Source organism: Streptomyces sp. SYSU D01066-1 (genome assembly GCF_054956795.1).
Genome location: NZ_JBUDHV010000007.1, coordinates 55,320 through 112,811 on the forward strand (window position 1 = coordinate 55,320; position 57,492 = coordinate 112,811).

At 72.3% G+C, this 57,492-nt stretch carries 49 protein-coding genes, 1 tRNA gene and 1 pseudogene (1 of these 51 cut by a window edge); 33 read left to right on the forward strand and 18 right to left on the reverse strand.

Annotated elements, in window-relative coordinates; all coding sequences use genetic code 11:
- Nucleotides 1–360: 360 nt before the first annotated feature.
- Nucleotides 361–1,323 carry a DUF5926 family protein gene (locus ACY1JF_RS09360; protein WP_462704537.1) on the forward strand — a complete coding sequence of 321 codons (963 nt, stop codon included), beginning with the start codon at nt 361–363 and terminating at the stop codon, nt 1,321–1,323.
- A 323-nt stretch (nt 1,324–1,646) separates the two neighbouring features.
- Here ACY1JF_RS09360 and ACY1JF_RS09365 read toward each other — a convergent pair whose 3' ends face one another.
- Nucleotides 1,647–2,312: a bifunctional DNA primase/polymerase gene (locus ACY1JF_RS09365; RefSeq protein ID WP_462704538.1), complete on the reverse strand. Its 666-nt coding sequence runs from the start codon at nt 2,310–2,312 to the stop codon at nt 1,647–1,649.
- A gap of 629 nt (nt 2,313–2,941) precedes the next feature.
- Between ACY1JF_RS09365 and ACY1JF_RS09370 the strand changes: the two genes are divergently transcribed.
- Nucleotides 2,942–4,345: a PP2C family protein-serine/threonine phosphatase gene (locus tag ACY1JF_RS09370; RefSeq protein ID WP_462704539.1), complete on the forward strand. Its 1,404-nt coding sequence runs from the start codon at nt 2,942–2,944 to the stop codon at nt 4,343–4,345.
- A gap of 124 nt (nt 4,346–4,469) precedes the next feature.
- Nucleotides 4,470–5,927: an aminopeptidase P family protein gene (locus ACY1JF_RS09375; protein ID WP_462704540.1), complete on the forward strand. Its 1,458-nt coding sequence runs from the start codon at nt 4,470–4,472 to the stop codon at nt 5,925–5,927.
- Nucleotides 5,928–6,237: 310 nt separating this feature from the next.
- On the opposite strand, the gene ACY1JF_RS09380 is transcribed toward ACY1JF_RS09375, so the two are convergent.
- The gene (locus ACY1JF_RS09380) at nt 6,238–6,690 is read right to left on the reverse strand and encodes an ATP-binding protein (protein WP_462704541.1); all 453 of its coding nucleotides are present in this window, start codon (nt 6,688–6,690) and stop codon (nt 6,238–6,240) included.
- A 282-nt stretch (nt 6,691–6,972) separates the two neighbouring features.
- Here ACY1JF_RS09380 and ACY1JF_RS09385 point away from each other — a divergent pair, with 282 nt between their 5' ends.
- The 9 genes from ACY1JF_RS09385 (at nt 6,973) to ACY1JF_RS09425 (ending at nt 17,205) form a co-directional block, all read left to right on the forward strand.
- Nucleotides 6,973–7,809, forward strand: a complete 837-nt coding sequence (locus ACY1JF_RS09385) for a hypothetical protein (protein ID WP_462704542.1) — start codon at nt 6,973–6,975, stop codon at nt 7,807–7,809.
- Nucleotides 7,810–7,921: 112 nt separating this feature from the next.
- Nucleotides 7,922–8,665 carry a YcnI family copper-binding membrane protein gene (locus ACY1JF_RS09390; RefSeq protein ID WP_462704543.1) on the forward strand — a complete coding sequence of 248 codons (744 nt, stop codon included), beginning with the start codon at nt 7,922–7,924 and terminating at the stop codon, nt 8,663–8,665.
- A gap of 87 nt (nt 8,666–8,752) precedes the next feature.
- Complete coding sequence (locus ACY1JF_RS09395; protein WP_462704544.1) at nt 8,753–9,409, forward strand: SCO family protein; 657 nt, start codon at nt 8,753–8,755, stop codon at nt 9,407–9,409.
- A complete protein-coding gene (locus ACY1JF_RS09400; protein WP_462704545.1) occupies nt 9,406–9,924 on the forward strand; it encodes a copper chaperone PCu(A)C in 519 nt (172 codons plus the stop codon). Before ACY1JF_RS09395 ends, ACY1JF_RS09400 begins: the two co-directional genes overlap by 4 nt.
- A gap of 13 nt (nt 9,925–9,937) precedes the next feature.
- A complete protein-coding gene (locus ACY1JF_RS09405; RefSeq protein WP_462704546.1) occupies nt 9,938–12,031 on the forward strand; it encodes a copper resistance protein CopC in 2,094 nt (697 codons plus the stop codon).
- An 8-nt stretch (nt 12,032–12,039) separates the two neighbouring features.
- Nucleotides 12,040–13,329, forward strand: a complete 1,290-nt coding sequence (gene efeB, locus ACY1JF_RS09410; RefSeq protein ID WP_462704547.1) for an iron uptake transporter deferrochelatase/peroxidase subunit — start codon at nt 12,040–12,042, stop codon at nt 13,327–13,329.
- Nucleotides 13,330–13,525: 196 nt separating this feature from the next.
- Nucleotides 13,526–14,461, forward strand: coding sequence for a prephenate dehydratase (gene pheA, locus ACY1JF_RS09415; RefSeq protein WP_462704548.1), 936 nt, complete (start codon nt 13,526–13,528; stop codon nt 14,459–14,461).
- 636 nt (nt 14,462–15,097) lie between these two features.
- The gene (gene serS / locus ACY1JF_RS09420; protein ID WP_462704549.1) at nt 15,098–16,375 is read left to right on the forward strand and encodes a serine--tRNA ligase; all 1,278 of its coding nucleotides are present in this window, start codon (nt 15,098–15,100) and stop codon (nt 16,373–16,375) included.
- On the forward strand, nt 16,372–17,205 hold the full coding sequence (locus ACY1JF_RS09425; protein ID WP_462704550.1) for an HAD family hydrolase: 834 nt from the start codon (nt 16,372–16,374) through the stop codon (nt 17,203–17,205). Before serS ends, ACY1JF_RS09425 begins: the two co-directional genes overlap by 4 nt.
- A 150-nt stretch (nt 17,206–17,355) precedes the next feature.
- Here the strand turns inward: ACY1JF_RS09425 and ACY1JF_RS09430 are convergent.
- A tRNA-OTHER gene (locus ACY1JF_RS09430) sits at nt 17,356–17,463 on the reverse strand.
- A gap of 1,015 nt (nt 17,464–18,478) precedes the next feature.
- Here ACY1JF_RS09430 and ACY1JF_RS09435 point away from each other — a divergent pair.
- The 7 genes from ACY1JF_RS09435 to ACY1JF_RS09465 all read left to right on the forward strand — a co-directional run bounded on the left by ACY1JF_RS09435 (nt 18,479) and on the right by ACY1JF_RS09465 (nt 25,528).
- Complete coding sequence (locus ACY1JF_RS09435) at nt 18,479–18,880, forward strand: hypothetical protein (RefSeq protein WP_462704551.1); 402 nt, start codon at nt 18,479–18,481, stop codon at nt 18,878–18,880.
- A gap of 151 nt (nt 18,881–19,031) precedes the next feature.
- On the forward strand, nt 19,032–19,979 hold the full coding sequence (locus tag ACY1JF_RS09440) for a hypothetical protein (protein ID WP_462704552.1): 948 nt from the start codon (nt 19,032–19,034) through the stop codon (nt 19,977–19,979).
- A 173-nt stretch (nt 19,980–20,152) separates the two neighbouring features.
- A complete protein-coding gene (locus ACY1JF_RS09445; RefSeq protein ID WP_462704553.1) occupies nt 20,153–21,517 on the forward strand; it encodes a peptidoglycan-binding protein in 1,365 nt (454 codons plus the stop codon).
- Nucleotides 21,514–22,401: an ABC transporter ATP-binding protein gene (locus ACY1JF_RS09450; RefSeq protein WP_462704554.1), complete on the forward strand. Its 888-nt coding sequence runs from the start codon at nt 21,514–21,516 to the stop codon at nt 22,399–22,401. Before ACY1JF_RS09445 ends, ACY1JF_RS09450 begins: the two co-directional genes overlap by 4 nt.
- Nucleotides 22,402–22,577: 176 nt before the next feature.
- Entirely contained in the window at nt 22,578–23,747 is a 1,170-nt protein-coding gene (locus tag ACY1JF_RS09455) for an ABC transporter permease (protein ID WP_462704690.1), read from the forward strand.
- Nucleotides 23,748–23,921: 174 nt separating this feature from the next.
- Nucleotides 23,922–24,431 (forward strand): SigE family RNA polymerase sigma factor, encoded by a 510-nt coding sequence (locus ACY1JF_RS09460; protein WP_462704555.1) that lies wholly within the window; start codon nt 23,922–23,924, stop codon nt 24,429–24,431.
- Between the two features lie 59 nt (nt 24,432–24,490).
- On the forward strand, nt 24,491–25,528 hold the full coding sequence (locus ACY1JF_RS09465) for a hypothetical protein (RefSeq protein WP_462704556.1): 1,038 nt from the start codon (nt 24,491–24,493) through the stop codon (nt 25,526–25,528).
- A 4-nt stretch (nt 25,529–25,532) separates the two neighbouring features.
- On the opposite strand, the gene ACY1JF_RS09470 is transcribed toward ACY1JF_RS09465, so the two are convergent.
- Genes ACY1JF_RS09470 through ACY1JF_RS09485 form a run of 4 tightly spaced genes read right to left on the reverse strand, consistent with a single transcriptional unit; the run spans nt 25,533 to nt 29,104 of the window.
- Nucleotides 25,533–26,252 carry an ABC transporter permease subunit gene (locus ACY1JF_RS09470; protein ID WP_462704557.1) on the reverse strand — a complete coding sequence of 240 codons (720 nt, stop codon included), beginning with the start codon at nt 26,250–26,252 and terminating at the stop codon, nt 25,533–25,535.
- Between the two features lie 11 nt (nt 26,253–26,263).
- Nucleotides 26,264–27,175, reverse strand: a complete 912-nt coding sequence (locus ACY1JF_RS09475; protein WP_462704558.1) for an ABC transporter ATP-binding protein — start codon at nt 27,173–27,175, stop codon at nt 26,264–26,266.
- Nucleotides 27,172–28,077: an ABC transporter permease gene (locus ACY1JF_RS09480; RefSeq protein ID WP_462704559.1), complete on the reverse strand. Its 906-nt coding sequence runs from the start codon at nt 28,075–28,077 to the stop codon at nt 27,172–27,174. Before ACY1JF_RS09480 ends, ACY1JF_RS09475 begins: the two co-directional genes overlap by 4 nt.
- Entirely contained in the window at nt 28,070–29,104 is a 1,035-nt protein-coding gene (locus ACY1JF_RS09485; RefSeq protein WP_462704560.1) for an ABC transporter ATP-binding protein, read from the reverse strand. Before ACY1JF_RS09485 ends, ACY1JF_RS09480 begins: the two co-directional genes overlap by 8 nt.
- 387 nt (nt 29,105–29,491) lie before the next feature.
- On the opposite strand from ACY1JF_RS09485, the gene ACY1JF_RS09490 reads away from it, so the two are divergent.
- Entirely contained in the window at nt 29,492–30,385 is an 894-nt protein-coding gene (locus ACY1JF_RS09490) for an LLM class flavin-dependent oxidoreductase (protein WP_462704561.1), read from the forward strand.
- 101 nt (nt 30,386–30,486) lie between these two features.
- Nucleotides 30,487–31,356, forward strand: coding sequence for a Cof-type HAD-IIB family hydrolase (locus tag ACY1JF_RS09495; protein ID WP_462704562.1), 870 nt, complete (start codon nt 30,487–30,489; stop codon nt 31,354–31,356).
- Between the two features lie 55 nt (nt 31,357–31,411).
- Here ACY1JF_RS09495 and ACY1JF_RS09500 read toward each other — a convergent pair whose 3' ends face one another.
- The 5 genes from ACY1JF_RS09500 to hisC form a co-directional block, all read right to left on the reverse strand.
- Nucleotides 31,412–32,455 (reverse strand): M23 family metallopeptidase, encoded by a 1,044-nt coding sequence (locus ACY1JF_RS09500; protein WP_462704563.1) that lies wholly within the window; start codon nt 32,453–32,455, stop codon nt 31,412–31,414.
- A 424-nt stretch (nt 32,456–32,879) separates the two neighbouring features.
- The gene (cydD, locus tag ACY1JF_RS09505) at nt 32,880–36,482 is read right to left on the reverse strand and encodes a thiol reductant ABC exporter subunit CydD (protein WP_462704564.1); all 3,603 of its coding nucleotides are present in this window, start codon (nt 36,480–36,482) and stop codon (nt 32,880–32,882) included.
- A 35-nt stretch (nt 36,483–36,517) separates the two neighbouring features.
- Nucleotides 36,518–37,522 (reverse strand): cytochrome d ubiquinol oxidase subunit II, encoded by a 1,005-nt coding sequence (gene cydB, locus ACY1JF_RS09510; RefSeq protein ID WP_462704565.1) that lies wholly within the window; start codon nt 37,520–37,522, stop codon nt 36,518–36,520.
- A 21-nt stretch (nt 37,523–37,543) separates the two neighbouring features.
- Nucleotides 37,544–39,049 (reverse strand): cytochrome ubiquinol oxidase subunit I, encoded by a 1,506-nt coding sequence (locus ACY1JF_RS09515; protein ID WP_462704566.1) that lies wholly within the window; start codon nt 39,047–39,049, stop codon nt 37,544–37,546.
- A gap of 530 nt (nt 39,050–39,579) precedes the next feature.
- Complete coding sequence (hisC, locus tag ACY1JF_RS09520) at nt 39,580–40,659, reverse strand: histidinol-phosphate transaminase (protein WP_462704567.1); 1,080 nt, start codon at nt 40,657–40,659, stop codon at nt 39,580–39,582.
- 401 nt (nt 40,660–41,060) lie between these two features.
- Here hisC and ACY1JF_RS09525 point away from each other — a divergent pair, with 401 nt between their 5' ends.
- The 3 genes from ACY1JF_RS09525 (at nt 41,061) to ACY1JF_RS09535 (ending at nt 44,623) form a co-directional block, all read left to right on the forward strand.
- Nucleotides 41,061–42,173 carry a LacI family DNA-binding transcriptional regulator gene (locus tag ACY1JF_RS09525; RefSeq protein WP_462704568.1) on the forward strand — a complete coding sequence of 371 codons (1,113 nt, stop codon included), beginning with the start codon at nt 41,061–41,063 and terminating at the stop codon, nt 42,171–42,173.
- 279 nt (nt 42,174–42,452) lie between these two features.
- Nucleotides 42,453–43,544, forward strand: a complete 1,092-nt coding sequence (locus ACY1JF_RS09530; protein WP_462704569.1) for a metallophosphoesterase — start codon at nt 42,453–42,455, stop codon at nt 43,542–43,544.
- 182 nt (nt 43,545–43,726) lie between these two features.
- The gene (locus ACY1JF_RS09535; protein ID WP_462704570.1) at nt 43,727–44,623 is read left to right on the forward strand and encodes a hypothetical protein; all 897 of its coding nucleotides are present in this window, start codon (nt 43,727–43,729) and stop codon (nt 44,621–44,623) included.
- Nucleotides 44,624–44,711: 88 nt separating this feature from the next.
- On the opposite strand, the gene thiC is transcribed toward ACY1JF_RS09535, so the two are convergent.
- Complete coding sequence (gene thiC / locus ACY1JF_RS09540) at nt 44,712–46,484, reverse strand: phosphomethylpyrimidine synthase ThiC (RefSeq protein ID WP_462704571.1); 1,773 nt, start codon at nt 46,482–46,484, stop codon at nt 44,712–44,714.
- Nucleotides 46,485–46,738: 254 nt separating this feature from the next.
- Here thiC and ACY1JF_RS09545 point away from each other — a divergent pair, with 254 nt between their 5' ends.
- Entirely contained in the window at nt 46,739–48,418 is a 1,680-nt protein-coding gene (locus ACY1JF_RS09545; RefSeq protein ID WP_462704572.1) for a YibE/F family protein, read from the forward strand.
- A gap of 213 nt (nt 48,419–48,631) precedes the next feature.
- On the opposite strand, the gene ACY1JF_RS09550 is transcribed toward ACY1JF_RS09545, so the two are convergent.
- The 4 genes from ACY1JF_RS09550 to ACY1JF_RS09565 all read right to left on the reverse strand — a co-directional run bounded on the left by ACY1JF_RS09550 (nt 48,632) and on the right by ACY1JF_RS09565 (nt 50,908).
- Complete coding sequence (locus ACY1JF_RS09550) at nt 48,632–49,069, reverse strand: SsgA family sporulation/cell division regulator (protein ID WP_462704573.1); 438 nt, start codon at nt 49,067–49,069, stop codon at nt 48,632–48,634.
- A 98-nt stretch (nt 49,070–49,167) separates the two neighbouring features.
- Nucleotides 49,168–50,007 carry an IclR family transcriptional regulator gene (locus ACY1JF_RS09555; protein WP_462704574.1) on the reverse strand — a complete coding sequence of 280 codons (840 nt, stop codon included), beginning with the start codon at nt 50,005–50,007 and terminating at the stop codon, nt 49,168–49,170.
- 192 nt (nt 50,008–50,199) lie between these two features.
- The gene (locus tag ACY1JF_RS09560; RefSeq protein ID WP_462704575.1) at nt 50,200–50,412 is read right to left on the reverse strand and encodes a DUF5326 family protein; all 213 of its coding nucleotides are present in this window, start codon (nt 50,410–50,412) and stop codon (nt 50,200–50,202) included.
- A gap of 178 nt (nt 50,413–50,590) precedes the next feature.
- The gene (locus tag ACY1JF_RS09565) at nt 50,591–50,908 is read right to left on the reverse strand and encodes a cupin domain-containing protein (RefSeq protein WP_215169647.1); all 318 of its coding nucleotides are present in this window, start codon (nt 50,906–50,908) and stop codon (nt 50,591–50,593) included.
- Nucleotides 50,909–50,967: 59 nt separating this feature from the next.
- On the opposite strand from ACY1JF_RS09565, the gene ACY1JF_RS09570 reads away from it, so the two are divergent.
- The 6 genes from ACY1JF_RS09570 to ACY1JF_RS09595 all read left to right on the forward strand — a co-directional run bounded on the left by ACY1JF_RS09570 (nt 50,968) and on the right by ACY1JF_RS09595 (nt 55,691).
- Entirely contained in the window at nt 50,968–51,345 is a 378-nt protein-coding gene (locus ACY1JF_RS09570; protein ID WP_462704576.1) for a phage holin family protein, read from the forward strand.
- A 4-nt stretch (nt 51,346–51,349) separates the two neighbouring features.
- Nucleotides 51,350–51,844, forward strand: coding sequence for a low molecular weight protein-tyrosine-phosphatase (locus tag ACY1JF_RS09575; RefSeq protein WP_462704577.1), 495 nt, complete (start codon nt 51,350–51,352; stop codon nt 51,842–51,844).
- The gene (locus ACY1JF_RS09580) at nt 51,841–53,016 is read left to right on the forward strand and encodes a cystathionine gamma-lyase (RefSeq protein WP_462704578.1); all 1,176 of its coding nucleotides are present in this window, start codon (nt 51,841–51,843) and stop codon (nt 53,014–53,016) included. Before ACY1JF_RS09575 ends, ACY1JF_RS09580 begins: the two co-directional genes overlap by 4 nt.
- A 209-nt stretch (nt 53,017–53,225) precedes the next feature.
- Nucleotides 53,226–54,131 carry a LysR family transcriptional regulator gene (locus ACY1JF_RS09585; protein ID WP_462704579.1) on the forward strand — a complete coding sequence of 302 codons (906 nt, stop codon included), beginning with the start codon at nt 53,226–53,228 and terminating at the stop codon, nt 54,129–54,131.
- Between the two features lie 62 nt (nt 54,132–54,193).
- On the forward strand, nt 54,194–54,676 hold the full coding sequence (locus ACY1JF_RS09590; protein WP_462704580.1) for an NUDIX domain-containing protein: 483 nt from the start codon (nt 54,194–54,196) through the stop codon (nt 54,674–54,676).
- A 148-nt stretch (nt 54,677–54,824) separates the two neighbouring features.
- Nucleotides 54,825–55,691 (forward strand): GNAT family N-acetyltransferase, encoded by an 867-nt coding sequence (locus tag ACY1JF_RS09595; protein ID WP_462704581.1) that lies wholly within the window; start codon nt 54,825–54,827, stop codon nt 55,689–55,691.
- A 469-nt stretch (nt 55,692–56,160) separates the two neighbouring features.
- Here ACY1JF_RS09595 and ACY1JF_RS09600 read toward each other — a convergent pair.
- Nucleotides 56,161–56,418 (reverse strand): annotated as a pseudogene (locus ACY1JF_RS09600) (MFS transporter); the annotation flags it as partial.
- Between the two features lie 230 nt (nt 56,419–56,648).
- Here ACY1JF_RS09600 and ACY1JF_RS09605 point away from each other — a divergent pair.
- Both ACY1JF_RS09605 and ACY1JF_RS09610 read left to right on the forward strand, forming a co-directional pair.
- Complete coding sequence (locus ACY1JF_RS09605) at nt 56,649–57,113, forward strand: MarR family winged helix-turn-helix transcriptional regulator (RefSeq protein WP_462704582.1); 465 nt, start codon at nt 56,649–56,651, stop codon at nt 57,111–57,113.
- Between the two features lie 51 nt (nt 57,114–57,164).
- On the forward strand, nt 57,165–57,492 hold the 5' portion of the coding sequence (locus ACY1JF_RS09610) for an N-acetyltransferase family protein (RefSeq protein ID WP_462704583.1). The gene runs 125 nt beyond the window's last position; the window shows 328 of its 453 coding nt (coding positions 1–328); its start codon is at nt 57,165–57,167; the stop codon falls past the right edge of the window.

The window sequence follows — 57,492 nt, forward strand, 5'->3', positions numbered from 1 at the left end:
CCGGCCCGCCCAGCGAACGGACCGGCGGACAGACCGACTCGACCGGCCCGCCCAGCGAACGGACCGGCGGACAGACCGACTCGACCGGCCCGCCCAGCGAACGGACCGGCGGACAGACCGACTCGACCGGCCCGCCCAGCGGACGGACCGGCGGACAGGCGGACGGGGCGGCGGACGGGTCCGGCTGGTTCTCCGGCAGTCAGGTCCGGCCGGCGCCTCGGTGGACGGCCTCGCGGGCGTCCCGCGAAACCCGTGCCGTCGCGCACGGTCCCGGAGTTGTCCACAGGTCCCCGTCGGCCCCGACGTGAACGGCTAGGCTCGCGCCCGTACGAGTAGAGCCGTAACCGGGAGACACCCACGATGGCCAAGAAGCGCCCCCAGACGAAGGCCAAGCGCCCTCAGCTCGATGCGGAGGTCCCGGTCGTCGGCGCCCGCGAACCCTGCCCCTGCGGCAGCGGTCGCCGTTACAAGGCGTGTCACGGACGGGCCGCCGCCCAGGCCGTGACCGAGCTGGTGCAGCGCCCCTTCGAGGGACTGCCCGGCGAGTGCGACTGGGTGGCGCTGCGCGAGCTGGTGCCGGCGGCCACGGTGGAGTTGCCGCTGAAGGGCGGCCTGCCCGAGGGCGTCCCGTCCGTCACCCTGGCGACGGTCCTGCCGATGGCCTGGCCGGCGCTGCGCCGCGACGACGGCTCGGTCCTGCTCGGCCTGCAGAACGACACGCCCTCCGGTGACATCAGCCGCGACCTGGCCGACACCCTCCAGCGGGCCCTGGACGCCGCACCGGGTACGCCGGTCCAGGCCCGTCGGGCACCGGCGGACGGCCCCCGGCTCCAGGACCTGCTCGACGCAGACGGCGTTTTCGAGCCAGTGGTGCACGAGGGCTTCGAGTTCTGGGTCCCGGACGCGGAGAACGCCACGCCCGAGGTGACCGCCTCCCTGGAGCGGGCCAACGCCGCGGCCATCCCGACCGTCCGGCTCCAGGGCGTGGACGCCGCCTACTGGTGCGAGACGCCGGAGAAGAACCACCTGCGCTGGGTCATGCCGCACGAGGAGGAGCGGCTGCTGGACGCTCTCGCGCGGCTGCACGCGGCGGGCCGGTCGTCCCTCGGGGAGGGCACCCGGCTCGTCGGTTCCTTCCGCGCCCACGGGCTGATCGTGCCGGTCTGGGACCTGCCGGGGGCCGTCTCCGCACAGGACGTCGAGAAGCCGGCGGCCGAGTTCGCCGAACGCCTCGCCGAGGCCCTGGGCACGGACGCGCCGCTCAGCGCCGAGGAGCGCCGGGCCCGTGGCGGTCTGACCAACCGGCAGGTCACGCTCAGTTGACGTCCGGCCGCCGGGTGGGTGACCCCGTTCACCCCCTCCGGTCGGCGCGGATCAGTCGATGACCGGAAACACAGAGACGGAATTTGCTAACCGCCGATCTCTTGTTACCGTTCCAGTAGCCCGGTTGCTGGTGCATCCCCCGTCGCCAGCAACCGGGCCTTTGTGCGTCCAGCGCCGTGCATCGCCGTCCAGCGCCCCTCCCAGTGCCGCACAGCGCCGTCCAACGCCGTGCGGCACCCTGCCTCGCCGTCCAGTACAGCGCAGCCCGTCCAGTACCGCGCGGCGCCGTACGGCTTCGCCAAGCGTCGTGAGCCCACCGCGCCCTACAGCTCGGGCGCGCTCACTCCTGTACGGGTGAGGGCCTCGACCACCGCGTCCACCACGGCCTCCACATCGGGCACCCAGGGCGAGGACGAGCCGGGCAGCGGGGCCCGCTCCCAGCGGACGGGGCCCGCGCCGCACTCGGACGGGGGCAGGGCGAGGTAGCCGCCCTCGCCGTGGAAGCGCAGGGAGCCGGGGACGAAGTCCTTGGCATAGAGCAGTTCGCCCAGTTGCTCCAAGGAGTACGGCTTGACGAGGATCGACCAGCGGGTCGGCGAGGCGACGACCGGGCCGAGCCGCATGCCCGTCCGGTCGAGCGCGACCAGGGCGCGGGCGGCCGGCAGCGCGGGCAGGGACACGGCGCACGGGGCGTTGCCCCCGGTGGCCAGGACGATCGGGGCGGCCGGCCGGTTGGCCCACCACCAGCGCACCATGCGTCCGTCGGTGGTGGCCGCGAGGAGCCCTGGGTCGAAGGGGTGCGCGCCGGGCACCGGGCACTCCGGATCGGGACAGGAGCAGCCGGACCGCCCCTGCGGATCCGCCGCCACGCCAGGGAGAACGGGCCACTGCCATTCCGTGGCGTAGGTCAGGGCCGCGCCGGTCAGGTCAGGCCTCCCGGCACCGCGCCGGGACAGGAGCCTGCGTCGCCTTCCGAGGATCTCGCGCATGAGCGCTCGTTCCTTTCCGTTGCACGCCTGGCAACACCGAGGTCCACATCACACCATGGGTCGATCTCTTCACTGCGCGTATCTGTCGGCGCATCACACCTTGCCGGAGGCAAGGGGAACCCCTATGGGTCGAGCATCGGCTGCGTCCGCGGCCGGTCCGTCCATACTGCGTCTGGCAAAAGCATGGGCGTGGCGCGGGGTGGCGGAGCATGGCGTTTTGCCGTCCCGCGTATTTCTCTCCGCCTCCGCCACGGGAGGATGGGGCACGGTCGTCGGTGGATAGGACGCCCGGGTCCATCGCCAGGTTCCGGATGGCGCCGAATACCCGCCGACCACACCTGGCTTTCACCGAGTACGTACCCATCACGACCGCTGTGACGCTCCGTGAAGCACCACCAGTCGACCGCAACAAGACGTACTGCGGGGTGTTTTCCGGCCAACTTCGTTCCTTCACACAACACAGACCAGGACGTCACCCACACCTCATGGACACCAGTAATCCCAGCAGGACAATGCTGGACATCTCCTCACCAGTGCGTGTACATGTGGAGACACTGCCGGCGACGCAGAACGACATGGGGGTTTGCGATGCTTTTGAGCAGTAAGGGCCGGTCGGGAAGCCGACTGCCATGAACGCACCCCACCCTCCGAAAGTGGCCGGAATCGATTCATCGGTTCCCTCACCCGCACACACTGCCGCGCCCGCCACGCCGGGCGCCCCGCCGGTCCGTCCGGGCTCCCCCGGGAGCCACGGAGCCCCCGGCGCCCTCCTCCAGGACCGCCTGGCCGGCTGGGTGTCCGACCTCACCACGCTGCACGAACTGACCGAACGCCTGGTCCGCACCGGCACCCTCGCCGACGCCTTCGACGAAGTGCTGCGGGCCGGAGCCGCCCTGGTGGGCGCGCGCCGCGGCCTGGTCGTGCTGGAACCCGCCGACGGACTGGGCCCGGACACCTCGGCCGGTCTCGGCCTGACCCGCGCCGACCTGGGGCACATCGAGACCGTTCCGCGCGCCTCACTGGCGCACGGACGGATCCTGGAGGGGCTGCCGGTCGGCGAGAGCGGGATCGCCGAGCCCGATCTGCTCGCCGAGGAGGGACTCGACCCCCGGCACCGCGACGTCGCCGTCCGCCTCGGCTACGCCGCCAGCTACGCGCTCCCCCTGCGGACCGAGTCCGCCGGGCGCCTCGGCGTGGCCGTATGGCTGTACGACGCGCCCGCCGAGCCGCGCGAGCGGCAGCGGCACCTGGCCGGGCTGTACGTCCGCTACGCGGCCGAACACCTGGGCCGGCTCCGCGAACTGGAGCGCACGCGCGCGTGCATGGCCACGATCGCCGAAGAGCTGCTCCCCGCGCGGCTGCCGCGCGCCCCCGGCGTCCGGCTCGCCGCCCGGCACCGCACCGGCCCGCGCGGCGGCGGCGACTGGTACGACGCGCTGCCGCTGCCGGACTCCGCGCTCGGCCTGTGCGTCGGCTCCGTCACCGGTTCCGGGCCCGGCGCGCTGGCCGCGATGGGCCGGATGCGGGCCTCCTTGCGGGCGTACGCCGTGATGGAGGGCGAGGACCCGGTCGCCGTCCTGTCCGACCTGGAGCTGCTGCTGCGGCTCACCGAACCCGCCCGCTCGGCCACCGCCCTGTTCGGCTACTGCGAGCCCACGCTGCGCCGGATCACGCTGGCCGGTGCCGGGCACAGTCCGCCGCTGCTGACCGGGGAGCGGCGCACGGAGTTCGTGGAGACCTCGGTCTCCGCGCCGCTGGGCATGCTGGCGTGCTGGGAGGCGCCGAGCGTGGAGGTGCGCGCCGACCCCGGGGAGACGGTCCTGCTCTACACCGACGGGCTGCTGCGCCGTACCGGCGACCCGGTCGACCGCGCCTTCGCCCGCCTCCACGCGGCCGCCGCCTGCGTCCCCCGGGCCAAACGGCACGATCCGGACGCGGTCGCCGAGCACGTCCTGCGCACCGTGCTGCCGGACGGACTGGACGAGGCGGACCCCGAGGAGGACGTGGTGCTGCTCGCCGTCCGCTTCGAGTAGCGGCCGGGGCAGCCGCCGGCGCGGCCGGAACAGCCGCCGCGGTAACAGGTCCTCGGGCCCTGGGCCCCCTTCCGTACGACCGTACGATGGGAGGTGGTCCAGTGCCGTTACAAGGAGGATGACCGTGTCGGAGGAGCTGCCGGAGACCCCGGAGACCGCTGAGGAAGAGCCGATCAAGCAGCGCAAGAACGGCCTGTACCCGGGCGTGTCCGACGAGCTCGCCGAGAACATGAAGTCCGGCTGGGCCGACACCGAGCTGCACGGCCTGGAGCCGATCGCCCAGGCCGCCGAGACCGCCGCCCGCCGCGCCGCGCTGTCCGCCCGCTTCCCCGGCGAGCGCCTGGTGATCCCCGCGGGCAACCTGAAGACCCGCTCCAACGACACCGAGTACGCCTTCCGCGCCTCCGTCGAGTACGCGTACCTCACCGGCAACCAGACCGAGGACGGCGTCCTGGTGCTGGAGCCGGCGGGCGAGGGCCACGAGGCCACGCTCTACCTGCTGCCGCGCTCCGACCGGGAGAACGGCGAGTTCTGGCTGGACGGCCAGGGCGAGCTGTGGGTCGGCCGCCGCCACTCCCTCACCGAGGCCGCGAAGCTGTACGGCATCCCCGCCTCCGACGTGCGCGAGCTGGCCGGCAAGCTGCGCGAGGCCACCGGCCCGGTCCGCGTCGTGCGCGGTCACGACGCCGGCATCGAGGCCGCGCTGACCGACAAGGTCACCGCCGAGCGCGACGAGGAACTGCGCGTCTTCCTCTCCGAGGCCCGCCTGGTCAAGGACGACTTCGAGATCGGCGAGCTGCAGAAGGCCGTCGACTCCACCGTGCGCGGTTTCGAGGACGTCGTGAAGGTGCTCGACAAGGCCGAGGCGACCAGCGAGCGCTACGTCGAGGGCACGTTCTTCCTGCGCGCGCGCGTGGAGGGCAACGACGTCGGCTACGGCACCATCGCCGCCGCCGGCCCGCACGCCTGCACCCTGCACTGGGTCCGCAACGACGGCCCGGTCCGCTCCGGCGACCTGCTGCTGCTCGACGCGGGCGTGGAGACGCACACGTACTACACCGCGGACGTCACGCGCACGCTGCCGGTCAACGGCCGCTACAGCGAGGTCCAGCGGAAGATCTACGACGCCGTCTACGAGGCCCAGGAGGCCGGCATCGCGGCGGTGCGGCCGGGCGCCAAGTACCGCGACTTCCACGACGCGGCGCAGCGGGTGCTGGCCGGGAAGCTGGTCGAGTGGGGGCTCGTCGAGGGCCCGGTCGAGCGGGTGCTGGAGCTGGGGCTGCAACGCCGCTGGACGCTGCACGGCACCGGCCACATGCTCGGCATGGACGTCCACGACTGCGCCGCCGCGCGGGTGGAGTCCTACGTCGACGGCACCCTGGAGCCCGGCATGGTGCTCACCGTGGAGCCGGGCCTGTACTTCCAGGCCGACGACCTGACCGTGCCCGAGGAGTACCGGGGCATCGGCGTCCGGATCGAGGACGACATCCTGGTCACCGCCGACGGCAACCGGAACCTCTCGGACGGGCTGCCGCGCCGCTCCGACGAGGTCGAGGCGTGGATGGCCGCGCTCAAGGGCTGACACGGGCCACGGCTGGGGCGGGCCGACGGCTCGTACGGACCACGACCGGCACCGCTCACGGCTGGGGCCGGCCACGGCTCGTACGGGCCACGGCTGGGGCTGGCCACGGCTCGCGACTGGCATGGGTCACGGCTCGCGACTGGCACGGGTCACGGCTCGCGACTGGCACGGGTCACGGCTCGCGACTGGCACGGGTCACGGCTGGTGTGAGCCACGGTCGGCACCGCTCACGGCTCGTGCGGCACCGCTCACGCCTGCCCCGTCTCCGCCGTGGCCGTTCACCGATCCGGGGCGTGGCCGTGCCCGGGGTTCACACCGCCACGAGCGGGGCGTCGTTCCGCCACTTGATGATCTTGTCGAAGCTCACCACCGCGCCGCCCCGCGCCGTCGCGCGGCCGATGTGGACGTGGTCGGCGAGTTCCCTGATGAGACACAGCCCCCGGCCGTGCTCGGCGTCGGCGGGCACCGGCGCCGGGCGGGCCGGGCGGCCGGCGGTGAAGCCGGGCCCCGCGTCGGTGACCTCGATGCGGCACCGCTCACCGTCCAGATAGGCCGTGACGCGGTAGGCGGCGGAAGGGTCGCCGTGCCCGCCGTCCCCGCCGTGCTCGACGGCGTTGGCGCACGCCTCGGTGAGGGCGACGGAGAGGTCGTAGGAGACGTCGGGGTCGACGCCCGCCGTCTCCATGGTGCCGAGCAGCAGGCGGCGGGCCAGCGGCACGCTCGCAGCCTCGCGCCGCAGATGGAGTGACCACCAGATGCTCATGCTCCACCAGCCTCCTGGGCGCGGCTCGACATACCGTTACGTATTGCCCGGCGTGCCCGGCCGTAAGCGCGGGGTTGACGTGAGACCGCCCATACGGCGGATGCGCCCTGACGGCCACCGGTGTATGCGGGGCTCCAGCGCCGGGGCGCAAGGGACACTCGGGGCTCCCGGAGCGGTTCCCGCACGCGGGCGCACTCCACCAGACGGTGACCTTCCGGTCGTACGGCATCTTGTGGACCTGCCGCACGGTGCGGGCGGGTCCAGTGCGATGATGAGCCCGCCATGACTGCCCCCCACCCGCCTACGGCGCGTTCCGGGAACGACCTCCGGATCCTGCGGGCCGCGGTGTTCGCCGCGGTCTGCGTCGTGCTGGCCGGGGCGGGGCACGCCGTCGCCTCCCGCGCCGGGCTCCCGTTGTGGTCGCTGGGCGTCGGCTTCCTCGGGGCGGTCCTGGTCGCGGCGCCGCTCGCCGGGCGGGAGCGGTCGCTGCCCGGTATCGCGGCGCTGCTCGCGGTCGGGCAGACGGCGCTGCACTCGCTGTTCGGGCTCGGCCAGCACGGTATGACGGCCACCGGCACGACGGCCACCGCCGTGACGACCGACGCCACGCTGGTGCGGCAGGCGGCGCGGCTGGTGTGCGGGACCACCGCGGCGGCGCTCAGCCCGGCGCAGGCGCAGCGCATCCTCAGCGACGCGCGGGTCCGGCCGGACGCCGCCGACGCCACCGTCCACACGGCCCACCACCCGGCGGACGCCCTGTCGGCCGCCGCCGGCTCCCCCGCCGCCCTGCTGCCGTCCCTGCCGATGCTGCTGGGCCACGTCCTGGCGGCGGTAGCCGCCGGCTGGCTGCTGCGCCGCGGGGACCTGGCCCTGGCCCGGCTCGTGGAACTGTCGGCGCACTCCGCGCACCTCGTCACCGAGGGCGCGCTCGTACGTTCCCTGCGCGCCGCGCTCGCTCTGGTACGCGCCTTGCGCGTCGGACTGCCGGGCGAGCCGGACGAGGCCGCGCGCCTGCCGCGTACGGCCCTGCTCGCCGTACCCCGGCCCCGTACCACCGCGCTCCAGCACACGGTGATCCGGCGCGGGCCGCCGAGCGCCGCGCTCGTCCTCGCCGCCTGACACGACGCGACCGCCGCTCCGCCCGCCGGTGGAGGGGGACGCCGTCGTGCGGCACGCGCGCGCGTGCGCGCTCCCCCACCACTCGCACACCAAGAGAAGCGGAGTGCTCCTCATGAAGACTTCCCGTATCGCCGCCGCCGGCGCCGTCGCCGGCGCCACCGTGCTCGTCCTGTCCTCGCCCGCCTTCGCGCACGTCACCGTGGAGCCGGAGGGCGAGGCCGCCAAGGGCGGTTACGCGGTCGTCGACTTCAAGGTCCCCAACGAGCGGGACAACGCCTCCACCACCAAGCTGGAGGTCACCATGGACACCGACCACCCGCTGGCCTCGGTGATGCCGCAGCCGGTCGAGGGCTGGACCGCCGAGATCACCAAGAGCAAGCTGGACGAGCCGCTCGAGTCGCACGGCGAGAAGCTCACCGAGGCCGTCACCAAGGTGACCTGGACGGCGACGGGCGACGGCATCGAACCCGGTTACTTCCAGAAGTTCCCGCTCTCCATCGGCGCGCTGCCCGAGGACTCCGACCAGCTGGTCTTCAAGGCGATCCAGACGTACTCCAACAAGGAGGTCGTGCGCTGGATCGAGGTACAGCAGGAGGGCCAGGAGGAGCCCGACACCCCGGCTCCCGTACTGGAGCTGACGGCCGCCGAGGACGACTCCGACGACGCCCACGGTTCCTCCGGCGCGGCGGCCGACGACACCGGGGCGGCGGCCGGGACCACCGAGGCCGCCTCCGACGACTCCTCCGGTTCCACCGACACCACCGCCCGCGTGCTGGGCGTCGTCGGCATCGTCGTCGGCGCGGCGGGCGTGGCCTACGGCGTGCTCGCCGGACGCCGGCGCCCCACCAACGCCTGAGGCGACCCGTACGTCCGGCGCGCGCCGGGGACCCGGAGGTCCGGGCCCCGGTGCGCGCCGGAGCACTCACGACTGGGACATTTCTCCATGCGCACCAAGACGTTCGCCGCGGCGGCCCTGCTCGCCGCCGCCTCCCTGACCCTCACCGCGTGCGGCGGCGGTGACGACTCCTCCGGCTCGCCCGTCACCGTGGTCTCCGAGGACGCCTCCTCACAGCGGGCCGCCACCGTTCTCGACAAGCCCTTCGACAAGCCGGACCTGGTCCTCACCGACACCGAGGGCGAGGAGTACGACCTCCGCGAGGAGACGGCCGGCAAGCCGACCCTGATCTACTTCGGCTACACCAACTGCCCCGACGTCTGCCCCCTGACGATGAACAACATCGCCGTGGCCAAGAAGCAGCTGTCCAAGGCGGAGCAGGACGAGCTGCGCGTCGTGTTCGTCACCTCCGACCCCGAACGGGACACCCCGGCCGCGCTCGGCGAGTGGCTCAAGGGCATCGACTCCCAGGTCGTCGGACTGACCGGCGACTTCGACACCATCCAGGCCGGCGCCCGCACCCTCGGCATCTCCATCGAACCGGCCACCAAGGACAAGAACGGCAAGGTCGTCTCCACCCACGGCACCCAGGTCGTCGCCTTCTCCCCGAAGACCGACAAGGGGTACGTGCTGTACGGCGAGGACGCCACGGTGGACGACTACGCCGAGGACCTCCCCAAGCTGATCAAGGGGGAGACGCCGTGAGCCGCCGCCCCGCCCTGGGCGCGGCGGTGCTGGCCGGCGCCCTCGCCCTCACGGGGTGCGGCACCGGCGGCGGCTCGGGCGAGGCCGACCTCTCGGTCAGCGCCGCCTACATGCCGCGGCCCGTCTCCGACACCATGGCGGCCGGCTTCCTGACCATCACCAACGACGGTGACGCCGAGGACCGGCTGACCTCGGTCACCAGCGACACCGGCCAGGTCACCGTGCACGAGACCGTCGACGGCGCCATGCGGCAGGTCGACAGCCTCCCGATCCCGGCCCACGGCCGGCTCGCCCTGCAGAGCGGCGGCGACCACCTGATGTTCGAGAAGCTGGAACAGCGGCCCGAGGAGGGCCAGACGGTCTCCGTGGAGCTGCGCTTCGCCGACTCCGACCCGGTCACGGTCGAGATGCCGGTGAAGTCCGCCACGTACCGGCCCGGCACCACCGACGCCGAGGGCTCCGGGCACGCCTCACCATCCGGGCACGCCTCACCGTCCGAGCACTCCAGTCACTGAGGGAGGGACCACCTTGACGCGGACCACCGCCCCACGCGTGCGGACACTGGTGCTGCTGTTCGTGGCCGTGGCCGGCGCGCTGCTCGCCGGTGCCGCCCCGGCCTCCGCGCACGCCGCGCTGACCGGCAGCGATCCCCGGCAGGGGGCGGTGGTCGACCGGGCCCCGGCCCGGGTGTCGCTGACGTTCTCCGAGAGCGTCTCCATGGGCGACGACTCACTGCGCGTGCTCGATCCCAAGGGCGAGCGCGTCGAGGACGGCGCGCCTGCCAACGTCGGCGGCACCACGTACGGCGTCGCCCTGCACTCCGGGCTGCCGGACGGCACCTACACGGTGACCTACCAGGTCGTCTCCGCCGACAGCCACCCCGTCTCCGGCGCCTTCACCTTCTCCATCGGAGCCCCCTCCGAGACCTCGGTCCAGGCCACCGCCCAGGGGGCCGGCGGCGGCATCGTCGGCCGGCTGTACGGCCTCGGCCGCTACATGGCCTACGCCGGCTTCGCCGTGCTGGTGGGCGGCGGCGCCTTCGTCCTCGTGTGCTGGCCGCGCGGCTCGGGCGTGCGGACCGTACAGCGCCTGGTCGTCTCCGGATGGCTCGCGCTCACCGCCGCCACCCTCGCCATGCTCCTGCTGCGCGGTTCCTACACCGGCTCCGGGAGGGCCGCCGACATCTTCGACCTGGAGCTGCTCAGCCAGGTGCTCCAGACCAAGACCGGCGCCGCCCTGGTCTCCCGGCTGCTGCTGCTCGCGGCGGCGGCCCTGTTCGTCGCCGTGCTGTTCGGCACCCACGACAGGCGCGAGGGCCAGGAGAAGCGGGACCTGACCTTCGGGCTCGCCGTCGGCGGGAGCGTCGTCGCGGCCGGTCTCGCCGCCACCTGGGCCATGGCCGAACACGCCTCGGTCGGCCTCCAGCCCGGCATCGCCATGCCGGCCGACGTCGTCCACCTGCTGGCCGTCGCCGCGTGGTTCGGCGGGCTCACCACCCTGCTGACCGCCCTCTACAAGGCGCCCGCCGACCACCCCGTCGACACCACCGCCGTGACCCGTTTCTCCCGGGTCGCCTTCGGCAGTGTGGTCGCCCTGGTGATCACCGGGACCTACCAGTCCTGGCGCCAGCTGGGATCGTGGTCGGCGTTGACCGGCACCCGGTACGGACAACTGCTGCTCGCCAAGATCGCACTGGTGGCGGTACTCGTCGGCATCGCGTACCTGTCCCGACGCTGGACGGCGCGGCTGGCCGCGACGGCGGGCGAGGTACCCCGGCCCCGGGAGGAGGAACAGGCCGGCGCCGCGGGCACCACGCCAGGGACCAGGACCAAGGCAGCGACCACGCCAGAGGCCAAGACCAAGGCAGCGACCACGCCGGGGGCCAAGACCAAGGCGGAGAACGAGGCAGCGACCACGCCGGGGGCCAAGACCAAGGCGGAGAACGAGGCAGCGACCGCGTCGGCCGCCTCGGCACCCTCCACGGCGGCCACCCCGGTCTCCGCGGCGAAGCGCACGGGCGGGGTCAAGCCCGTGGGCAACGCCAAGCGCGCCGCCCAGCTCGCCCGGCAGCGGGCCGCCGTGGACGCCGCGCGGCAGAAACGGCTGCGCGACGGTGACCCCCACCGCTTCGGACTGCGCCGCTCCGTCCTCGCCGAGGCCGGCGTCGCCGTCGTCCTGCTCGCCGTCACCACCGTCCTGACCCAGACCGAGCCGGGCCGTACGGAGCAGGAGGCGGCGGCGGCCACCTCGTCCGCCGCCTCCACCGACGCCTCGGCGACCGGAGCCCTGACCCTGGACATGCCCTTCGACACCGGCGGCGAGGACGGCGAGGGCGTGGTCCGGGTCGAGGTGGATCCCGCCCGGGTGGGCGCCAACGACGTGCACGTCTACGTCGAGGACCCGGACGGCCGTGCCGTCGACGTCCCCGAGGTGAAGCTGGCCTTCACCCTGGAGGCGAAGGACATCGGGCCGTTGCCCGTCGCCCCCGACCACATCACCACCGGACACTGGTCGGCGAGTGAGGTGCAGCTCCCCATGGCCGGCGACTGGAAGATCGCCGCGACCGTGCGTACCTCCGACATCGACCAGGTGACCGTCTCCAAGAACGCGCAGATCGGCTGAACCGCACCATGGCTGACCAGTCCATCCCGGAGGCCCGCACCCCCGACGCCCCGACCGCCGAAGAGACCCCGGCCCCCACGGAGGGCGTCTCCCGGCGCCGGCTGCTCACCACCGCCGGCGCCACCGGGCTCGTGCTCGGTGCCGCGGGCGGCGCCGTCGGGTACGCCGCCGCGCCCTCCGAGGCCACGCCGCTGACCTCGCTGGGCGAGGAGCAGGTGCCGTTTCACGTGAAACACCAGCCCGGCATCACCACCCCGGCCCAGGCCCGCGGCCATCTCGTCGCCTTCGACCTGGCGGCGGGCGCCGGACGCAAGGAGGCGACCGCGCTGCTGCGCCGCTGGTCCGACACCGCCCGGCGGCTGATGGCGGGTGAACCGGCCGGTTCCGGCGACACGGACGTGGCCCGTGACGCCGGACCGTCCTCCCTCACCGTCACCTTCGGGTTCGGCCACAGTTTCTTCGGCCGGACCGGCCTGGAGAAACAGCGCCCGGTCTCCCTCGACCCGCTCCCCGACTTCTCCTCCGACCACCTCGACAAGAAGCGCAGCAACGGCGACCTGTGGGTACAGATCGGCGCGAACGACGCCCTGGTCGCCTTCCACGCCCTGCGCGCCCTCCAGAAGGACGCCGGATCGGCCGCCCGCGTCCGCTGGCAGATGAACGGCTTCAACCGGTCGCCGGGCGCCACCGCCCACCCCATGACCGTGCGCAACCTCATGGGCCAGGTCGACGGCACCCGCAACCCCAAGCCGTCCGAGGCGGACTTCGACCAGCGGATCTGGGTACCGGAGTCCGGCTCGGACGACCCGGCCTGGATGGCGAACGGCTCCTATGTCGTCGTACGCCGCATCCGCATGCTCCTCGACGACTGGGAGGAACTGTCGGTCAAGGAGCAGGAGGGCGTCATAGGGCGCCGCAAGTCCGACGGGGCGCCGTTGTCCGGGGGCGGTGAGACGACCGAGATGGACCTGGAGAAGACGGACGGGGCCGGGAACCTGGTGGTCCCGATCAACGCCCACGCACGCATCACCCGCCCCGACCAGAACGGTGGCGCGGCCATGCTCCGCCGGCCCTTCTCCTACCACGACGGCTTCGACTCGGACGGCGTCCCGGACGCCGGCCTGCTGTTCATCTGCTGGCAGGCCGACCCGCTGCGCGGCTTCGTGCCCGTGCAGCGGAAGCTGGACCGGGGGGACGCCCTGTCGGCGTTCATCCGGCACGAGGCGAGCGGCCTGTTCGCGGTGCCGGGCGGCGCGGCGGAAGGGGAGTACGTGGGACAGCGGCTGCTGGAAGGGTGAGCAGGGGTGCGTCCGGAAGAGTGAGAAGAGTGAGCAGGGGTGGGCCTGGGAGGGGGAGCAGAGGTGTGTCCGGGAAGGTGAGCAGGGGGATGGGCCTGGGAGGGCGATCAGAGGTGCGTCCCGGGTGCCGGTGGGCCTGATCGCGCCCCGTCCGGTCGGCACACGGGGCGGTCGCAGGGCGCATTAGGGTGAGGACATGCCCGCCAGCTACGCGTATCTCGGCCCTGAAGGCACCTTCACCGAAGTCGCCCTGCGCACGCTCCCGGAGGCCGCGACCCGCGAGCTGGTGCCGTACGTCTCCGTCCAGTCCGCGCTCGACGCGGTGCGCGGCGGCCAGGCCGAGGCCGCGTTCGTACCGATCGAGAACTCCGTCGAGGGCGGCATCACCACCACCCTCGACGCGCTGGTCGCCGGCCAGCCGCTGATGATCTACCGAGAGGTGCTGCTGTCGATCACCTTCGCGCTGCTGGTGCGCCCGGGCACCAGGCTGTCGGACATCAAGACGGTCACCGCCCACCCGGCCGCCCAGCCCCAGGTACGCAACTGGCTGAAGGCCCACCTCCCGGAGGCCGTCTGGGAGTCGGCCGCCTCCAACGCGGACGGCGCCCGCCTGGTCCAGGAGGGCCGCTACGACGCCGCCTTCGCCGGCGAGTTCGCCGCGCCCCGCTACGGCCTGGAGCCGCTGGAGACCGGCATCCACGACTCGCCGCACAACGCCCAGACGAGGTTCGTGCTGGTGGGCCGTCCCGCCCGGCCGGCCGCGCCGACCGGCGCCGACAAGACGTCCGTCGTGCTGTGGCAGCGCGACGACCACCCCGGCACCCTGCGCGATCTGCTGGGCGAGTTCGCCACCCGTGGCATCAACCTCATGCTGCTCCAGTCCCGGCCCACCGGCGCCGGCATCGGCAACTACTGCTTCTGCGTCGACGCCGAGGGGCACATCTCCGACCGGCGGATGTCCGAGGCGCTCATGGGGCTGAAGCGGATCTGCCTCCAGGTGCGGTACCTCGGCTCGTACCCCCGCGCGGGCGTCGGTCCGGGTGAGGCGGGCGACCGGTTGCCGTGGACGTCGGACGAGGAGTTCGTGGCGGCGGCGGAGTGGGTCGCACGGTGCCAGGACGGCCGGTTCTGACGGCCTGTGACGCCCGGTGCGGACGGTCCGTGACGCCCGGTGCGGGCGGTCGATGCCGCCGATGCGGACGGTCTGCGGCGCCCGGTACCGGGGTCGGGGCCGCCGGTGCCGGGGGCCGGTGCCGCCGCCCTGACGGTCGTATCTGCCGATCCCGGTTATCCACAGGAGTTATCCACAGGTCCTCATCTCGACCTGCGGACAAGTCGACAACAGTGTCCCATTTAGTCGACAAATCCCTCCATGGGGCACATCTCCGCCCGCAGGGTCACAGGCCTCTCTTCGTCCACCCGTTTCTCACCTCTCATCCCCCAGAGTGACGCGCTTCCACTCATAAGTGGCTGTCCGGAGGGTTTGAGAAAGGAATTATCCGTCCCGGATGTCCGTTTGGGAATGATCACTTCCACGGTCCACAGAACTTCCGCACAGCCTGTGGATAACTCTCCGGGGATGTGGATTCCTGTGGACAGCGGGACCCCAAGTCCCGTCCCGCACAAGGTGATCCGGTCAACCCGCCATTCATTCCCTGCCTCGTTCCAGGGAATGGGACACTTTTCGTTGACCGGCACGGACCGTCGCGAAGCGCCTCGGTCAATAGTGAGTCGATCGCCGTCACCGGGCACCGGTAGCCTTGACCGTGTGATTGACCTTCGCCTGCTCCGTGAGGACCCCGACCGTGTGCGCGCTTCCCAGCGCGCCCGTGGAGAGGACGTCGCGCTCGTCGACTCCCTCCTTTCCGCCGACGAGCGGCGCAGGTCGTCCGGCGTCCGCTTCGACGAGCTGCGCAACGAGCAGAAGGGGCTCGGCAAGCTCATCGGCAAGGCCACCGGTGACGAGAAGGCCGAGCTGCTGAAGCGCGCGAGCCAGCTCGCCGCCGACGTCAAGGCCGCCGACGCCGAGCGCGACGCCGCCGACGCCCAGACCCAGGAACTGCTCCAGAAGCTCGGCAACCTGGTCCACCCCGAGGTCCCCGTGGGCGGCGAGGAGGACTTCGTCACGCTGGAGACGCACGGCACGCACCGCGACTTCGCCGCCGAGGGCTTCGAGCCCAGGGACCACCTGGAGCTGGGCCAGCTGCTCGGCGCCATCGACGTCGAGCGCGGCGCCAAGGTCTCCGGCTCCCGCTTCTACTTCCTCACCGGCGTCGGCGCCCTGCTGGAGCTGGCGCTGGTCAACGCGGCGATCGCGCAGGCCACCGCGGCCGGCTTCACGCCGATGCTCACCCCGGCGCTGGTCCGCCCGCAGTCGATGGCCGGCACCGGCTTCCTCGGCCAGGCCGCGCAGGACGTCTACCACCTCGACAAGGACGACCTGTACCTGGTCGGCACCTCCGAGGTGCCGCTCGCCGCGTACCACATGGACGAGATCATCGACGCCGAGCGGCTGCCGCTGCGCTACGCCGGCTTCTCGCCCTGCTTCCGCCGCGAGGCCGGCTCGCACGGCAAGGACACCCGGGGCATCTTCCGCGTCCACCAGTTCGACAAGGTCGAGATGTTCTCCTACGTCCTCCCCGAGGACGCGCAGGCCGAGCACCGGCGCCTGCTGGAGTGGGAGAAGCAGTGGCTGACCTCGCTCGAGCTGCCGTTCCGCGTCATCGACGTGGCCTCGGCCGACCTCGGCGCCTCGGCCGCCCGCAAGTTCGACTGCGAGGCGTGGATCCCGACCCAGGGCAAGTACCGCGAGCTGACCTCGACCTCGGACTGCACCGAGTTCCAGTCGCGGCGCCTGTCGATCCGGGTCCGCGAGGACAAGAAGGTGCGCCCGCTGGCGACGCTCAACGGCACGCTGTGCGCCGTACCGCGCACCATCGTGGCGATCCTGGAGAACCACCAGCAGGCCGACGGCTCGGTCCGGGTGCCCGAGGTGCTGCGCCCGTACCTGGGCGGCCGGGAGGTCCTGGAGCCGGTGGCCACGTGAGCGGCGCCGCCCCCGACACGGGTTCCACCGGCTTCCCGTACCGCCTGGTCGCGACCGACCTCGACGGCACGCTGCTGCGCTCCGACGACTCGGTCTCGCAGCGCACCCGGGACGCGCTCGCCGCCGCCACCGCGGCGGGCGCCGCCCACATCGTCGTCACCGGCCGCGCGGTCCCCTGGACCCGGCACGTCCTGGACGACCTCGGGTACGACGGGCTGGCCGTCTGCGGACAGGGCGCGCAGGTGTACCACGCCGGGGAGCACCGGCTGCTCACCTCGGTCACGCTCGACCGGCAGCTGGCCGGGGTGGCGCTGGCGAAGATCGAGGCGGAGACGGGACCGCTGTACCTGGCGGCCGGCCGGGACGGCCTGGACGGGGAGGTCCTGGTCGGGCCCGGGTACGAGGTCGGGGGCGGTCTGCCGGCGGTCCCGTTCACGGACGCCTCCGACCTGTGGTCGGCACCGCTGAACAAGATCTACATCCAGCATCCGACGCTGTCGGACGACGAGCTGGTGGAGGTGGCCCGGCGGACGGCGGGCGGTTTCGTCACGGTCGTCATGGCGGGTGCCGGGATCGTCGAGCTGCTCCCGCTGGGCCTGTCCAAGGCCACGGGTCTCTCGCTGGCGGCCCGTCGCCTGAAGCTGAAGGCCGCGGACACGATCGCCTTCGGCGACATGCCCAACGACATACCGATGTTCGCCTGGGCGGCGCGCGGCGTGGCGATGGCCAACGCCCACACCGGGCTGAAGGCGGTGGCGGACGAGGTGACGTCCTCGAACGACGAGGACGGTATCGCGGTGGTGCTGGAGCGGTTGCTCGGCCAGCGCTGAACTGCCGGGGCCTGGACTCCCGGGGGCCTGCCTGCCGGGGCCTGGACTCCCGGGACCGGGCTGTCGGAGACGGACTGTCGGAGACGGAACTTTCCCGGACCGTCGGGGCCGGGCTGTCGGGGCCGGAGCCCTCGGGGGCAGAACTGTCGGCGGAGGATGCACGGATCGAACGTGCGCGGGCTTGACGGGCCCGACCGCGGCTCGCCCTGAAGGACACGCACAGGGCGATCCGGTGCCTTACCACTCGGCCAATCCTCCGGGTGGGCGGCCCACGCGGATGCTGCGCACCGCGTGCTCGAAGCGGCCGCCCCGGGCGGTTCCTTCTGTGCGGAGCGGACTCCACGGAGCGTGGTGGTGACTACTCCGGAGCCCGCCGCGGGCCGCCCTGTCGGGAGCTGGACGTACTGCCGTGCATGGGCACCGCCCCGCTCCTCTCCCGGTCTGCGACGCCCCCGCGGCGCGGCGGCTCGGACATGACACAAGTGTGCGGGCGCGGGTACGCGGGGCGCCACCGAATTACCACGGGGCGCCACCCGGCCGTACGGGCGCCACCCGGCCGTACGGGCGCCGCCCGGTCCGCACGGACGCCACCCGGCCGCACAGAAGCCACCCAGTCCCACAGAAGCCACCCGGCCCCACGGACGCCACGTCGATCCACGCAGGCATCACCCGATCCACCCGGGGCGCCACCCGGCCACCGCAAAGCGCCGCCAGTCCATCTGGAACGCCAAGCACCGACGCGAAACACCGATCACCCGCACGGAACACCGCCGACCCACGCGCGAGGGACGGACGCCGGCCGGTGCGGGTGCCTCGGGCCCCTGGCATGCGCACGGCTCGTAATCAGCCAACGTGACGACATCGGGCCGCCCGTTCCGTCCCGTTGATCCCGGTGGAACCGTGCCGTCCAACTGAAGGTGACGTATTCCGCTTGCTGTGCCATTTCAGTTGATCAGCGCATATGTAGGGCGCTTCGGCGACCGGTCCCAGGCGGGTGCCGCGTCGGGCGGACCGGGCGGAGCGCCGCCGTCCAGATGCGTTCCACCAGCGCGGTCATGGGGCCCGGCCGGCGCGGGCCGCTCGGCACAGCGGCTTCACGGCCATGGCACGGCTGTCGAATCCGGTCCATGCGATCGCAACCTCGTTGCCTCTCGCATAGCGACCACTTACGTTTTCAACTCGCCGTTCGATCAAGGCCATTGGGCCGCTCGACCGGTCAACTTCCTGCAATTGCAAGGAAGTGAGCCACTCCGCACCTCTGGAAGGAAACCGCATGCGCATCAGAAACCTGGCCGTCGCCGGGACCGTGGCCCTCGCGGGCCTCGGCACCGGCCTGGCCACGGCCGGCCCGGCCAGCGCCGCCGGCGAGTACTGCACCTCCGGGTACGCGTGCCTGTACTACAACAGCGACTACTCGGGCGCGTTCTACCGCCAGTACTTCGACATCCCCAACTACGCCGGCTACTACTTCAGCGTCAGCGCGGCCGGCAGCGCGGGCGCGGGCACGGCGGTCAAGAACAACACCGCCTCCGTCGACAACTGGGACTTCTACAACGGCATCCGCATGTACTACAACAGCAACTACGCGGGCGCCTCCCAGTCCATCGGCGCGGGCGGCCAGGCCAATCTGAACTCGACGCTCAAGAACGAGAACGCGTCCGGCAAGTTCTACTAGGCCGCCCCGAGTCACCGCAGTGAACCGTCGCCCGGCCACCGGCCGACGGACGTGAGAAGAAGGGGTGCGCTGCCCAATGCAGCTGGGCAGCGCACCCCGTTCGCAGTGTAGCGACGACCACCTCCACGTGACCCAAGGGATGAGCATCAGCATGCGCAGGCGTCTTCCTCCTTCCTCCTTCGCCGTACTCGGCGCTGCCGTCGCGCTCACCGCGATGACCGGCTGCGGCTCCTCCTCCGACTCCGGCACGGGCGGCGGCGGGGGCTCGGCCCCGGACGTCGGCGCCACGCCGACGCTCAGCTCGGTCACGGACCAGTCGCTCCCGGTCGAGGCCTACCTGTTCAGCAAGGACCAGACCGACCAGCTGAACCAGGCGGTCGTGGTCCTGCGCCAGCAGTGCATGGGACGTTTTGGACTCACGTACCAGGACCAGACCGCGCAGGGCGCCTTCCAGCCCAAGAGCCGCACCCAGTTCCGCTACGGCGTCACCGACGCCGACGACGCGGCCGCGCACGGCTACAAGCCCGCGGGTTCCGAGACCCCGGTGGTCAAGCCCAGTCCGCAGCAGGAGGATCCGGCGACCACCATGGTGCTCACCGGGACCAGCGACCCCCATGTGAAGCCGGGATCGGCGGCGGCCAAGGGCGGCCAGGACTACAACGGGCGGAAGGTCCCGGCCGGCGGCTGCGTCGGCGAGGCCAACCGCAAGCTGGGCGTCACCGGTTCCCAGGGCTTCAGCGACGCCGAGATCGCCGTCAAGGTCAACACCGACAGCTGGGACAAGTCGTACACCGACTCCCGGGTCCGCGCGGTGTTCCAGGAGTGGTCGCGGTGCATGGAGCAGAAGGGTTACGCGTACGCCGACCCGATGAAGGCCAACGACGACCCCGAGTGGCAGCGGACCACCACGGCCACCGCGCGTGAGAAGCAGGTCGCCCAGGCCGACGTGGCCTGCAAGGAGCGGCACAACGTGCTGGGCGTCTGGTACTCCGTCGACGTCGCCTACCAGAAGCAGATGATCGAGCAGAACGCCGAGGCGCTCGCCGAGGTGAAGAAGGCCATCGACAAGCAGCTGAAACTCGCCGCCCGGGTGGCGTAACGCGTCGGGGCCCGCGGCGCGTCCAAGGAACAACAGAGCCGGCCTGGAGAGGCACAGTGTTGGAACCCGATGCTCCTGACACACCCAGCTCGCACGAGACGGGGACATCCGCCCGCGGCCCCCGCGGGTCCGCCCGCGCGGCCGGCTCCGGGCTCGCCCGGCGCCGCCGGTGGGTGGCGCTCGTCGCGGGCGGCGCCCTGCTCCTGACCGGGGCCGGGATCGCCGCGTCCTTCGTGGTGAAGTCACCCGCGCAGGCCGCCGCCGAGGCCGAGCCGCCCGCCGAGGACGTACTGACCGCGCCGGTGGACAAGCGCGTCCTGAAGGACTCCGTCATCCTGCGCGGCACGGTGGTCGCCGGGCAGTCCGTCGACGTGACGGTCTCCGGATCGGGCGCCGTCACCGGCACCACCGGGGCCGTCGTCACCAAGGCCCCCGCGCGGGCGGGCACCGCGGTCGAGGCCGGTCAGGTCCTGGTCGAGATCTCCGGCCGCCCGGTCTTCGCGCTCAAGGGCAAGGTGCCAGCTTACCGCGACCTCAAGTCCGGCGCCACCGGCGACGACGTCACCCAGCTCCAGGACGCGCTGGCCGATCTGGGGCACGGCTCGGGCCCCGATCCCCGGGGGACGTTCGGGGCCGGGACCCGGCGGGCGCTGGCCGCGTTCTACACGTCGATCGGGTACGGCACGGTGTCCGCGGAGACGGACGGCGCCGCCGCCGTCCAGGACGCGCAGGACGCCGTGACGGCGGCCGAGCGGGCGTGGCAGGACGCCCGGGACGCCGACGGCGCCGGGCCGACCGAGGAGACCGGGACCGCGGTGCGGCGGGCCGCGCAGGACCTGGAGCGCGCGCGGGACCGGCTCTCCCAGGCCCAGGAGGCCGCGGGTCCGATGCTGCCCGCCGCCGAGGTGGTCTACCTCTCCGGGTTCCCCGCCCGGGTGGACGGGGTCTTCGCGGTCCTCGGGTCCACGGTCACCGGCGAGGTCATGACGGTCTCGGCCGGTTCGCTCGTCGTCCAGGGCTACCTCCAGGAGGCCCAGAAGGGCCTCGTCCGGACGGGGCAGAACGCCGAGATCCTCCAGGAGCGGACCGGGGTGAGGACCGCCGCGCGGGTGCGGTCGGTGGCGGACACCCCGGCCGAGGCGCGGCAGACGTCGTCGTCCGGTGGCACCGGTCAGGGCGCCGGGGACGCCGGGAGCGCGGACGGCCAGGCCGCCGCCGCCCAGGGCTACCTCATGGTCGTGAAACCGGACGAGGCGCTGCCGGTGGCCTCGGTCGGCCAGGACGTGCGGCTGACCGTCGAGGCGGGTTCGACCGAGGGGGAGGCACTGGTGGTACCGGTCACCGCGATCTCCGCGGCCTCCGACGGCGGCACCGTCGTGACCGTCGTCGGGGCCGGGGGCGAGCAGCGCCGGGTCGAGGTGACGACGGGGACGACGGGCGACGGGTACGTCGAGGTCAAGCCGGTCGGCGGGGCCGCCCTGGCCGAGGGCGACAAGGTCGTCACCGGGGTCAGGGCCGGCGCGGGGAGCGGCGGATGAGGAGCTGGGGACGGAGCCGGGGCGACTCGGCCGGCGGGGTCGCCGGGGCACGGCGGGGCCGGCCGGCGTCCGGCGCCGGGCGGGCCGGGGACGGGCGGGCCGGGGACGGGCGGGCCGGGGACGGGACGCGCGCCGGCGAGGAGACGCTCACCCTCGCGGTGCCCCGGCCGGGCACGGTCCCCCCGGCCGGCCCGGGTGCGCCGCCTCTGCCGGTCATCGAGTTCCGGCAGGTCGCCCTCACCTATCCCGGGCCGCCGCCGGTACCGGCGCTCAAGAGCTGCGACCTGCGGATCGAGCGGGGCGAGTTCGTCACGGTGGTCGGCCCGTCCGGCTCCGGCAAGTCGACGTTCCTCAACATCGCGGGCCTGCTCGACGCCCCCACCGCGGGCACGTACCGGCTCGACGGCATCGACACCGGGGCGCTGAAGGACGGTCACCGCACGGCGCTGCGGGGCCGCCGGATCGGCTTCGTGTTCCAGTCCTTCCACCTGCTGCCGCACCGCAGCGCCCGCGAGAACGTCCTGCTCGCCATGGTCTACAACGGCGTCCCGCGCGCCCAGCGGGCCGAGCGGGCGCGCGAGGCGTTGGAACAGGTCGGCCTCGGCCACCGTATCGACGCCCTGCCCACCCGGCTGTCCGGCGGTGAGCGCCAGCGCGTCGCGATCGCGCGGGCGCTGGTGTCACGGCCGTCGCTGCTCCTGTGCGACGAGCCCACCGGCAACCTCGACAGCAGGAACGCCGAGTCGGTCCTCGCCCTGCTCGAACAGCTCCACCGCGGCGGCATGACGGTGCTCGTCATCACCCACGACCAGGCCGTGGCCGCGCGCGGCGCCCGTACCGTCGCCATCCGGGACGGCGTACTGCACGAGCAGGTGACCGTATGAACCACCGTCGGCCGCGCGGGCGGCTGTGGCCCTGGCCGCTGTCGCGCGCCAAAGACGCGGAACGTCCGGGCGCGGACCGTCCGGACGCGGACCGTCCGGGCGCGGACCCGGACGCCGCCACCGCGTCCCGTGTCGAACCCTCCGTGTTCACCCCCAAGGACCTGCTGGGCGAGTCCATGGCCGGCGTCCTGCAGCGCCCGGCCCGCTCCGCGCTCACCGCGCTCGGCACCGTCCTGGGCGTCGGCACCTTCGTGGCGATCCTCGGGCTCACCGCCACCACCTCCTCGCAGGTCGACTCCCGCTTCAACTCGCTGACCGCCACCGAGGTGGACGTCGAGGACATCGGCGTCGAGCAGAACGAGTTCGTCCACCTCGCCTTCCCCAAGGACGCCGACGCCCGTGTCGAGCGGCTCGGCGGTGTCGAACACGCCGGGGTGTACTGGACGGTGGACACCCGCGGTTTCGACGCCCGGGTGCGCTCCTCGCCGGTCGGTGACGCGGCCGGCGGCGAGCGGGCCGGCATCGTCGCCGCGTCCCCCGGCGTCCTCGAGGCGGCCGTGCCGCACGTGGTGCAGGGACGGGTCTACGACGCGTACGCGGAGAGGACCGCCCAGCCCGTCGTGGTGATCGGTTCCTCGATGGCCGAACGGCTCGGCATCACCACCCTGGAGACCCGGCCCGCGCTGTTCATCGGCGATCAGCCGTTCACCGTCGTCGGGATCATCGACGACGTGCGGCGCAAGGCCGACCTGCTGCTCTCCGTCGTCGTACCGCGCTCCACCGCGCTGAAGCTGTGGGGCGAGCCGACGACGGGCGGCGCGAAGATGCTGGTCGCCACGGAGCTGGGGGCCGCCCGCCAGGTCGCTGAGCTGGCCCCGACCGCGCTGCGTCCCGATCATCCCGAGTACTTCAAGGCGATCCCGCCGCCCGACCCCAGGACCCTGCGCGGCGACGTGACCGGTGACCTCCAGCAGCTCTTCCTGCTGCTCGCCGCGATCTGCCTGGTCATCGGCGCGGTGGGCATCGCCAACACCACTTTGGTGGCGGTCCTGGAACGCACCGGGGAGATCGGCCTGCGTCGCGCCCTCGGTGCCCGGGGCGGGCACATCACCGTCCAGTTCCTCTCCGAGTCGGGGGCGACCGGCGCCCTCGGCGGGCTGGTCGGGACGAGCCTGGGCACCCTGACCGTGGTCGGTGTCGCCATCGCACGGGACTGGACCCCCGTGGTGCACCCGGGGACGGTCGCGGCGGCGCCGGCCCTGGGGCTGGTGACCGGCCTGGTGGCCGGGCTCTACCCGGCGTGGCGGGCGTCCCGGATCCAGCCGGCGGAGGCGCTGCGGCGGTGACCCGGCCGATGCGCCGGAGCCCCGGACCGGCCCGCCGGTCCGGGGCTCCGGCGTTCTCGTGCGCCGCGGGCACCGGCCCCGACGGCGCGGGAAGTCCCCGGTCTTCTGTAACGCGCGGCCCGCGCCGAGGCGTCAACCAAGCAGAACGGACGCGTAGTTCGGGAGGGGACACACATGCGCAGGTCGTCTCGGCGGGACGAGGAGATCGAGGGGTTCATGCGGACCGTCAGCCCGCGCCTGTTCCGGGCGGCGCTGTTGCTCTGCGGTGACCACCACCTCGCCGAGGACCTGGTGCAGACGACGCTGGGCAAGGTGTTCGTGTCCTGGAGGCGCGTCCGCGGGGCCGACAGCCCGCAGGCGTACGTGCGCTCGATGCTGATGCGCACCTACCTCTCGTATGTCCGGCTGCATCGGACGTACGAGAAGCCCGTGGGCGAGCTGCCGGAGCAGCAGGCCGCGACCCGCGACCCGGCCCTGCGGCTGGTGCTGGCGAACGCGCTGGCACAGCTCTCGCCGCAGGACCGGGCCGTGGTCGTCCTGCGGTACTGGGAGGACCGCAGCGTCGCCCAGGCCGCCGCCGAACTGGGGATGAGCGAGGGCAACGTACGCGTCCGCAGCATGCGCGCCCTCAAGACGCTCCGGGGGTCGCTCGCCGGTGAGCACGACGCTCTCGCCGGGCACTGACAGACCCTGCCGGGCACCGAGGCGCCCCCGCCGGGCACGAGAGGAGAAGAGGGACTTTCATGGAGCGAGGACAGCGGGACGAGGGCGTGGAGTTCGACGTGCGGCTGGGGCGGCTGCTCGACGAACACGTCAGGGAGGCGCCCGCCCCGACCGACGCGTTGGTCACCGGGGGTCTGGTCCGGGGCCGCCGGATGCGGCACCGCCGTCGGGCGTTGTGGGGAGCGGCCGCGTTCGTGGGCGTGAGCGCGATCACCGGGACCGTGGTGCTGAACGCCGGTGCGTCCGGGGGCCCGGCGCCCCAGGCCGGCGGCGTGGTCATCCCGTCGGTCGAGACGGTCGCCGCGCGGTCCGGGGCACCGGCCGGCAAGACCGCGCTGACCGGTGAGCGGGCCGTGGCGATCCTGCGGGGGCTGTTGCCGGGCAAGCCCGACACCGGCGGGGCCGCCTGGTGGGACGGGGAGGAGGGCGGGGAGCGGGTGAGCGCCGGGGGGCGGCTGCTGCTGAACGGCGCCGAGGTCACCGTCAGTGTGCAGGGCGACTTCCAGCTGACCAGCGCCGACGCGCTCGCCAAGGACGCGGCGAAGGCCGCCGCGCGGGCGTCGGACGGACCGGACAAGAGCGGCACCGCGGCCCCGGACAAGTCCGCCGCCGCGAGCACCGCGGCGAGCGGCGACGACGGAAAGAGCGGGGAGAACGGGGAGAACGGGGAGAACGGAAAGAGCGAGGGGAACGGGAGCAACGGGACAAGCGGCAAGAACGGCAAGGCGCAGCGTCCGGCGACCCGTGACGAGCTCGAGGAGTTCTACTCCTGTGCCGCGCGGAAGGCCGCCGACGCCACCCTGGGCGACTGCGACGCGCGCAACGTGGGCGACGGCTCGGTCCTCATCACCTACGAGGAGCACCGGGGCGAGCTGGTGCGCCGCACCGCCGACCTGCTGCGCGCGGACGGCACCCGGGTCGTGCTCGTCACGGCGAACGCCGCCGACGCCAAGGAGGGACCGGCCCGCGCCGCGGCACCGCCGCTGACCTCCGCCCAGCTCGCGCGGGTGGCGCAGAGCAGCGACTGGCAGCCGTGGGTGGAGCCGGACGGTCGCTGACCGCTCACTCCTCCCCGGCGAGGGTCAGCGCCCGCAGTTTCCGCCCGGCGTACCAGGTGGCGGCCGCGGTCACCAGGACCAGCAAGGCCGTCGCGGTGGTCAGGCCGACGTCGGAGGTGACCAGGTCGCCGCCGGCGATGTCCTGGGAGACGGCGAGCGACCACTGCTGGACGCTGAGGGTGCGGGCGCCGGGCACCAGGGTGCCGATGAGGGCCTCCCAGACCAGCGCGTAGACCAGGCCGAACACCACCGCGTGCCGGGAGACCGTGCCGAGCAGCAGGAAGAGCGCGGCGTAGGCGATGGAGGCGACCAGCGCGGCGACCGTGTAGGCGACGGCGACCTGCTGGCCGTTGCCGTTGAGGATCAGGCCGGCGAGCAGGGTGGGCAGCGCCGAGAAGACCATCGTGACGGCGATGGCGACGATCAGCTTGGTGGAGATGATCGTCGGCCGTTTGACCGGCTTGGACAGCAGGTACACCACCGAACCGTCGTCGATCTCCGGGCCGATGGCGCCGGTGCCGGCGATGACGCCGATGATCGGCACCATGGTGGCGAGCGCGAAGCCGCCCAGGACGTCCGCGGCGGTCTGGTCGTCGGCGCCGGTCAGGGCGCGTACCGCGACGGCGATGACGAGCAGCAGCAGGGGCAGGGCGCCCAGGACGAGGGCCCGGCGGCGGCCGAGCAGGGCCCGGTAGGTGAGCCGGGCGACTGTGGGGTCGTACATTCTTCGGCCTCCTACGCCGCGACGAGATACGAGAAGACGGACTCCAGCGACTCGTCGGAGGGCGAGACCGTGAGCAGCCGGATGCCGTGGTCCCGGGCGACCCTGGGCAGCAGGGTGGTGAACCGGGTGAAGTCGACGGCCTGGACGCGCAGCGCGCCCTCGGCGTGGTCGACCTCGATGCCGGAGGTGGACGGGTCGGCGATCAGCGCGGCGGCCAGCGCCCGGTCGTCGCTGGAGCGCACCAGGTAGCGGTGCGGGCGGTCGGTCATCAGGCGGCGGATGCGGCGGAAGTCGCCGCTGGCCGCGTGCCGTCCGGCGACGATGACCTCGATGTGCCGGGCGAGCTGTTCGACCTCTTCGAGGATGTGCGAGGAGAACAGCACCGTGCGGCCCTCGTCGCCCATGCGGCGCAGCAGGTCCATCAGCTGCATGCGCTGGCGCGGGTCCATGCCGTTGAACGGCTCGTCGAGCAGGAGCAGCGAGGGGTCGTGCACGAGGGCGCTCGCCATTTTCACGCGCTGCCGCATGCCCTTGGAGTAGGTGGCGATCTTGCGGTCCTGCGCGTACTCCATCTGTACGGTGGCCAGGGCGCGCTGGGCGGCCTTGGCGCCGAGGCCGTGGAGTTCGGCGTTGGCGAGGACGAACTCCTCGCCGGTGAGGAAGTCGTACATCGCCTCGCGTTCGGGGACGATGCCGATGTGCCGGTAGATGGCCTCGTTGCGCCAGACCGGCTGTCCGTCGAGGGTGACGGTGCCGGTGGAGGGGGCGAGGAAGCCGCCCATCATGTTGATGAGGGTGGACTTGCCGGCGCCGTTGGGGCCGAGGAGGCCGGTGACGCCGGGGCCGATCGTCATGGTGATGTCGTTGACCGCGACGACGTTGCCGAACCAGCGGGAGACGTGGTCGATGTTCAGGGTGGTCACAGGCCCACCTTCCGGTAGCGGCGGATCAGCAGGCCGTAGGCGCCGGTGATCAGGCCGAGGGCGACGAGGACGTAGACCAGGCCCTCGGCGGTGCCGGGCCCGTTGCCGCCGGGGAAGGCGGAGGCGGCGCCGAGGAAGGCCGACTGCACGCCGTCGATGAGGGTGATCGGCGAGAACAGGCCGATCCAGGCGATGGCGCCGGCGCTGTCCTGGACCTCCGCGATGGCCTGGAGGGTGGAGACCGCGCCGTAGGTGATGGTCAGGACGGCGATGACGGCCGCGATGCCGAAGCCGCGCCGCGGGGTGACCGAGGCGATGACCAGGCCGATGCCGGAGAAGAGCAGTGAGAGCAGTGCCACGGAGACCAGTCCCTGCGCGAATCCCTTCGTCTGGTCGGCGAAATCCAGTTCGGCGAGCAGAGCGCCGACGTAGAGGACGACCAGCGGGGCGGCCGTCAGGATGAACAGGGCCGAGGCCAGGGCCGCGTACTTGGCGCGGACGTAGTCGGAGGTTTCGATCGGCCGTGAGAAGTAGAGCGGCACGGTCTTGAAGCGCAGGTCGCGGGAGACCGCCTGGGGGGCCTGGGAGGCGATGTAGAGGCTGATGACGGCCTGGAGGACGATCGCGTAGCGCGTGTAGTCCAGCGGCAGGTCCTTGGCCTTGGTGAAGACGGCGACGGCGACCATGATGCCGGCGGGCAGGCACATCACCACGAACAGCAGCATCGGCAGCACCTTGGACTTGACCGAGCGGCCGAGGCCGTAGGCGCCGCGCAGGGACTGCGAGTAGAGCGAGCGGCGGGCGTAGGCACGGCCGAGGCGGGGGCCGTCGTAGCCGCGGTAGCCGATGTCGTGGATGCGGGTCTGGTCGCCCGGTGACGGGACCACGGACCGGTCAGCCATGGTGGACCGCCTCCTTCCGCTGCGCGACGGCGTCGTCGCCGTCCTTGAAGACCTCCGAGATGTGGTGCCGGCGCTGCTCCATGCGGACCAGGCCGAGGCCGAGGCCGGCGATCACGTCGCGGACCACGTCGTACGTCTCGTCGCCGGTGGCGGTCAGCAGCAGCACGTGGCCCGCGCCGGGCAGGCCGCTGCCGTCCTCGACGGTGATCCCGCGCGCGTGCAGCGCGTCCCGCACCGCGCGGGTGCCGTCCGGGTGCTCGTCGGTGTCGGTTACCTCGACGGCGAGGGTGGTGGTGGACTGGGTGAAGTCGGTGGTGGAGCTGGCGCGCAGCAGCTTGCCGCCGTCCACGACGACGACGTGGTCGCAGGTGCGTTCCAGTTCGCCCAGCAGGTGGGAGGTGACCAGGACCGAGATGCCGAAGTCGGTGTGGATGCGGCGGATGAGGCCGAGCATCTCGTCGCGGCCGACCGGGTCGAGACCGTTGGTCGGCTCGTCGAGGAAGACCAGCCGGGGGTCGTGGACGAGGGCCTGGGCGAGCTTCACGCGCTGCTTCATGCCGGTGGAGTAGCCGCCGATGGGACGGTAGCGCTCCTCGTAGAGGCCGACGTGGCGCAGGGTGTCGGCGGTGCGTTCGCGCGCGGCGGTGGGCGGCAGGCCGGACATGCGGGCCATGTGCACGACGAACTCGGTGGCCGAGACGTCGGGGGGCAGGCAGTCGTGCTCCGGCATGTAGCCGACCTGTTCGCGGATGGCGGCTCCCTTGGTGGCCACGTCGAGTCCGAGCACTTCGGCGCGGCCCTCGGTGGCGGGGGACAGACCCAGCAGGATCTTGATCAGGGTGGACTTGCCGGCGCCGTTGGCCCCGACGAGTCCGGTCACACCGGCTCCGATGTCCACGGAGAGCCGGTCGAGTGCGGTCACCCGGGGGAACCGCTTGCTCAGGCTTTCGGTCACGATCACAGTCACGTCCATGACGGTAGTGACGCGCGCCTCACCGGTCGTCAGACCGAGGGGTCGTCTTGGCATCCGACTCCAGGCGTACGGGGCCCTGGGGGGAGCCCTGCCTGAGGGCTAGGCGTATCGCCTCGTGAGGCCGGGGACGCGGCACCGGACTCGGCGCCTGCCCGGGGGTCCTGGAGGCGACGTGGCCGGTGTTCGCCCTCGAGGGGCACCGGTTCTCCACAGGCGGGCCCAATTCCCCTGTGGATAACACCACTTCGCTGTGGACCAAACCTGTGCGGGGACATCATTCGCGTGATACGCGTCTCTCTCGGCACCCTGGACACGCGAACGAAGGCGACAGGAGGAGCACGGCCGGCAGACGCGTCCCGAAGGTGTCGAAGCACCCGTCCGCCTGTCCCGCGTCACCGCATCGACCGAGCCCCTGCCGACCGTCTCGCTTATCGTCTGGGTATGCGTCTGAGCACGGTGATCCTCCCCGTCCACCGGTGGAACGACGGACGGAGGCTGTGGCAGCGCGCCGAACAGCTCGGTCTCCACGCCGCCTACACCTACGACCACCTGTCCTGGCGCGGCTTCCGGGACGGTCCCTGGTTCGGCGCGCTGCCGACGCTGACGGCGGCCGCGGGGGTCACCGAGCGGCTCCGCCTGGGCACCCTCGTCACCTCGCCCAACTTCCGGCACCCGGTGACGCTCGCCAAGGAGCTGATCTCCCTCGACGACATCTCCGGCGGACGGATCACCCTGGGCATAGGAGCGGGCGGCACGGGCTTCGACGCCACCGCGCTCGGCCAGGAGCCGTGGACACCGCGTGAGCGGGCCGACCGGTTCGCCGAGTTCCTCCAGTTCCTCGACCGGCTGCTGACCGAGGACGCGGTCTCCCACGAGGGCGACTTCTACGCGGCGCACGAGGCGCGCAACATCCCGGGCTGTGTGCAGCGGCCCCGGCTGCCGTTCGCGGTGGCCGCGACCGGTCCGCGCGGACTGCGGCTCGCCGCCCGGTACGGACAGGCGTGGGTGACCACCGGCGACCCGAGGCTGTTCAAGGACGGCACGCCCGAGGAGTCGGTACGGGCGCTGCGGGCGCAGGCGGAGCGGCTGGCAGAGGCCTGTGCCGAGATCGGCCGCGACGTCGGCGCACTCGACAAGGTGCTGCTCACCGGTTTCACCCCGGACCGTGGCGAGCCGCTCCGGTCCCTGGACGCCTTCGTGGACTTTGCCGGGCGCCACCGGGAGCTGGGCTTCACCGAGATCGTCGTCCACTGGCCGATCCCGGACTCCGACTTCGCCACCGACGAGAAGGTCTTCGAGCGGATCGCCATGGAGGCGCCGGCCCAGCTGGCCTGAGACTCCGCCGGGCGCGCGGGCGGCCGGCACCCAGGGGAGCGGTACCTCACAGACGGGCGGCTCCCGCACGCCCGTGTGGACCCGTACGTGACAATGGCCCCGTGACCTCAGCGACTCGACCGCCCCAGCCCCCGGCCGCCGCCGCTCGCCCCCGGCTCATCGCCACCGACCTCGACGGAACCCTGCTGCGCGACGACAAGTCGGTCTCGCCCCGTACGGTCGCCGCGCTGGCCGCCGCCGAGGAGGCCGGCGTCGAGGTCTTCTTCGTCACCGGCCGCCCCGCGCGCTGGATGGACGTCGTCAGCGATCATGTGCACGGCCACGGCCTCGCCATCTGCGGCAACGGCGCCGCCGTGGTCGATCTGCACGGCGGCCCCGGCGGCCACCGGTTCGTGAAGGTGCGGGCGCTGGCCCGGGAGAACGCCCTGGACACCGTACGGCTGTTGCGTGAGGCGGCTCCCGGCACGGTGTACGCGGTCGAGCAGACGTACGGCTTCAACCAGGAGCCGGAGTACCCGAAGATGCACCTGGAGGTACCCGACGTCCTCCGGCCGGCCGAGGAACTGCTGGGTCCGGACGGCCCGGCGCCGGACGAGCCGGTGCTCAAGATCCTCGCCTTCCACCCCACCATCGAGCCCGACGCCTTCCTCGCCCTGGCCCGCCTCGCCGTGGGCGACCGCGCCAACGTCACCCGGTCCAGCCCCAGCGCCCTGCTGGAGATCAGTGGCCCGGGCGTCTCCAAGGCCAGCACGCTCGCCCTGTGCTGCGCCGAACGCGGCATCTCGCACGAGGAGGTCGTCGCCTTCGGGGACATGCCGAACGACGTGGAGATGCTGACCTGGGCGGGACAGTCGTACGCCATGGGCAACGCCCACCCGGACGCGGTCGCCGCCGCCTCGGGGCGGACGGTCGCCAACAACGACGACGGCGTCGCCCTCGTCATCGAACGGCTGCTCGCGCGGGCCTCCTGACACGAGTCACGGTCACGATTCACGGTCTGCGCGGGCCTCCTGACACGAGTCACGGTCAGATCGACACGCCCCGCCGGGCCAGCCAGGGCAGCGGGTTCAGCGCCGAACCCGTCTCCGGGGTGAGCCGCACCTCGAAGTGCAGGTGCGGACCGGTGGAGTTGCCGGTGCTGCCCGACTGGCCGATCCACTGGCCGGCCTCGACACGGTCGCCCGGGTCGACGGCGACACCGGACAGATGCGCGTACTGCGTGTAGTAGCCGCCGGCGTGCCGGAGCACGAGCTGGATGCCGAAGGCACCGCCGCAGGACACCTTCACCACCCGCCCGGCGCCGACCGCCCGCACCGGCGTGCCGACCGGCACGGCGAAGTCCTGCCCGGTGTGCCGGTTCGCCCACCGCGCCCCTCCGCTGCCGAAGGACGCGGTCAGCTCGTACGTCTCCACCGGCGCCACCCAGTCCCGGTCCGTGCGGGCGTCCGGCTGGTCGAGACGGACGGCACCGGGGCAGGATCCCGCGGCGGCCGACGCCTCGGCCCGGCCCCGGAGCTTCGACCGGGCCGCCTCCAGCTTGCGCTCGATCTCCTTCTTGAGGGCGGCGAGTTCCCTGTTGCGCTGGTCCAGCCTCCGCCAGGCCTCCTCGGCCCTCGCCTCGTCGGCGGCCAGCCGGGCCTCGGCCCGCCGGCTCTTGCCGACGGCGTCGCTGACGGCGCGGCCGGCCCGCCGCACGGCACGCTGACCGCGCATCAGCTCCTCCGGGTCGTCGGCGAGCAGCATCCGCGCGGTGAGCGGCAGCCCGCCCCCGTCGCGGTACTGGGCGCGGGCGATCCGGCCCAGGTCCTCGTCCAGGGCGGCCAGCTCGCGGCGCTCCCGGTCGAGCAGTTCCTCGTACCGCTCGGCCTCGGTCCGCCGGGCCTCCGCCTCGAGCCGTCCCTCCTCGTAACGCCGGGTCGCCGTGGCGGCGTCCTGGTAGAGCCGGGCGACCTCCGCTCCGGCACCGCTGCCGGGACCGGTGTCGTGGTCCGAGGAGGGGCGGGCCGCGAGGACGGCGAGCGCGCACAGCAGCACCGGGACGAGCAGCGGATGACGGCGGGGTGAGCGCATGGCAGTGATCGTGACCCGTGCGGCGGCGCCGGGTCACCTCCGACTCGTACGGTCGGGGGACCGGTTGCTGCACACGGGGCATCGGCGGCCCTCCACGGGCCGTTCCGGCGGTCCGGCGCCGCGCTTCCCGTACGCCCGGCCGTACCGGCGCCACCCGCCCCGGTACCCGGTCTTGTCCGGACCAACCGGTCACCGCGACCGGCCGACCCGCCCGGACCAACCGGTCACCGCGACCGGCCGACCCGCCCGGACCAACCGGTCACCGCGACCGGCCGACCCGCCCGGACCAACCAGACGCCCACGACCCGCTCGGATCGGACCAACCAGACGCCCACGACCGGCTGGGGCGCCCGAACCAACCAGACACCCACGACCGGCTGGGGCGCCGTCCGGCCGTCACCCGGCCGTCGCTCGGCGCCGTCGTCTACCCCGCCGTCACCAGCAGGTCGGCGGCGGCCTCCCGCTCGGCCATCGACCGCAACGGCCCCGGCTCGGCCGTCAGCCGCGCGAAGGTGCCGCGCTGCACCACCCGCCCCGCGTCGAGCACGACGACCTCGTCGACGCTCTCCAGTCCGGCCAGCCGGTGCGTGATGAGCAGGGTCGTCCGTCCCTCGGTGGCGGCCAGGAGGTCGGCGGTGAGCGCGTCCGCGGTCGGCAGGTCGAGGTGTTCGGCGGGTTCGTCGAGCACCAGTACGGGGAAGTCGGCGAGCAGCGCGCGGGCCAGCGCGAGGCGCTGGCGCTGGCCACCGGAGAGACGGGCGCCGTGTTCCCCGACCAGGGTGTCCAGACCGTCGGGCAGGCTGTCGGCCCACTCCAGCAGCCGGGCCCGGCCGAGGGCGTCCCGCAGCTGGGCCTCGGTGGCGTCCTTCCTGGCCAGCAGCAGGTTCTCCCGCACCGAGCTGTCGAAGAGGTGCGCGTCCTGCGCGCACAGTCCGACGAACCGGCGTACGTCGTCGGTGTCCAGGGCGCGGGCGTCCACCCCGGCCAGCGTGTACGACCCCGCGCTCGGGTCCAGGAACCTCAGCAGCACCTGCGCCAGCGTCGTCTTGCCCGACCCGGACGCCCCGACCACGGCGACCCGGCGGCCCTGGGCCAGGGTCAGGTCCAGGCCGGCCACGGCTTCCCGGTCCTGCCCGGGGTGGCTCGCGGCGAGGCCCTTGACGACGAGCGGGAACGGCGTGGCGGGGGCCTGCCGGGACCGCTCCGGCTCCCTCACGGGCTCGGGGGCGTCGAGCACCTCGTACACGCGCTCGGCGCCGCGGCGCACCCGTTGCCGGTACTGGACGGCGAGCGGCAGGCCGAGGACGGCCTCGAAGGCGGCGAGCGGAGTGAGGACGACGACGGCCATGGCCACGCCGCCGAGCCGTCCGTCGGCGACCGCCTGGACGCCCACGAGCGCGGCCGCCGCGACGGTCAGGCCGGAGATCAGCGCGGTGAGCCCGTCACCGAGCGCGGTGGCGGTCGCCGCGCGGGAGGCGATCCGGGTCAGCGCGGAGCCGGCCCGGCGGACGTCACCGGCGCGTGCGGGCAGGGCACCGGCCACGGTCAGCTCGGCGGTGCCGGTGAGCAGGTCGGTCACCCGGGTGGCGAGCGCTCCGCGGGCGGGGGCCAGCCTTCGTTCGGCCCGGCGGGCCACGGCACCGGTGACCAGCGGGACACCCGCGCCGGCGGCGAGCAGACCGGCGGCGAGCACGGCTCCGGCCTCGGGCAGCAGCCAGGTCATGAAGCCGACGGAGACGGCCGAGACGACCACCGCGGAACCGGCCGGCAGCAGCCAGCGCAGCCAGTAGTCCTGGAACGCGTCCACGTCGGCGACCAGCCGGGAGAGCAGGTCGCCGCGGCGGCTGCGGCGCAGTCCGGCGGGCGCGATCCGCTCCAGCCGCCGGTACACGGCGACCCGGGTGTCGGCCAGCATCCGCAGCACCGCGTCGTGCGACACCAGCCGCTCGGCGTAGCGGAAGACGGACCGTCCGATGCCGAAGGCCCGGGTCGCCGTGACGGCCACCATCAGGTACAGCACCGGCGGCTGCTGCGAGGCCCGCGAGATGAGCCACCCGGAGGTGGCCATCAGGCCGACGGCACTGCCGAGCGCGAGGCTGCCGAGCAGGAGGGCGAGAGCGAGACGTCCGCGCCGGGCGGCGGACACCGCGCGTACCCGGGCGAGCACGCCGCGGCGGGCACCGGCGGCATCCGGGACGTCCCGGCCACCGGCCGCGGCCGCCGGACCGCCGGGGCCGGTCCCCATGCCCACCGCGTCGACCGCCCCGGTGACGGGCCGCTCCCCGTCCGGGTCCGGCACGCCCCGTGCGGAAGCACCCGCCCCCGCGCCCGGCACGGCCCCGCCGGAAACACCCGTCTTCGAAGCCGGTACGTCCCGTCCCGGAGCGGCAGCCCCCGGCTCGGCCAGCCGCACCACCCGGTCCGCCACCTCCAGCAGCGCCGGGCGGTGCACCACCAGCAACACCGTCCGCCCCGCCGCCAGCCGCCGTACCGCCGCCACGACCTCCGCCTCGGTCGCCCCGTCGAGCGCGGCCGTCGGCTCGTCCAGCAGCAGGACGGGCCGGTCGGCGAGGAAGGCCCGGGCCAGCGCCAGCCGCTGCCGCTGCCCGGCGGAGAGCCCGGCCCCGTCCTCGCCGAGCACCGTCTCCGCCCCTCGCGGCAGGGCGTCCACGAACGTCAGCGCCCCGGCGTCCCGCAGCGCCCGCCGTACGGCGGTGTCGTCCGCTCCGGGCCGGGCCAGCCGTACGTTCTCGGCGATCGTCGTGGCGTACAGGTGCGGGCGCTGCGGCACCCAGGCGACCTGGGCGTGCCACTCGGCCGGGTCCAGCCCGGCGAGATCGGCGCCGCCGACCCGGACCCGCCCCTCGGCCGGCCGTACGAAGCCCAGCAGCACGTCGAGGAGCGTGGACTTGCCGGCCCCGCTCGGACCGACGAGCGCGACCGTCTCGCCGGGCTCCACGGTGAAGCTGACGTCCGAGACGGCGTCCGCCGCGCGGCCGGGGTGGCGGACCGTCACGCCCTCGAAGGACAGGGCACCGCCCGCGGGCACCGGGCCCGTGCCCGGCACCGGCGCGGGGGTCTCCAGGACCTCGAAGATCTCCTCGGCCGCCGCGAGTCCCTCGGCCGCCGCGTGGTACTGCGCCCCGACCTGCCGCAGCGGCAGATACGCCTCCGGTGCCAGCACCAGCACGACCAGACCGTCGTAGAGGTTCATGTCGCCGTGGACCAGGCGCATGCCGATCGTCACGGCGACCAGGGCCACCGAGAGCGTGGCGAGCAGTTCCAGCGCGAAGGAGGACAGGAAGGCGATCCGCAGCGTCCGCAGGGTCGCCTGCCGGTAGTCGTCGGTGATCTTCCTGATCGACTCGGCCTGTGCCTTGGCCCGGCCGAAGACCTTCAGCGTGGGCAGGCCCGCGACCACGTCCAGGAAGTGCCCGGACAGCCGGGACAGCAGCCGCCACTGCCGGTCCATCTGGGACTGGGTGACCCAGCCGATCAGCGCCATGAAGACCGGGATGAGCGGCAGGGTGACGACGATGATGGCCGCCGACACCCAGTCCTCGGTGACGATCCGGGCCAGCACCGCGACCGGGACGACCACCGCCAGCCCCAGCTGCGGGAGGTAGCGGGAGAAGTAGTCGTCGAGGGCGTCGACTCCCCGGGTGGCCAGGGTGACCAGTGAACCGGTGCGCTGTCCGGTGAGCCATCCGGGACCGAGGGCGGTCGCCCGCTCCAGCAGCCTGCCGCGCAGCTCGGACTTGACCGCCGCGCTCGCCCGGTGCGCGGCCAGCTCGGTGAGCCACCCCACCAGGCCGCGACCGCAGGCGACCGCCGCCAGCAGCAGCAGGGGGGTGCGCAGGTCGGCGACCGCCCTGCCGTCCTGGAAGGCGCCCACCACGATCCCGGCGATGAGCATCGCCTGGGCGATCACCAGCCCCGCCCCGACGGCGCCCAGAGCGACGACCGCCATGAGGAAGAGCCGCGTGGTGCGGGCGTACCGCAGCAGACGTGGATCGATCGGTTTCACGTGAAACACTCCCCGGCCGGACTCGGCGCCCGGACTCAGTGCGTGGCTTCGGCGAGGTGCTGGGTACCGATGCGCTTACGGAAGACCCAGTACGTCCATCCCTGGTAGAGCAGGACGACGGGCGCTCCGATCGCCGCCAGCCAGGTCATGATCTTCAGGGTGTACGGGCTGGACGAGGCGTTGGTGACGGTGAGGCTCCAGTCCGCGTTCAGCGTGGACGGCATGACGTTCGGGAACAGCGTCAGGAACAGCATGGCCACGGCGGCCACGATGGTGACGCCGGAGAACGCGAACGACCATCCCTCGCGTCCGGCCTGGTTGGCCACGAGCGCGGCGACCAGTGCGGCGACGGCCACCACCAGCGCGACCAGGCTCGCGCCGTCGCCGCTGTCCGCCTGCGTCCACAGCAGGAAGACCAGCGCCGGCACGGCTGTGACCAGTCCGACGCGCAGCGCCAGCCTCCGCGCCCGTTCCCGGATCTCGCCGACCGTCTTGAGCGCCGTGAACACCGCCCCGTGGAAGGTGAACAGCGTCAGCGTCACCACTCCGCCGAGCAGGGCGTAGGGGTTGAGCAGGTCCCCGAGGGTGCCGACGTACTCCAGGTCCCGGTCGATCTTCACGCCGCCGACGATGTTGCCGAAGGCCACGCCCCACAGGAACGCGGGGATCAGCGAGGTCCAGAAGATCGCGTGCTCCCAGTTGCGCTGCCAGCGCTCCTCGGGCCGCTTCACCCGGTACTCGAAGGCCACGCCCCGGACGATCAGGCACAGCAGGATGACCAGCAGGGGCAGGTAGAAGCCGGAGAACAGGGTGGCGTACCACTCGGGGAAGGCGGCGAAGGTGGCGCCGCCCGCCGTGAGCAGCCAGACCTCGTTGCCGTCCCAGACCGGGCCGATCGTGTTGATCAGCACCCGCCTCTCGGGCCGGTCGCGGGCCAGCAGCTTGGTCAGGACGCCGACCCCGAAGTCGAAGCCCTCCAGGAAGAAGTAGCCGGTCCACAGGAAGGCGATCAGGACGAACCAGACGTCGTGCAGTTCCATGACTGTGCAGCTCCCTTGCGCCTAGTACGAGAAGGCCATCGGCTTGTCGGCGTCACGGAGCTCGCCGCCGATCTTCGTGGGCGGGTTGAGGTCGGCCTCGGTGAGCTCGGGCGGGCCGGCCTTGACGTACTTCGCCATCAGCCTGACCTCGATGACGGCCAGGACGGCGTAGAGCAGGGTGAAGGCGGCCATCGAGATGATGACCTCGGTCTGTGAGACACCGGGGGAGACCGCGTCGCGGGTCTGGAAGAGGCCGTAGACGGCCCAGGGCTGCCGGCCCATCTCGGTGAAGATCCAGCCCCAGGAGTTGGCGATCAGCGGGAAGCCCATCGTCCACAGGGACAGCAGCCAGTACAGCCGGGTGAGCCGGTCGCCGAGCGGCTTCTTCAGCAGGACCAGCCGCGGCACCTCGTCGTCACCGGTCCGCCAGGCGGCCGGCAGCAGGAACTTCTTCCGCGTCAGCCACAGTCCGGCCAGGCCGAGGGTGAAGGACGCCATCCCGAAGCCGATCATCCAGCGGAAGCCCCAGTAGGCGACGGGGACGATGGGCTTGTAGTCGCCGGGACCGAACTTCTCCTGCTCGGCCTTGTTGGTGTCGTTGATGCCGGGCACATACGAGTCGAAGTCGCTGTGGGCGAGGAAGGACAGCAGGCCCGGGACCTCCAGGGCGACCTTGTTGTGCCCTTCGTCGACGTCCCCGTAGGCGAAGACGGAGAAGGGCGCCGGCTGCTCGCCGTCCCACAGCGCCTCGGCGGCGGCCATCTTCATCGGCTGCTGCTCGTACATGACCTTGCCGAGGGTGTCGCCACTGATCGCGGTGAGCATGCCGCCGACGGCGAGGGTGACCAGGCCGAGGCGGAGCGAGGTCCGCATCACCGGGATGTGCCTCTTGCGCCGCAGGTGGAAGGCGGCGATGCCGACCATGAAGGCGCCACCGGTGAGGAAGGCCGCGGAGAAGCTGTGGAAGACCTGGTTGAGCGCGGTGTTCTGGGTGAGGACCTGCCAGAAGTCGGTCAGCTCCGCCCGGCCCTTCTCCTCGTTGATCCGGTACCCGACGGGGTGCTGCATCCAGGAGTTGGCCGCGAGGATGAAGTACGCCGACAGCAGCGTGCCGATCGAGACCATCCAGATGCAGGCCAGGTGGAGCTTCTTGGGCAGCTTGTCCCAGCCGAAGATCCACAGGCCGATGAAGGTCGACTCGAAGAAGAAGGCGATGAGCGCCTCGAAGGCCAGCGGCGCACCGAAGATATCCCCGACGAAGCGGGAGTAGTCGGACCAGTTCATGCCGAACTGGAACTCCTGGACGATGCCCGTGACCACGCCCATCGCGATATTGATCAGGAAGAGCTTGCCCCAGAACTTCGTGGCCTGGAGGTACTTCTCCTTGCCGGTGCGCACCCAGGCGGTCTCCAGGCCGGCCGTGAGGGCGGCCAGCGAGATCGTCAGGGGCACGAACAGGAAGTGGTAGACGGTCGTGATGCCGAACTGCCAGCGCGCCAGGGTCTCCGGCGCCAGGGCCAAGTCCACGTCGTCACTCTCCTCACATCGCCGTGGTCAGCGACAGATTGTGCGTGTACGACACACCCATATCGGGAGCGATCCGACACGCTTGTGAACGCGTTCACATTCACAAGCAATTATGACCTACCGCTTTTCGGTACAGGAAGGGGGGTCCCCTGTGACGTCAACCCCTCGGGAGGCCCTTCCCAGGAGCCATTGAGTGCCGCACCTGGTACGGAAGGCCCGTTTCACGTGAAACGAACGCGAAAGGGACGCACGAAGGGCGCCTCGCGGAGTGACCAACACCACTCCGCGAGGCGCCCTTCGCCACCTGAAGCACAGCCCGGACCGCAGCCCGAGGCACAGTCGGAACACGGCCGGAGCACAGCCGAACCGCAGCCCGGAGCACAGCCCGAAGCCAGACCGAACCACACCCGAAACCCAGCCCGGCCCGCGACCGAAGCCCAGCCCAGCCCAGCCCAGCCCGCACCCGAAGCCCAGCCCAGCCCGGCCCAGCCCGCACCCGAAGCCCAGCCCAGCCCGCCCCGGCCCGCCTCCTACAGCCCCTTGCGGAACCCTTCCGCCACCTTCAGGAAGATGTCGTTCGCCTCGTTCTCCCCCACCGTCACCCGCACACCGTCGCCCGGGAAGGGCCGGACCACCACGCCGGCCCGCTCACAGGCCTCGGCGAAGGCGACCGTGCGCTCCCCCAGCCGCAGCCACACGAAGTTGGCCTGCGTCTCCGGCACCGTCCAGCCCTGGCCCCGCAGGCCCTCGACCACGCGCGTGCGCTCGCACACCAGCGAGCCGACCCGGCCCAGCAGCTCGTCCTCGGCCCGCAGCGAGGCGATCGCCGCCTCCTGTGCGATCTGGCTCACCCCGAACGGCACCGCCGTCTTGCGCAGCGCCGCCGCCACCGGCTCATGGGCCACGGCGAAACCGACCCGCAGCCCGGCGAGCCCGTACGCCTTGGAGAAGGTCCGCAGCACGCAGACATTGGGCCGCCCGCGGTACAGCTCGATGCCGTCCGGCACCCGGGGGTCGCGGATGAACTCGCGGTACGCCTCGTCCAGCACCACCAGCACATCGCCGGGCACCCGGTCCAGGAACCGCTCCAGCTCCTCGCGCCCCACCACCGTGCCGGTCGGGTTGTTGGGGTTGCAGACGAAGATCAGCCGGGTCCGGTCGGTGACCGCGTCGGCCATGGCGTCCAGGTCGTGCACGTCACCCGGCGTCAGCGGCACCTGGACCGCCTCCGCGCCGCTGATCCGCGTGATGATCGGGTACGCCTCGAAGGAGCGCCAGGCGTAGATCACCTCGTCACCGGGGCCCGCCGTCGCCTGGAGCAGTTGCTGGGCGACACCCACCGAACCGGTGCCGGTGGCCAGGTGGGAGGCCGGGACGCCGAACCGCTCGGACAACTCGGCCATCAGCCCCGTACAGGCCATGTCCGGGTAGCGGTTGAAGGCTCCGGCCGCCGCCATGACCGTCTCCATCACACCCGGCAGCGGCGGATACGGGTTCTCGTTGGAGGACAGCTTGTAGGCCGCCGGCCCGTCCGCCGCCGCGGGCTTGCCCGGCTTGTAGGTGGGGATCCCCTCCAGCTCGGCGCGCAACCTGGGGCTCGTCTCGCTCACCGCACTCCTCCTCGTGACCACCACCGGCTTCCCGTACTTCTCACCTTATGAGGATTCGGCTCCGGCGCGTACAGGCGAGGGCGGGCCCGCCCCGCCCCACCGACATCAGGGGCATCGGCACCCGAAGGCGTACGTTCCACAGGGGCGCCCCTACATATATCTATGCGCCGGTAGCTCGCGCCGTGGCGCGCGTCCCCCGTAGTGGTGAGTTGAGACCTCTTCGCAACATCGCACTCTTGGCAGGCCCGCACGCACTGACACGCTACGTCCGTGGGTCAGAAGTCATAACTGACTTTCATTCAAAGGAAGTTGACCCATCTCGGCCATGCAGAAACGTGCCTGTCAACGCGTGCATATGCGCCCGCCCTACCCCACTCCATGAGCCCTACTATCGGCTCGCCATGACAGCAGCAGGGAAGCACCAGGTGAGCCGCGCGGAAACCTCACGTCGAGGCAGCCGGCCGGGCCGGGCGGGCATCAGAGACGTCGCCGCCGCCGCCGGAGTCTCCATCACGACCGTCTCCGATGCCCTCAACGGCAAGGGCAGGCTCCCGGACGCCACCCGCCGCCATGTCCGCGAGGTCGCCGACCGGCTGGGCTACCGGCCGTCGGCCGCCGCCCGGACGCTGCGCACCGGCAGGTCGGGACTCATCGGCCTGACGGTGACGACATACGGGAATGAACCTTTCACCTTCACGGAGTTCGCGTACTTCGCCGAGATGGCGCGAGCCGCCACGTCGGCCGCGCTGGCCCGCGGCTACGCGCTGGTCATCCTCCCCGCGACCTCCCGCCACGACGTGTGGTCCAACGTCGCCCTGGACGGCACGGTGGTCATCGACCCCTCCGACCAGGACCCGGTCGTCAGCGAACTGGTCCGCCAGGGCCTGCCGGTCGTCTCCGACGGCCGCCCGGCCGGCGCGCTCCCGGTCACGGCCTGGGTGGACAACGACCACGAGGCGGCCGTCCTCGGCATCCTCGACCACCTCGCCGACGCCGGCGCCCGCCGCATCGGCCTGCTCACCGGCACCACCACCGACACCTACACCCATCTGTCGACCACCGCGTACCTGCGCTGGTGCGAGCGCGTCGGCCAGGACCCGGTCTACGAGGCCTACCCGGCGCACGACCCGTGCGCGGGCGCCGTCGCCGCCGACCGGCTGCTCGCCCGCCCCGACCGGCCCGACGCCGTCTACGGCCTCTTCGACCCCAACGGGACCGACCTGCTCGCCGCGGCCCGCCGCTACGGGCTGCGCGTCCCCGACGACCTGCTGCTGGTCTGCTGCAGCGAGTCCACCGTGTACGCCAACACCGAGCCGCCCATCACGACCCTGTCGCTCAAGCCGCGCCGCATCGGCACGGCCGTGGTGCAGCTGCTGATCGACGCCATCGAGAGCGTCGAGTCCAACCGGCCGGTCGAGCAGGTGATACCGACCGAACTGATCGTGCGGACTTCCTCACAGCGCCGGCCGCCCCGCACGACCGTCAGCCCGCCACGCTCACCCGGGGGCCAGTAGGACCGCGGGAGCGCTCCCTCGCGAGGAGGGGCCGCGGGAGCGCTCCCCCTCTCCGGGACCGGAGACGGGCGGGGGAAGAGAGGCCGAGAGGTGACCGTGAGGTGACTGAGGGGCAGGAGAAGAGCGGGCCAATCGGGGCGAAAGCCGCGTCACGACGGGGACCTGTTCCGATTCACCACCCCTGGGTCATCACACAGCGCGATCCGCATTCCTATGATGGGCCCACGACACCGCGGGCCGCTGCGACCAGGCAGTCCGAAGCGGTGCAGGTGCGGCGCGATGGTGGAGGGGTCGATGACTCAGGGGGCCGGTCAGGGACCCGAGGTGGAGCGGACGGCGACGTTGCGCGACTTCCGAGTACCCGCGTACGTCCACGAGACCGGTCCGTACGGCCAGGGCGCGCACCCCGGTGACACCGTCCCGGCGCCCGAGACGGCCGTACCGGAGGGGTACACCCCCACCGAGCGCGACCTGCCCGTCATCGGCCGGCAGGACCCGGCCCAGGTGGCCGCCGAGCCCGTACCGGCGCCTGCGGCGCCGCCCGCCACCGGTCCCGGACCGCTGTACGTCGTGGGTGACGTGCACGGCTATCTCGACGAGCTGGTGGCCGCGCTCCAGGAGCAGCAACTGATCGACGCCGAGGGCCAGTGGTGCGCGGGCACCGCCCGCCTGTGGTTCCTCGGTGACTTCACCGACCGCGGCCCGGACGGCATCGGTGTCATCGACCTGGTGATGCGGCTGTCCGCGGAGGCCGCCGCGGCCGGCGGTTACTGCAAGGCGCTGATGGGCAACCACGAGCTGCTGCTGCTCGGCGCCAAGCGGTTCGGCGACACGCCGGTCAACTCGGGCGCGGGCACCGCCACCTTCCAGGCGGCCTGGCTGCTGAACGGCGGCCAGAAGACCGACATGGACCGCCTCCAGGACCACCATCTGCAGTGGATGGCCCGGCTCGACGCCGTGGAGGAGGTCGACGGTCACCTCCTCGTCCACTCCGACACCACCGCCTACCTCGACTACGGCGGTTCCATCGAAGAGGTCAACGACACCATCCACGACACGCTCACGCGCAACGACGCGGACGAGGTGTGGGACCTCTTCCGCAAGTTCACCAAGCGCTTCTCCTTCCGCGACGAGGGCGGCGCCGACGCCGTGCGCTCACTGCTGGACACCTACGGCGGAACCCGCGTCGTGCACGGGCACAGCCCCATCCCGTATCTGCTCGGCGAGGTCGGGTCCGAGGACGGCGAGGACGACTCCGGTCCGACGGTCGAAGGACCGCATGTCTACGCCGACGGACTCGCCATCGCGATGGACGGCGGCGTGACCATGGCCGGAAAACTGCTGGTCCAGCAATTGCCGATGCCCGACTGAGCGTTCCGGGGACGGCCCGGGCACCGACGGCGGGCACACGGGCCGGCACCCATTTTCTGGAAACCCCCTGTCACCGCGCGGCGTCACCGCTCTACCATCGGCTTATCCGTAGCAGGCTCCCCTCCGTTTCTGCCCGACGGCTCGTCGGCATGCGAGCCCCAAGCCCTACGGAGCATCGGGGGATGCACATGAACAGCGTTCCGCAGTACCTGTTGAACGAGGACCGCCAGGAATACGAGCGGCTTCTCAACGAGGCGCTGCGCTCCGCACCACACCGTCCGGAACTGGCCGCTGTGGGGCAGCGGCTCAGCCCGGAGCAACTGCGCGCCATGGCGCTCAGCGCCACCGCCCTGATCACCGCGGCGGCGGCGACCGAGTACCAGCACTACGTGAAGGTCCGCGAGGAACTGCGTCACCCGGCACCGTCCGTCTCGCCGGCGTCCGCCCGCGAACCGGGCACCGCCGAGTCCGGTACGCACTCGACGGGGATCACCGCCACCATGGGCGAGGCCGCCGAGACCGCCGGCGCGGGCGCGGGCGCCGTCGTCACGGTGCTGGCTCCCGTCCTGACCGGTACCGCCGCCGCGATCTTCCTGCTCGTCGGGTACGCGCTGAGGATGATCGCGCCGAAGCAGGCGTTCGCCCGCACCATGCTCACCGCCGGGTGGGTGTTCGGCGCCCTGACCGCGATCACCGTCCTCGTGGCCGCCGTCGGTCTGCTGACCACCGCGCTGCGCAACCGTCCCTCGGCCGAGGCCGCGGCGTACGGCGAACGCGACGGCGAGGTGAGGCGGGCCAGGGAAGCCTGGCGTACGGCCCTGCTGGAGCAGGGCATCGTGCCGTTCCTGCGGGACGCCCTGGCCGACCCGGCCGCGGCGTCGGCGGCGACGGCCGGCGGTACGGCACCGCCGACGCCGCCCGCACCGCCCGCGCCGTCCGGCCGGATGCCGCGACTCGGCTACGGCCGTCCCGGGTTCAGCAGCCCCGAGGGGGGTTCGGCCACCGGTCCGCGCCCGAGCTACTCCAGCCCGGACTACTCCAGCCCGGACTTCGGCGGCCCGGAACACCGGCCCGAGTGACCGCCGGGGTGCGCTCTCCGGCGGGCAGGACCCGCCCCGGGGGAGCGCACGCCGGTGGCGCACCGGGTGGACGCCTCCGCCTGCCCCGTCAGTCCGCGATCGGCAGGTAGACGCGGTTGCCCGCCTCCGCGAACTCCTTCGCCTTCTGAGCCATGCCCGCCTCGATCTCCCCCTTGCCGCCACCGTGCTCGCGACGGATGTCCTGCGATATCTTCATCGAACAGAATTTCGGCCCGCACATGGAGCAGAAGTGGGCCGTCTTCGCGGGCTCCGCCGGCAGCGTCTCGTCGTGGAACTCCCGTGCCGTGTCCGGGTCCAGGGCGAGGTTGAACTGGTCCTCCCACCGGAACTCGAACCGGGCGTCGGACAGCGCGTCGTCCCATTCCCGCGCACCCGGGTGCCCCTTGGCGAGGTCGGCGGCATGAGCGGCGATCTTGTAGGTGATGACCCCGGTCTTGACGTCGTCGCGGTCGGGCAGGCCCAGGTGCTCCTTGGGCGTGACGTAGCAGAGCATGGCCGTGCCCCACCAGGCGATCATCGCGGCGCCGATGCCGGAGGTGATGTGGTCGTAGGCCGGCGCGATATCGGTGGTCAGCGGGCCGAGCGTATAGAACGGAGCCTCATCGCAGATCTCCTGCTGAAGGTCGATGTTCTCCTTGATCTTGTGCATCGGGACATGTCCCGGTCCCTCGATCATGGTCTGTACGTCGAAACGCTTCGCGATCCGGTTGAGTTCCCCGAGCGTGCGCAACTCCGCGAACTGCGCCTCGTCGTTGGCGTCCGCGATCGACCCCGGCCGGAGGCCGTCGCCGAGCGAGTACGTGACGTCGTAGGCGGCGAGGATCTCGCACAGCTCCTCGAAGTGCTCGTACAGGAACGACTCCTTGTGGTGCGCCAGGCACCAGGCCGCCATGATCGAGCCGCCGCGCGAGACGATGCCGGTCTTCCGGTTGGCGGTCAGCGGTACGTACGGCAGGCGCACGCCCGCGTGGACCGTCATGTAGTCCACGCCCTGCTCGGCCTGTTCGATGACCGTGTCCTTGTAGACCTCCCAGGTCAGCTCCTCCGCCCTGCCGTCGACCTTTTCGAGGGCCTGGTAGAGGGGGACCGTGCCGATGGGCACGGGGGAGTTGCGCAGCACCCACTCGCGGGTGGTGTGGATGTTGCGGCCGGTGGAGAGGTCCATGACCGTGTCGGCGCCCCAGCGGGTCGCCCAGGTCATCTTCTCGACCTCCTCCTCGATGGAGGAGGTCACCGCCGAGTTGCCGATGTTGGCGTTGACCTTCACCAGGAACCGCTTGCCGATGATCATCGGCTCGATCTCCGGGTGGTTGACGTTGGCCGGCAGCACCGCCCGTCCCGCCGCGATCTCCTCGCGCACGACCTCCGGTGAGACGTTCTCCCGGATCGCCACGTACTCCATCTCGGGGGTGATCTCGCCGCGGCGTGCGTACGCGAGCTGGGTCACCGCCTGCCCGCCGCGGGCACGCCGGGGCTGACGCGGGCGTCCGGGGAAGACCGCGTCCAGGTTGCGCAGTCCCCCGCGCGGAGAGGTGTGCTTGATGCCGTCGTCCTCGGGGCGGACGGGCCGGCCCGTGTACTCCTCGGTGTCGCCGCGGGCGACGATCCAGTTCTCGCGCAGCGGGGGCAGTCCCCTGCGCACATCGGTGTCGACGAGCGGATCGGTGTACGGGCCCGACGTGTCGTACAGCGTGACCGACCGGCCATTGGTGAGATGCACCTGACGGACCGGCACCCGCAGGTCGGAGCGTGAGCCCTCGACATACGCCTTGTGCCAGCCGATGGACGTCCCGGCCTCGTTCCGCGCGGAGGCAGGCGTGCGTGCGTCCTTGATGGTCATGAGACCTACTCCCTACGCCGGCATTACCCGGTAACAGGTTCAGCGGTCGACGCAGCGGTATCCGTCCGCCGACGTTCCGTGGGGAACATCACTCGACTTCGGTGATGTTTCCCGTGAAACATCGCTGGGACGGAGGTCAGCGCCCTCTCAGCCCGGTGCTCCGAGCTCCCGCGTGTACAAAAGGTGCCCCCACGCTAGCGTCAATTCGGGCGCGGTGAACAGATGGCCCCCTTCGTTCTTGCGATGATCGGGCCGTGACCACGACGCAGCATCCCCCCTTCCCTCCTCCCGAACCACGCCGCGGACCGGGCACGGCAGGCGATGACGGCGGCCGTGCCCGGAGCGGTGACGGCCTCTCCTCCACGGGCCCCGGACAGGGCCAGGAGCCCGTCCGGGCACGGGAACAGGGGCACGGCCGCGGGCACGTCCAGGGGCACATCCAGGGGCACGGGGAGGGGTTCGGGCACGGGCAGGGGCAGGAACTCGGGCGGAAACAGGAGTACGGACAGGGGAGCCCGAACGCGGGGGCGGGCGGAGGACAAGGCCCTGGGCCCGGTGGCGGCGGGGGGCACGGTCCCGGGGACGGCGGTCACGGCCCGGTAGGTGGTGGACACGGCCCCGTAGGTGGTGGGCACGGGCACTCGCACAGCCATGGTCCGGCGGCCCCCGTCTCCCTGCGTCTGCGCAAGGTCATCGCGGCGGTCCTGGTCCCCTTCGCCGCGGCCGTCGTGGTGGGGCTGGCCCTGCTGTGGCCGGGCGGGGCTCCGGAGCACGAACGCACCGGGGTCGGGTTCGACCGGCAGACGCAGCAGGCCACGGTCACCAAGGTGACGGCGATGAGCTGCCAGGACGTGAACGGCTCCACCCTGCCCTCCACCGGTGACACCTCCACCGCGGAGGGCTCCTCGGCGCAGCAGCAGGAGAACGGCACCTGCAAGAAGGCGACGATCCGGGTCGACACCGGCAAGGACAAGGGCCGTACGTTCACCGAGGTCGTGCAGCCCGACCAGTCCCGGCAGCTGAGCCAGGGCCAGGAGGTCGTGGTTTCCTACGAGCCCTCCGCGCCGAAGGACCTGCAGTACTCGGTCTCCGACATCGACCGCGAGTTCCCGATGGCACTGCTCGCCGGGGTCTTCGCCCTCGCCGTCGTGATCGTGGGGCGGCTGCGGGGCGTGATGGCGCTGGTCGCGCTGGCCATCAGCTTCCTGGTGCTCAACTTCTTCGTCCTGCCCGCGATCCTGCAGGGCTCGAACCCGCTGCTCGTGGCCGTGATCGGGTCGAGCGCGATCATGCTGATCGCCCTGTATCTGTGCCACGGGCTGTCGGCCCGTACGTCCGTGGCGGTGCTCGGCACCCTGGTCTCGCTGGTGCTGATCGGCGTTCTCGGTTCGCTCTTCATCGGCTGGGCCGCGCTGACCGGGGACACCGACGACAACACCGGCCTGATCCACGGCCTGTACCCGTCGATCGACATGAGCGGTCTGCTGCTGGCGGGGGTCATCATCGGTTCGCTCGGTGTGCTGGACGACGTGACGGTGACGCAGACGTCGGCGGTCTGGGAGCTGCACGAGGCCAATCCGACGATGGGCCGGCGGGGTCTGTACCGCGCGGGCATCCGGATCGGCCGGGACCACATCGCGTCCGTCGTCAACACGCTCGTCCTCGCCTACGCGGGTGCCGCGCTGCCGCTGCTCCTGCTGTTCTCGATCGCGCAGAGCAGCGTCGGCTCGGTCGCCAACAGCGAGCTGGTCGCGGAGGAGATCGTGCGCACGCTGGTCGGTTCGATCGGCCTGGTGGCGTCGGTACCGGTCACGACCGCTCTCGCGGCGCTGGTCGTCTCGGCCGACCGGCCGGGCCCCGGCACCGGCGAAACCCCTGCGGGGGCTGCCCCGGCCATGGCTCGCGGAGGACGGGGACGCCGCCGTAAGCGGTGAGCGGCGAGCGGCGAGCGGCGAGCGGCGAGCGGTGGGGGGAATCACGTATGCGGGTGGAGCCGTCGCCGTGAGCGGGGAGGGCGATCACGTATGCGGGCGAGGACGCCGCCGTGCGCGGTGGCGCCACCGCGGGGCCGCTCCGCAGGATCGTTCCGGCGCGGTGGCCGCCGCCCGGCGAAGCGTTACGCCACCGCTCGAAGCCGTCGGAACGCCTCAGCCCGCGCTCTGTTCCTCGGCCAGGATGCGGTCCAGCGCCTCGTCGAGGTGAGCGTCGAAGTCGGCGAGCATCCCCTCCTGGCCCAGCGGCACCAGCTTGTCGGTGCGGTCGAGGAAGGCCACGAGCGGCGCCGCCGAGGAGCGGAACAGGGCCCGGTCGGCACCGACCTGGAGACGGATCAGCACCTCGGTCAGGGGCTCGGGGTCGACCGGCGAGATGCGCACATCGCCGTCGCCGCAGGGCCGGCCGACCCCGTCGATCAGCAGCTCACGCCCGAAGGCCCAGGTCACCGGGGCGTCACCGGGCAGGTGGAAGGTCAGTCGCACGGCGTAGGGATCACTGGTCTCGTAGCGCAGCTCCACCGGGATACGGAAGGAGAGCTCCTCGGAGACGAGAAAGCTCATCATGACCTCTGCCTGTACGGACTCACGCATCGCATACCCCGTCATTCGCCGTCGACTGGCCGGGAATCAACCTCTAACACTGGTGGCATCTTGCTGAACGTACACACCAGATCACAAGGAGTTAGTTTTCACATGCTGATAGAGAGCGAGAACGACCCCAGGAGCCGCCCCACCTCGCCCTGCAACTGATGCAGGGCCGGCAGCAGCCGGTCGGCCTGGCGCACGGGCAGGGAGATGGCGACGGTCGTCGCCGTGCTGCCGACGGTGAGCGGGATCGCCCCGCACACCGTGCCCAGCGCGTACTCCTGGTACTCGGTCACCGGTGCGGTACGGCCCACGCGCTCCAGCCGCTTCAGCAGGCTGTGCTCGTCGCGCACGGTGTACCGGGTGACGGGCCGCACCGGATGGCGCTCCAGGTGGTCCCGCCGGCCCTCCTCGTCCAGTTGTGCCAGCAGGCACTGTCCGACCGCGTGCGCGTGCGCGGTCTCGCGGAAGTCCGCCCACTGCTCGACCGCGGGAGCGCCCGGCGTGTCGGCGACACACAGGATGTCGATCTCCCCGTCGCGGTACATCGCGTAGTACACGGGGGCGCCGATCGTCTCGCTCAGCCCCGCGAGGGCCTCCGCCAGCGTGCTGCGACGTTTCTGCTGTGTTCCGCTGCTGCTCAGCCGTTCGGCCGCGTCACCGAGGAAGAACAGGCCCTTGTCGCGGCGCAGGTAGCCCTCGTGCACCAGGGTGCGCAGCAGGTGGTACGCCGTGGGCAGGGCCAGCCCGGTCTCCCGGGCCAGTTGCTTGGCGGGGGCGCCGTACCGGTGCCCCGCCACGCACTCCAGCAGGCGCATCGCCCGCTGTACGGAGCCGATGAGGGTTTTGGAGGATGGGCCCGGGGCCTCCGCAGTGGGCGCCGCGGGGCGGGGCTGTGCGGGGAGCGCGGGCGGATGGACGGGTGCGGTGTCAGCCGTGGCCAAGGGTCACTCCCGGAGCGAGGGGGCAGCCGTTGCGGGGAACACGGGTGGGGGTGTACGCCGCTGCGGGGTCGCCCCCGCCTGGAGTTCCGGACTTTAACCGCCTGTCACCGCTCGCAGGCGGCCTGCCCGGGAAATGTCCCTCGCGCGAGGGAACCGACGGTTCCCGTCACCCCCACCGGTGCCCCACCGGCCTCACCAGTCGCCGCGCGAGGAGGAACTCGACATGAACTTGCGCACGATGTAGATAAGTCCGCCGACCAGGGCCACGAAGACCAGCACCTTGAAGAGCAGCCCGATCACGAAGGTGGCCACGCTGGCGATCATGCCGCCGAACACGACCAGGGCGATGGCCGGCACCGCGATCCACTTCACCCACCACGGCAGTTCCCCGAAGATCTCACGCATCGCCCTCGTCCTCGTCTCTCCCGTTCCCGGGGGACCTCCCGGTGTCCGGGAATCCTGATGTCCTGCACCCGATGCTAGGCGGCGGATGTCCGGCACGGGGGCCCGGCAGCCCTTGTCCTCCCCTGACCGTTCCCCTAGGGAACCCGCGGACCGCGGCTCGGCCCCCGGGCCGTCCGGGTCAGCCCTCGGGCGGCGAGAAGACCACCAGCACCCTGAGGTCCTCACTGATGTGGTGGAACTTGTGGGCGACCCCGGCCGGCACGTACACCACGCTGCCGCGGGCCACCTCGGTCGTCTCCATGCCGACGGTGATCGCGGCCCGGCCGCTGACGACGAAGTACACCTCGTCCTGCGCGTGCGGCTGCTGCGGGTCGGAGGTCCCCGCGTCGAGCGCGTACAGCCCGACCGACATGTTCCGCTCCCGCAGGAACTGCAGGTAGGCACCGTCGTTGGCGGCGCGCTCCGCCTCCAGTTCGTCCAGCCGGAATGCCTTCATCGCCTCGTCCGCCCCTGCTTCACCATTGGTTGCCGATCGTGTCTGCCACGATCAGACACATGAAGAATTTCCTAGTCAAGACGGTCGCCAACGCGGCGGCCCTGGCGGTCGCGGTGTGGCTCATCGACAAGATCACACTGACCGGGGGCGGCACCGGCGAGAAGACCACCACGCTGATCCTCGTCGCGCTGGTCTTCGGCCTGGTGAACCTTCTGGTGAAGCCGGTCGTCCAGGTGCTGACGTTTCCGTTGTTCGTCCTGACCCTCGGCCTGTTCACCCTGGTGGTGAACGCGCTGATGCTGCTGCTCACCTCATGGCTGGCCGACGCGCTCGACCTCAGCTTCCATGTGGAGGGGTTCTGGACCGCCGTCCTCGGCGGCCTGATCGTCTCGATCGTCTCCTGGGCCCTGAACGTGGTCCTGCCCGACAAGGACTGACTCCATGACCTACCGCGTCTGTTTCGTCTGCAGCGGCAACATCTGCCGCTCTCCGATGGCCGAGGCCGTCTTCCACGCGCGCGTGGCGGACGCCGGGCTCGACGGCCTGGTCGAGGCCGACAGCGCCGGCACCGGCGGCTGGCACGAGGGCGAGGGCGCGGACCCGCGCGCCATGGACGTCCTGGCGGCCGGCGGTTACACCCTCGACCACACGGCCCGGCGGTTCCACGCCTCCTGGTTCTCCCGCCTGGACCTCGTCATCGCCCTCGACTCCGGCCACCTCGGGGCGCTGCGCCGGCTGGCGCCCACCGAGCAGGACGCGGCCAAGGTGCGCCTGCTGCGGTCCTACGATCCCGACGCCCGCGCCGACGACCTCGACGTGCCCGACCCGTACTACGGGGGCCTGGACGGCTTCGAGGAGTGCCTTGAGATGGTGGAGGCGGCGAGCGACGGTCTGCTCGCCGCCGTACGTGAGCAAGTGGAAGGACAGGCGGCATGAGTGATTCCGCTCCCCATGGGCGCGATTCCGCAGAGGCGGCGCTGCCGAGGAACGCCGGTGACGGCACGCGCGCCGTGCGCGCCGGGCTGCCCGAGCCGGTCAAGCACGAGCCGACCCTGCCCGGCCCGGTCTTCGCCGCCCACTTCCACCTGCCGGGTGACCCCACGGGTCCGTACACGTACGGCCGCGACGAGAACCCGACCTGGACGCTGCTGGAGAGCGCCATCGGCGGGCTGGAGGCACCGGGCCGCGACGACGTGGAGACGCTCGTGTTCGCCTCGGGCATGGCGGCGATCTCCTCGGTGCTCTTCTCCCAGCTGCGCGCCGGGGACGCGCTCGTGCTGCCCGACGACGGCTACCAGGCGCTGCCCCTGGTGCGCGCGCAGCTGGAGGCCTACGGCATCGAGGTGCGCACCGCGCCGACCGGCGGGGACGCCCAGCTCGACGTGCTGGACGGGGCGAGGCTGCTGTGGATCGAGTCGCCCTCCAACCCCGGCCTGGACGTCTGCGACATCCGGCGGCTCGCCGAGGCGGCACGCGCGCGTGGCGCGCTGGTCGCCGTCGACAACACCCTCGCCACGCCGCTGGGGCAGCGCCCGCTGGAGCTCGGCGCGGACTTCGTGGTGGCCAGCGGCACCAAGCAGCTCACCGGCCACGGCGACATCCTCCTGGGGTACGTCGCCGGCCGCGGTGGCGAGGCCATGACCGCGGTACGGCGCTGGCGCAAGATCGTCGGCGCGGTCCCCGGCCCCATGGAGGCGTGGCTCGCCCACCGCTCGCTCGCCACCCTCCAGCTGCGCGCCGACCGGCAGAACGCCACCGCGCTGAAGGTCGCCGAGGTCCTGCGGACCCGGCCGGAGGTCACCGGGCTGCGGTACCCGGGGCTGCCCGGCGACCCGTCGCACGAGATCGCCTCGCGGCAGATGCGCCGCTACGGATGCGTGGTGTCCTTCACGCTGCCCACGCGCGCGCGTGCCGATCGTTTCCTGGACGCGCTGCGCCTGGTGGACGACGCGACGAGCTTCGGCGGCGTACGGTCCACGGCGGAGCGGCGCGGGCGGTGGGGCGGTGACGCGGTACCGGAGGGCTTCGTCCGCCTGTCGGTCGGTGCCGAGGACCCGGAGGATCTGGTGGCCGATCTGCTGCGGGCGCTGGACGTGTCCGTGGACTGACCTGGCCGTGTCCCGGGCGGGGCGGGCGGTCCGGGCCTCCCCCCTCGTGGCTCGGACCGCCCTCGGTTCCGCGCGCGAAGAACCTCGTGCACAAGGCTAGTTGACTCTGTGTCAGTGTCCAATCACAGTAGCGACAGGGTCCTATCGACATATTTATAGTTGGGCGGTGCCGAGGGGCCGGGGAAGGGCGGAAGAGGGGAAGGGTTTTCGTGGATCTGGCCTTGCTGCGGACATTCGTGACGGTGCACCGGGCCGGTTCCTTCACCCGTGCCGCTGCTCTGCTCGGCCTCTCCCAGCCCGCCGTCACCTCCCAGATCCGAACGCTGGAACGTCAGTTGGGCCGGCCGCTCTTCCTGCGCCAGGCCCGCGGCGTGACCCCCACGACCATCGGTGACGAACTGGCGCACAAGGCCGCACCCCACCTCGACGCCTTGGTCGAGATAGCCGAGACCGGCCTCGACGACGAGTCGTCCTTACGGACGCTGCACCTTGCCGGCCCCCCTGAGTTCACCGCCGAGCGGGCCCTGCCCGCGCTCACGGAGCTCACCGGCGGGGACAGCCAGGGTTTCGCCCTGCGCGCCTCTTTCGGCAACGCGGACGAGACGCTGGAGGGGCTGGCCGCCGGACATCATGATCTGGCCATCAGCACGGCCCGTCCGCGCGGTGCTCTGCTCACGGCGACTCCGCTCTGCGACGAGGAACACGTCCTGGTCGCCGCCCCCCGCTGGGCCGAGCGGATCGGTGCCGCCCAGCGGGCCGGCGCCAAAACCTCCGCGTTGGAGCGCGTCCCCGTGGTCGAGGTGCATGAGTCGCTGCCCTTCGTGGCCCGCTACTGGGCCTCCGTCTTCGACGCGTCTCCGACCGCTCCAGGGACGATCATCGTCCCCGACCTGCGGGCGGTGCTCGCCTGTTCCGTCGCGGGTGCCGGACTGGCGGTACTGCCCCGTTACCTGGGCGCCGAGGCGCTGCTCCGCGGTGACCTGGTCTGCCTGCATGACCCGGCGGTGCCGCCGCTGCGGACGTACTTCCTGGCGGTGCGCACCGGCACGCTGGCGATGCCGCACATCGCACGGGCCCATGAGTGGCTGTTGCAGGCTGCCGCCGACTGGGACTGAGCGGCCCGGCCGGGAGCGTCCCGCGATGTTTCACGTGGAACCGGCCGGGCCACATTTCCCCCATGACCGACCGACCCGTGGTCAAGCGCACCGCCCGTGCCGTGCTCCTGGACGGTGCCGACCTGATCCTGATCAAGCGCACCAAGCCTGGTGTGGATCCCTACTGGGTCACCCCCGGCGGCGGAGTCGAGCCGGAGGACTCGACCGTCGTCGACGCCCTGCACCGCGAGGTGCACGAGGAACTCGGCGCCAAGATCACCGACGTGGTGCCCTGTTTCGTGGACACGGTGGAGCACATCGGCGAAGACGGCGGCGCGACGGGCGTGAAGGTGCAGCACTTCTTCGTCTGCCGGCTGGAGTCCATGGACCCGGCCCTGCGCCATGGCCCCGAGGTCGAGGAGCCGGCCGGGGAGTACGAGATCGTCCGGGTGCCGTTCACACGGGTCGGTATCGCCTCGGTCCACCTCGTCCCGCTGTCCCTGCGGCACTATCTGGACGGCAACATCGAGGGGGTACGTGCCCTGCACGCCCCGGACCTGGGCTGAGACCGGCCCGCTCAGTCCCCCGCGCCGAGGTGGAGTTCCGCCGCGGGACCACCTGGCCGGACGCGCCTCCCACGACAAGTCCGAAAGCCCGTGGGTCCCGCCGGAAACAGGTGGACGGCGGAGGCCGCCGTCGGACAGCCTGATCCGCGTGCCGACTCCTTCGCTCGCCGCCCTGCCGATCCGACGCCTGACCTTCCGCGATCTCGCCGCGTGCGCCGATCTCTCCGAGGACCGCGGCCGGCCCCGCGAAGAACACAAGTGGGGCCTGCTCCTCACGGCCGGGAAGGGGTACGGCATCGACGATCCCGGTGGCGGACTGGTAGCCGCCTGCACCGTCACCGAGTACGGCCCTCCCGGGCGTCCGGTACTCGCGGCCGTCGGCATGGTGCTGGTCGCCGCACGGCACGCCCGCCGGGGAGTCGGACGCCGGCTCATGCGCCACATCATGTCGACGACGGCTCCCACGCCGCTGACCTTGCACGCGACACCGAGCGGACGGCCGCTCCAGGAAGAGCTGGGCTTCAAGGTCACCGGCAGCGCGGAAATGGTCCGCGGACGCTTCACGCCCGGCAGCCCCGCGTCCGGGATCGCCACGCGCGCGGCCACGGCCGACGACCTGACCTCGGTACTGCGGCTCGACGAGGAGGTCTTCGGAGCGGATCGCACGCACATCCTCGCGCGGCTGCCCGCCTTCGCCGACCGGTTCCGGGTCGCGGAGGAGAACGGCCGGCTCATCGGCTACGCCGCGGCCTGGCCCAACACGGACAGTCATGTCGTGGGCCCGCTCATCGCCCGTGACACGGAGACGGCCAAGGCCCTGTTCGCCTCCCTCGCCGCGCGGATCGACGGCCCGCTGTGCACGGACATCGATGTGCGGCACGGGGAACTGCTGGCCTGGGCCAAGGCCCACGGCCTGTCGTCCGTCGCCCACAGCGCCGTGATGACCCATGGCATCACGGAGCTGCCGGGGGACTGGAACCGCCGGTTCGCTCCGCTGACGGTGGCGGCCGGCTGACCTGGTCCGGCCCGCCCGGCGAACGGGGCCGGGCCAAAGGCGCACCGGTCCGTGAACCGTGCGGCCCGGTCCGTCCGTCGGTCCGCCCGTCAGGACGTCAGACCGTTGGGACGCCAGGCCGTCAGGCCGCCAGGCTTCAGGCCGGGAAGTGCTCGGCGACCGAGGTGAAGGCGTGGTCCTCCTCCGGGCCCCGTCGCCGACACCGATGGCGCCGATCAGCCAGGCGTCGTGCTGGGTCGGCACACCGCCCGCGATGAACAACGGCGGCCGGTCCAGCACGGTGGGCGGCGTGCGGAAGGCGCCCCGGACCGGACCGCCTCGACCAGGTCGCCGGTGGTGGTGCTCACAGGGCTCCTCCTTCGGCGTGGGTTCCTTACGGGGGAGGAACCGCGGGGCCCGTTGCGTGCGGGGTCCCGCGACCGCCTCGGCCGGGAGACCGGGGCGGGGAACCGGTGGCGGGAGCCGTGCGGTGGACGGCGGTCCGCGCCTCGGCCGGCGGGGAGCCCGCGACAACGGCGCTGGGAGCACCGGCGTGCCGTTCGAGCGCGAGCGGGAGAGGGACGAGGACCAGGGCCGCCGCGTCCAGGACGGCACCCACCAGGTTCGGGGCTGCGCAACCGGAGCCGACGGCGATGACGAGCCCACCGAGCCAGGCGGACAGCGCGTTGCCCAGGCTGAAGGCAGCGATGTCCACGGCGGAGACCAGGACCGGTGTCCCGTGCCTCTGAATCCGGGGCGGTCATCACCATGGCGAGCAGGAACTCGGCCGGTCCGGTCCCGAAAGCCCCGATCGCCAGGGCGAGAAGCGCGAGAGACAGGGGCGAGTACGCCTTCCCTGGGATCGCGGGGGCGCTCGGACCACGCCAACGAAAGGCGTCGGCGCGGAATACTTGCACACGCCGTCTATTGCATTTCTGGCTTACTCTTGTCTCAGCCGCTCCGGGACGGAGGAACGCCATGACAGCGACAGACCCCGCACTCACCGCTCTCGCCCAGGGGTGGTGCGCCCTCTCCCTGCTCCACGGGAGGATCGAGGCCCACATCGAGCGCGCCCTGCAGGCCGGTCACGGCCTCAGCGTGCGCGAGTACTCCCTGCTCGACGTGCTCAGCCGCCAGCACGACGGTGACGGAGGGCATCTGCAGATGAAGCAGGTCGCCGACGCGGTCGTGCTCAGCCAGAGCGCCACCACCCGCCTGGTGACCCGCCTCGAGGACCGTGGCCTGCTGGAGCGCTACCTCTGCCCCACCGACCGTCGCGGCATCTACACCAATGTCACCGAGGACGGCCTGAAGCTGCTGAGGGAAGCCCGGCCCACCAATGACACCGCTCTGCGCGAAGCCCTCGACGAAGCCTCGCGGAACCCCGACATCGCTCCGCTGGTCCGGGCCATCGAGACCCTGAAGGCACCGCTGCCCGCCTGAGCCCGCCGAGAACCACCGTCCCTGTCCGCCTCCCTGCGTAGAGTGCGGGCCATGGGGAATCTCGAGATACGGCCGGCCGTCGAGGAGGACGTCGCCGCGATCGTCGCCATGCTCGCCGACGATCCGCTGGGCGCCCAGCGCGAGTCGCCCGGCGATCTGAGTCCTTACCTGGCCGCTTTCGATCGGCTCAGCACCGATCCGAACCAGCGACTGGTCACCGCCGTCCGCGACGGGCGGGTCGTGGGGACGCTCCAGCTGACCGTCATCCCCGGCCTGTCCCGTCGCGGCGCGACCCGGTCGGTCATCGAGGCCGTACGCGTCCACGCCGACGACCGTGGCAGCGGACTGGGGACACAGCTCATCCAGTGGGCGATCGATG

Coding starts and splice junctions, on each gene's coding strand:
- ACY1JF_RS09360 (WP_462704537.1), top strand. CDS start 361: ATGGCCAAGAAGCGCCCCCAGACGAAGGCCAAGCGCCCTCAGCTCGAT.
- ACY1JF_RS09365 (WP_462704538.1), bottom strand. CDS start 2,312: ATGCGCGAGATCCTCGGAAGGCGACGCAGGCTCCTGTCCCGGCGCGGT.
- ACY1JF_RS09370 (WP_462704539.1), top strand. CDS start 2,942: ATGAACGCACCCCACCCTCCGAAAGTGGCCGGAATCGATTCATCGGTT.
- ACY1JF_RS09380 (WP_462704541.1), bottom strand. CDS start 6,690: ATGAGCATCTGGTGGTCACTCCATCTGCGGCGCGAGGCTGCGAGCGTG.
- ACY1JF_RS09385 (WP_462704542.1), top strand. CDS start 6,973: ATGACTGCCCCCCACCCGCCTACGGCGCGTTCCGGGAACGACCTCCGG.
- ACY1JF_RS09390 (WP_462704543.1), top strand. CDS start 7,922: ATGAAGACTTCCCGTATCGCCGCCGCCGGCGCCGTCGCCGGCGCCACC.
- ACY1JF_RS09395 (WP_462704544.1), top strand. CDS start 8,753: ATGCGCACCAAGACGTTCGCCGCGGCGGCCCTGCTCGCCGCCGCCTCC.
- efeB (WP_462704547.1), top strand. CDS start 12,040: ATGGCTGACCAGTCCATCCCGGAGGCCCGCACCCCCGACGCCCCGACC.
- pheA (WP_462704548.1), top strand. CDS start 13,526: ATGCCCGCCAGCTACGCGTATCTCGGCCCTGAAGGCACCTTCACCGAA.
- ACY1JF_RS09435 (WP_462704551.1), top strand. CDS start 18,479: ATGCGCATCAGAAACCTGGCCGTCGCCGGGACCGTGGCCCTCGCGGGC.
- ACY1JF_RS09440 (WP_462704552.1), top strand. CDS start 19,032: ATGCGCAGGCGTCTTCCTCCTTCCTCCTTCGCCGTACTCGGCGCTGCC.
- ACY1JF_RS09450 (WP_462704554.1), top strand. CDS start 21,514: ATGAGGAGCTGGGGACGGAGCCGGGGCGACTCGGCCGGCGGGGTCGCC.
- ACY1JF_RS09455 (WP_462704690.1), top strand. CDS start 22,578: ATGGCCGGCGTCCTGCAGCGCCCGGCCCGCTCCGCGCTCACCGCGCTC.
- ACY1JF_RS09460 (WP_462704555.1), top strand. CDS start 23,922: ATGCGCAGGTCGTCTCGGCGGGACGAGGAGATCGAGGGGTTCATGCGG.
- ACY1JF_RS09465 (WP_462704556.1), top strand. CDS start 24,491: ATGGAGCGAGGACAGCGGGACGAGGGCGTGGAGTTCGACGTGCGGCTG.
- ACY1JF_RS09470 (WP_462704557.1), bottom strand. CDS start 26,252: ATGTACGACCCCACAGTCGCCCGGCTCACCTACCGGGCCCTGCTCGGC.
- ACY1JF_RS09480 (WP_462704559.1), bottom strand. CDS start 28,077: ATGGCTGACCGGTCCGTGGTCCCGTCACCGGGCGACCAGACCCGCATC.
- ACY1JF_RS09485 (WP_462704560.1), bottom strand. CDS start 29,104: ATGCCAAGACGACCCCTCGGTCTGACGACCGGTGAGGCGCGCGTCACT.
- ACY1JF_RS09490 (WP_462704561.1), top strand. CDS start 29,492: ATGCGTCTGAGCACGGTGATCCTCCCCGTCCACCGGTGGAACGACGGA.
- ACY1JF_RS09500 (WP_462704563.1), bottom strand. CDS start 32,455: ATGCGCTCACCCCGCCGTCATCCGCTGCTCGTCCCGGTGCTGCTGTGC.
- cydB (WP_462704565.1), bottom strand. CDS start 37,522: ATGGAACTGCACGACGTCTGGTTCGTCCTGATCGCCTTCCTGTGGACC.
- ACY1JF_RS09525 (WP_462704568.1), top strand. CDS start 41,061: ATGACAGCAGCAGGGAAGCACCAGGTGAGCCGCGCGGAAACCTCACGT.
- ACY1JF_RS09530 (WP_462704569.1), top strand. CDS start 42,453: ATGGTGGAGGGGTCGATGACTCAGGGGGCCGGTCAGGGACCCGAGGTG.
- ACY1JF_RS09535 (WP_462704570.1), top strand. CDS start 43,727: ATGCACATGAACAGCGTTCCGCAGTACCTGTTGAACGAGGACCGCCAG.
- thiC (WP_462704571.1), bottom strand. CDS start 46,484: ATGACCATCAAGGACGCACGCACGCCTGCCTCCGCGCGGAACGAGGCC.
- ACY1JF_RS09550 (WP_462704573.1), bottom strand. CDS start 49,069: ATGCGTGAGTCCGTACAGGCAGAGGTCATGATGAGCTTTCTCGTCTCC.
- ACY1JF_RS09560 (WP_462704575.1), bottom strand. CDS start 50,412: ATGCGTGAGATCTTCGGGGAACTGCCGTGGTGGGTGAAGTGGATCGCG.
- ACY1JF_RS09565 (WP_215169647.1), bottom strand. CDS start 50,908: ATGAAGGCATTCCGGCTGGACGAACTGGAGGCGGAGCGCGCCGCCAAC.
- ACY1JF_RS09570 (WP_462704576.1), top strand. CDS start 50,968: ATGAAGAATTTCCTAGTCAAGACGGTCGCCAACGCGGCGGCCCTGGCG.
- ACY1JF_RS09575 (WP_462704577.1), top strand. CDS start 51,350: ATGACCTACCGCGTCTGTTTCGTCTGCAGCGGCAACATCTGCCGCTCT.
- ACY1JF_RS09580 (WP_462704578.1), top strand. CDS start 51,841: ATGAGTGATTCCGCTCCCCATGGGCGCGATTCCGCAGAGGCGGCGCTG.
- ACY1JF_RS09590 (WP_462704580.1), top strand. CDS start 54,194: ATGACCGACCGACCCGTGGTCAAGCGCACCGCCCGTGCCGTGCTCCTG.
- ACY1JF_RS09605 (WP_462704582.1), top strand. CDS start 56,649: ATGACAGCGACAGACCCCGCACTCACCGCTCTCGCCCAGGGGTGGTGC.